Source organism: Streptomyces sp. NPDC006798, from assembly GCF_040635975.1.
In the GTDB taxonomy this organism is placed as follows: Bacteria; Actinomycetota; Actinomycetes; order Streptomycetales; family Streptomycetaceae; genus Streptomyces.
Genome location: NZ_JBEYIS010000055.1, coordinates 1 through 47740, shown reverse-complemented (window position 1 = coordinate 47740; position 47740 = coordinate 1). Strand labels below are relative to the sequence as shown.

The following is a 47740-nucleotide window of genomic DNA, read 5'->3' as shown; positions in this document are numbered from 1 at the left end:
CCACCACCCGCGCAATCTCCGCGTTCGGGACACCGTCATCGAACAACTCGACCGCCCGAACACGACGTGCCTCCGCCAACTGAGGCCGTGATAAAAGAGGAAGTGAGGAGCCGGCAACCGGAGAGGAAGGTTGATAAGCCACCCCGACAGCCTCCCACCCACACACCCACCACACCCACCGAACTTACGAAAAGATCAGTAGGGCGTGTATCGAAAGTGGCGACGGTTCGCTGCTCCTCGAAAAGATCAGTCGCAGTGATGCTCACGAAGGTTGCGGACTCTGGGCCGTGTCGTGGGCCAGGTCGGCCAGTCGTTCCGCGTCGGGGGTGCCGGGTTCGGCCGACCAGAGTACGAGTTGCTGTTCTGGTGCGCCGGCGTAGCGGAAGGTGTCCCAGTCGAGGGTGAGTTCCCCGACGCGGGAGTGGGTGATGCGTTTGCTGCCGAAGTCCTGGTGTGCGACGCGGTGCTCGGCCCACCAGACCCGGAATTGCTGATCGGCGACGGCCAGCTCGCCCACCAGGGCTGTGAGGGCTGGATCCGTCGGATTCGTTCCGGCTTCCATCCGCAGGACTTCGACGCAGGTGCGGGCCACGTCCTCCCAGTCCGGGTAGATGTCGCGCATCACCGGATCGGTGAAGACCATGCGGACGTAGTTGCGCTCGGGCTCGGGCACGGCCGAGAAGTCGCATAGCAGCTGTGCTGCCAGTGGGTTCCAGGCGAGGATGTCGAGGCGTGGGCCGAAGACGATACCGGGGGTACCGGTGAGCTGGCCGAGCAGCCGGGTCAGGTGCGGGTGCACTTTGGGGCGCGTGGACCGGCGCGGCGTCTTGCGGTGTCCGGCGCGCGCGGCCTGGTCGACCAGTCCTTCCACGTACGTCCTCTGGTCGGCGTCCAGCCGTAGTTCCCGCGCGAGGGACTCGAGTACCGGCGGTGACGGTGCCAGTCGGCCCTGCTCGATGCGTACGTAGTAGTCGGTGCTGATGGTGGCGAGCTCAGCCACTTCCTCGCGGCGCAGTCCCCGCACGCGGCGCTGGGTGTGGGTGCGCTCAGGAAGCCCGACCTGCGCCGGTGTGAGTTCACCACGGCGATGCTTGAGGAACTCACCGAGCTCACGAAGATGCGCGGAATCAGCCATTCCTCCAGCATGGCACCGAGGGAAAAGCTCTGCCTGGGAGAGATCCTTCCTAGGAAGCAGCCCGACCTTCCCGGGCCCCGGCCGTCAGCCGGACAGTGGACACAGGCCCGCAGATCGCCGGCCGGCACTGATTCCCCCAGGAGCAGAACATGAGGACCGACGTCCGATTCCCCACCAACGGCCTGCAGCTCGCCGGCCACCTCTACCTTCCCGAGGACAGCGACGGCCCGCTCGCCGCCATCGTCATCGGCCACCAGACGACCGGGGTCAAGGAACAGTCCCCGGCGGTGTACGCCACACGCCTGGTCGAGGAGGGATTCGCCGTCCTGACCTTCGACGCCGCCTTCCAGGGCGAATCCGAGGGCATGCCCCGCGGACTGGAGGACCCGTTCCAGCGCGCCGAGGACTTCCGCGCGGCGGTCTCCTACCTCACCACCCGCCCCGAGATCGACCCCGAGCGCATCGGCGTGATGGGCGTGTGCGGCTCCGGAGCCTACGTGCCCTACGCCGCCCAGACCGACCACCGGATGAAGGCCGTGGCCGGCGTCTCCGGGACGGACGTTCCCAGCTTCTTCCGCGGCGCCGACCCCGAGGGCTGGCAGCAGATGGTGGCGAACTCTGGGAACCTCCGCAGCGCCGAGGCCGCCGGCGAGCCTGCGGCGACGTTCGCCGTGCTCCCGGAGACGGCCGACGCCGACACCCCCGCCCCGACGGCCGAGTTCGTCGACTACTACAAGACGCCCCGCGGCATGCACCCGCGCTCCACGGGCGACCTGGTCGTGCGCAGCGCCGACCTCCTCGACCAGTTCGACTCCTTCGCCGACGTCGCCAAGATCGCGCCCCGCCCCCTGCTCATGATCGCCGGTACCGAGGCGGTGACCCGCGGGTTCTCCGAGAAGGCCGTCGCCGACAGCCCCGGCAACGCCGAACTGTTCCTCGTCGACGGCGCCACCCACGTCGACCTGTACGACCGCGACGAGTACGTGACTCCCGCCGTCGCCAAGCTTGCCGAGTTCTTCAGCAAGCACCTCGGCTGAGCCGGCAAGCGTGAGCGGTCATCCAGCGGACGCCTCGTCCGCGCTGCGGGTAGATCCCCCTTGGTGGTCAGGGTGGAACGTCCCCGGCGAGAGTCAGGCGCCCGAGTGTCGCGAAGGTGCTGGTCACAGCCACTCCCCGATGGCTGCGACCAGCACCACGGCCTCGTAGCTAACGGCAAGCTTGTCGTATGATCCCGCACTCGACCGCATGGCGCTCGCGGTAGTCGGCCGGGTCGAAACGTGGCGGCCGGCCGCCACGGGAGCCGAGCTTCTGGCGGTTGCGTGCCTGGTCGGCCTTGTCGGGGATGGTGCAGCGAATTCCGCGGCGGCGCAGGTAGGCACGGTTCTTGCGGGAGGCGTACGCCTTGTCCGCCCGGACTCGGTTGGGGCGGACACGCGGCCGGCCCGGCCCGATGCGGGGCACGCGGACCTTCTCCAGCACGGGTTCGAACTGCGGTGAGTCCCCGTGCTGTCCCGCCGTGAGCACGATCGACATGGGCCTCTGGCCCTGCTCGACGGCCAGGTGCAGCTTGGTGGTGAATCCGCCGCGCGAGCGTCCAAGGGCGTGATCACCAGGTTCGACGAAGATTCCGCCCGGTGGTTCCTTCTGCAGATCGCCCTGCTTGCGGGCCCCGGCCGCGTGCTGGTGGGCGCGGCAGACCGTGGAGTCGACGTTCAGGTCCCAGACGATCGTTCCTTTCGCATCGGCCATGGACTGGAGCCGGGTGAGGATCCGGTGCCAGGCGCCGTTGCGCTGCCATCGGCGGAACAGGTCGTAGACCCGGCTCCACGGTCCGTACTCGGCGGGGACGTCTCGCCACGGCACACCGGTCCGGACCCGGAACCGTATGCCGTCGATCAACTGCCGCCGAGGCCAGACCGGCGGTCGCCCCGTCTTCGTGCCCTTCGGCAACAACGGCTCCAGCACCGCCCACTGCTCGTCCGTGAGATCTCCCCGACCCATGAACCGTGATCATTCACAGCCCAAGATCCACTTTCGACACACGGCCTAGAAGGCGGAGCCCCGCCGGAGCTGCGGGAGCCCCTGGGTACGGGCGGTCTGCCCGGCGTCCCGGCACATCCACTACTCAGCCGGTGCTCGGCCGAGTAGTGGAGACGCAGGTTGCTGGTGAGGAGTTTGATGTTGAGGCCGAACACTGGGCCCCGGCGACCGAGGGTCGCCGGGGCCCAGTCCGTGGTTACCGTGCTGGCTGGCCAGCGCCCGAACACATATCGAGCGAGCCGGGGGACTGGTGGGAAGCGACGGGCTCACCGGGCGCCGCGCCGACCGTCGCTCCGCAGACAGGGCAGGACCCCTCGCACACTCCGGGGTCGAACCGGGCGCCAGGGCGGGTGAGGGAACAGCAGTCCATCAGTACTCCTGTCGTGAGTGGTGCTGATAGAGGTGGTGCTGTGCTTGTCCGCTACCCGGCAGCCGGAGCCGAGAAACGCGTCAGAAAGTACTCTGGAGGTCGTATTTCTTTCCCCCGGGTCCCTGCCCGGGCCGCGCGGTCTGCGTGAAAAGACAGTAAATGCGGGATCCGTTGTGGAATTTCACGCCAACGCCGGGATTCGCCGCCTCATCCGAGTATGGGTAAACGGTTTCGATCTCGTCGCAATGAGCGTGAGTGAGGGCAGCGGCAATATATTTCTTGGCGCGGTCCGGCGTGATTTTGCCATCCTCGTACAGGTCAGGCAGTGCCACCTCGTCTGGGGCATCACCGTGGACTGGCGATTCAGGCTGCTCAATCCGTTCACCCGGAGCGGTTGTCATGGTGACGCCCACCCAGAGTTGCGCACCAGACGTGAAGCTAATTTTAAGGCCCTTAGTGTGATCTCCTCGATCCCATGAGGTCACGTCCTGAATATCCGGCGCCTTGGAAAGGGCCTCCGACGCGAAGGGTAGAAATCGGGCGGTGCGCATGGGTTTCCTTTCGTGGCGGCATGCCCATCGTAGAAGATGCACGACGCCGTGGTGGCACGCAACCGAGGTGATCTTGAGTCGACGGAGGTGAGGCCCGAGTGGCCGTCCTCGGCGTTCCGCTATCCGGCTGCGGCACCTCGACTGCGCCGTGGTGCGCCTGGAGGACAGCCGCGGTGCGGCAGCGAGGCCAGTGCGAGGGAGGCAGTCGGCGAAGCCGCTCCTGAGGGGCCAGGCGATGAACTGCGCGAACACGGACCCGGCGACGAACCGCACCGGGCCTTGCGGCAGCTTCGAGTCAGGGAATCCGGCACAAGAGGAAACGGGAAACTACGGTCACTCCCCGCACGCACGGCCCGGACCCCCTCACCACCGACGACGGGCACATCCACTTCGGTCGCTCCCCGCACGCACGGCCCGGACATGACCACCATGACCAAGCGCGCGGGCGAGCACGGTCGCTCCCCGCACGCACGGCCCGGACACGAGGGTGTCGGTGGAGATGACGTGCACCACCGGTCGCTCCCCGCACGCACGGCCCGGACGTAGAACTTCCTTCACCACCTGTTACCTGTACCGGTCGCTCCCCGCACGTACGGCCCGGACCCAATGGGGCGGGTCGGTCGGCGTACATACCGCAGACGGTCGCTCCCCGCACGTACGGCCCGGACGTCATCCCTGCCGAGGCAGGGAACAATGTCAGCGGTCGCTCCCCGCACGTACGGCCCGGACGCGGCCCTACGGCACCCTGGCACGGTGGACCTCGGTCGCTCCCCGCACGTACGGCCCGGACGCTCACTGCCTCAACTCCCGTCGGCGGAGGGCGCGGTCGCTCCCCGCACGCACGGCCCGGACGACCTCTTCGGCCCCGTCCTCGGCACCTACCCCGGTCGCTCCCCGCACGCACGGCCCGGACGAAGAGGGTCGCGCCTTCGCCCCGGACCAGGGCGGTCGCTCCCCGCACGCACGGCCCGGACTCCCACCGGGAGCCGCGGAGCCTCACGACGGCCGGTCGCTCCCCGCACGCACGGCCCGGACGGGGCGAGGGTGAGGAGTCCGCAGCCGTATGCCGGTCGCTCCCCGCACGTACGGCCCGGACCAGGCATGGCCAAAATCGAACTGACCGACGAGCGGTCGCTCCCCGCACGTACGGCCCGGACCAGGCATGGCCAAAATCGAACTGACCGACGAGCGGTCGCTCCCCGCACGTACGGCCCGGACTCTTCCTGAGCTGGGGCGTTACGGCCGCTTTGCAGTTTCTTGACCAGGCGGGCGGTGGGTGGAGAGCGTCAGCGGATTGCTCCGCTGAGGTGGCACTGGCCCGGGTGGACCGGTGTCTTCCCGTTTCATCGTCCCCTGCCGTTGAGCCCGTGGGCTCGGCGGTCTGACAGGGACTCGGCGGGCGTTTTGTGTCTCCCCTCTACCAGGGGCGACAGTGTGATCGACAGGGACCGCGTGCGCTGCAATGTTCTGTGCGGCGTTGAGATCTCGGTCAATACTGAGGTTGCAGGTAGTGCAGTGGAACACCCTGTCCGCGAGTGTGAGACGTGGGTTTTGCCACCCACAGGCGGAACAGGTCTTACTGGAGGGGAACCAGCGGTCGAGGACCGCCAGAGCAGAGCCGTACCAGGAAGTTTTATAGGTGAGCTGGCGGCGCAGCTCGGCCGGTGAAGCGTCGAGGATGGACCGGTTCAGTCCAGCCTTCTGCCGCACGCGGCGGCCCGGTTTGTCGACGGTGCCGCGGGCTGTTCGGGTCATACCGGCGACGTTGAGGTCTTCGACGGCGATCTCGGCGAACTGCGTGGAGAGGATCTTGGTGAGGGCGTGGAGGGCGGTGCCGCGCCGTACGGCGACTTCGTGGTGAAGGCGGGCGACCCGGCGCCGGGCTTTGGCCCGCCGCGCCGATCCCTTCTCGGTGCGGGCCAGGGCTCGCTGCGCCTTGGCGAGGCGGTGCTCGTTCTCGCGGACGTGCCTCGGGTTGACGACGAAGGCACTGGTCTCGTCGCCCGGACAGAGGGGCTTGGACAGGACCGCCAGGTGCTTGACTCCGAGGTCGACTCCGACACGTCCGCGCGCCTGCTGGCGGCGGGTCGGACGGTCGGGCAGTTCGGTAGTGACCTTGCACAGAACCGACGCGTACCAGCGGTGTCCTGCCCGCGAGACGGTGACCGACTGGACCACCGCCTCCTCTCTGCTGATGAGACGGCCGAGCCGCTTCGCGGAGTCGTGGAGGCGAACCTCGCCAATGGCGGGCAGCCGGAGGCGCCGGTATCCGTTGAGCCGGATCCCGGGGGATTTAACGTCGTGGTGGAGACGGAAGGTGTCCTTCGCGCGCCCCTTCTTCTTGAACCGCGGGTAGCCCACTCGCCGTCCTGCCCGCACACCCCGCAGCGAGTCCAGCCAGTTTTTCCATGCCTGGTCTGCGTCCAGGAACGCTGACTGGAAGGCGTAGGTGTTCACTTCGTGCCACCACGGGCACGGCCGGTGGGGGCCGTACGCGCCTTCGGGCAGATCCTCGGTTCGAGAGTCTCCTTTGATCTTGTTGAGGTGCTTGTAGATTCCCGGTTTCGTCGGCACCGGTACTCGCACCTTCTTACGGGCCGCGGCTTCGTCGAGTCCTTGCTCGACGAGCGCTGTGACCTCGCGCCGCCACGTCATGTGCGCGGCAACCTTCATCCCCAGGGCGTGGTTGAACGCCCACCGTGCCGCACCGGCATGCCGATTGAGTGCCTCTGTCTGGGCAGCGGTGGGCGCGAGCGCGAACTTGTACGCCCGCAAGACGATCTGCTGCACTGCACACCCCCTGCCCGAGGTTCGCGAGTCGAAGTGCTCGAACTATAGAAGCAGCCACTGACAATCGCGGTTTGGGCCCTCCACTCGGCTGCTGTGGTGTTGAAGCGGATGGTGGCAACGCCGCGATGCGCGGGATGTCAGTGCCGCGAGGTGGCCTCGTACGACTGGTACCGCAAGGTGAAGCAAGTCACATCTTTGTATGGAGAATTACGGTCTGTGATCCCCTGCCCAGAGTGTCAACTCCGGTACTCGAAACCACCCCCTCGGGGGCGGATTCATTCGTCCCGGTGGCCGTACGTGCCCCGTTCGCGCCGAGGTCGTTAGTGATGCGACGACATAGAGACCGGCGGCGCCGCGCGGCTCCAGGGTCCTGGCAGACGATGAGCCGCGCGGCGCCGCCTTCTTACAAGGAGGCTGCCTTGACGCCACCCCCTGAAGACCCGCAGTCGCCTGCGGGTCGCTCTTTTGCCTTGCAGGCTCCGACGGAAGCCGCCTTGGCGTCGACCGGACCGGGCACCCTGATGGTTCTCCTCGCGGTGGGCAACCAGCCGCCATTCCTGGCGCTGGCGCTCTCCCTCGCGATGGTCATCGGACTCCGCATGGCGCTCCAGCCGACATCGGCCTGGCGCAGGGCGTGGCGGCGGCTGCGCCGAAGCATGTAGCCCACCATCCCGTCTGCACCGGCCCGTCGTCCCCCTGGGGCGGCGGGCCCGTCGTTGCGTATTGGGCATTCAGCATGTACTTAGCCCTTGTACTGCCTGGCCAACGACCCACCTACGGGCGGGCCACGGTCTGTCACTCGTAAGGAGTAGGCCGAATGGGTGACCGGTCGGTCGGCGGGTCGTTAGATACAGAACACGTGGAAGCCGAAACGGCAGGTCAGCGGTACTCGTACGGGGCTCCACCCCGCCACTCGATCATCGCGGAGCCGGAGGCGACGAGGTCGTCCGCGTCTTCGAGCCCCGCAGCCCGAAGGAATTCGACGATGTCGGCGTCGCGGTAGGCAACGCCGAGGATCCGATCGTTCACCGTGACACGCCGCCCGCCATCCGGCGACGGTCGGTGAACAACGATTGGTGCGCGGGTCACGAGTTCCAGGGTGCGCCCGTACGGGCCCGGCGGCACGTCGAGCGCCGAGGTCCGGGCTGCCGTTCAGCCCCTCTGTGGAAACAGGAGGCGAGCGCCCTCAACTACCAAAGTGCGCTTCGCCGTCCGCAGTCGGCCCCTTCCGGCAGACACGGCCGGAAGCAGGCAGCGGTCGGCCAGGTGGTGCCGCAGAGGGGGACGGGCGTGGGATCACGCGCCCCGGCCTGCCTTCCCAGGAGTGGGCGAAGGGGGGGCAGGGGGTTCGCCTCAGTTCAGACTTCGAACTCACCGCGGCTCAGCGCGCTGATGAACGAACGCCAAACACCTGCGGAAACCACGAACGCGGGTCCCTGCCGAACCTTGGAGTCGCGTACTGCCATGGCGCCGGGCATCAGCCCACCCTGGACACACGCTCCCCCTTGGTTGTTGCTGTAGCTGGATGAAAACCAGTCCACGCTCAGGGCGTCGGCTCGTATGCGCATCAACTCTCCTCTGCCCGTGCCGGTACGTCCTTACGCGATGGCCGTACTCAGATCGGACGGTTGTGGAACCGTCGGCAAGCCCGTCGGCGCCGCGCCCCGCCCGTACCGCGGTCCTTGCCAGGGAAGGTCAGGATCAGGGCCTGGTGAAGCCGTTCCCCCGGACCTCGGCGACGAAGCGCGCGAACACGGGCGGGGCGACCATCAGAAGCGGGCCTTCCGGCAGCTTGGAGTCCCGGACTCCGACAGCCTCGTACGAGGGTGCCGTCAGATCCGCGACCTCAACGCACTGGCCCTGGCCACTCCCGCTACGGGAAGACTTTCTCCAGCCACTCGACCAGGGCGCACCGCTGGTCGCCCCTCGGCCGGGCTCCAGCTGGCCCCGGCCTCTTGGTCGTGGAAGCTGGCCGTCTTCGTGAGTGGCCTGGTTGGCGGGAGTGTCTTTTCCGTGCGGTGTCGGCAGGGCAGGATCGGCGGTATGAGAATTCTTGTGGTCGGGGGCACCTGGTTCCTGGGCAGGGCTATCGTCCAGGGTGCCCTGTCGCGGGGCTGGGACGTCACCACGTTCAACCGGGGCCGATCGGGGCAGGACGTGCCCGGGGCGGAGCCGGTGCACGGTGACCGGACCGTGGCCGAGGATCTGCGCAAGCTGGCCCAGGGGGGACCCTGGGACGCGGTCATCGATACGTCCAGTTCAGAGCTCGCGCCGCGCGATGTGCTGCTGGCCACGACGGCCCTGCAGGGCCGCACCCGACGTTGGGTGCACATCTCCACAGTCTCGGTATACGAGGGGTGGCCCCACGAGCCTCTGACCGAGGCGTCGCGGGTGCTGGAGTGCCCCGCTGATGCGGACGTGTCGTTCGGGTACACCGGTGAGGACGGCAGCCCGACGGTGTACGGATTCCAGAAGGCGGGCGGTGAGCGTGCCGTGGCGCAGATCTTCGGGGACGGTGCCGTGTTCGTGCGTCCGGGGGTGATCCTGGGGCCCGGTGAGTACGTCGGGCGGCTCCCGTGGTGGCTGGACCGTGCACGGCGGGGTGGTCACATCCTGGCGCCCGCCCCGGCAGAGCAGCGGATCCAGCCGGTCGACGTACGCGATGTGGCCGCGTTCGCCCTGCGCCTGGCGGGCGGGTCGGTCGGCGGGGCGTTCAACGTCGCGCACCCCGACGGCATCTCGTTCCGGGACTTCCTGGACCAGTGCCTGGCGGTGACCGGAGGGGTCGGCGAGCCGGTGTGGGCGGACCCGGTGGTCCTCGCGAGGCATGAAGTGCGGCAGTGGACGGAGCTTCCGCTGTGGCGGACGCACGCGGGGGTGTGGTCGGTCGATTCCGGGCGGGCCGTGGAGGCGGGGCTGCGGTGCCGGCCGATTGCCGACACTGTGCGGGATACCTGGGGCTGGTGGTCGGGCGACGGGCGTCCCGTGGACCACTCCAGGTGGGCGGAGCACGGGATCGCCGCGGACAAGGAGGCTCGGATTCTCGCCTCCCTGCAGGATCAGGGCTCGATCGCCACCAGTGGCAAGGGGGGTCCGAGCCGGTAGGGCGGGGACACGCGGGTGAACTCCTCGATCCGGGTGCGGAGATCCGCAGACAGTGGGGAGCCGTGGTAACGAGGGCCCGCGAGGTGGCGGGCGACGCGGGCGGCACGGACGACTATTCCGGTGTTGCGCTGGTCGGCAGGGACATCCCACAGCCCTGTGAGGGCGTCGGCCGCCGCTTCGACGTCGTCCACGAGAAGCCGGGCGTGGGCGAGGTCCGCCGCCGCACCCGCCCTCACATGAGTGGACCGCTCCCCCGGGGGCCGTTCCCCGATCAGGGTGAGCGCCCGGTCAGCCTCGACCGCGGCCCGTGCCGCGTCGCCGATCAGGAGTGCCGTGGTGCTGTTGGACATGGCCAGGCGCTCGGCGGTGAACCCGAACTCGCCGCCGACCGCGTCGTGGAGGTCGTCCCGCAACTCCTGCCCGGTGTCCCGGGACAGATCGATGAAGCGGCGGGCGCCCGCGGTGTCACCGAGGTGGGCGTGGGCGCGGGCCGCAATAGCCTGCAGACGCCGTAGCGCGGTGCTGCCGAGACCCGCATGGGAAAGAGCCCGCCGGGCCTTGGCCAGGGCTTCGTTCGGCTCACCGCTGTGGTAGGCGATGTAGGCGAGGGTGCCGTCGGCGTATGCCTGAAGCGGAGTGAAGCGGCTGCTCTCGCCATACAGGGCGGCGGTGCGCGCGAGAGTGCGGGCGCTGGGGAAGTAGCCGAGGTCGAACGCGCAGACGGCCAGGAGGGCCGCCACCTGGCCGCTGAGGATCATCAGCGTCTGCTGCTGGACGGGGACCTGGGTCCGCTCACGCTGCCGTTCGAGCTCGCGGCGCAGATCGTCGGCGTCCTCGTACGCCCTGGCGGGCGGGAGACGGTGGTAGTCGCGGGCCAGGGTGTTCATGCGGTCGCGCAGATCGTCGATGCTGTTGTCGGAGATGGACGCGGCAGCAGTCATGCCGGCGCCGTCGTGGGCTTCGCGTGCGGTCATGTGAACTCGCTCTTCCAGGTTGAACGCGGATTCCTGGGGATCGTCCGCAGTGCCCGGCGGGCCGAACAATTGCTCCGCCGTGTATCCGGGCCACATCGCCTGCAGGATCTGGCAGGTCTCGGGACCGGGTAACCCGGCGAGCTTGCCCCCGGTCCAGCGGCGGAACTGCGTCTCGCCGCAGGTGGGGTTGTGCGGGCTGTTCCCGAAGAGCCGGGTGCCCGTTCTGCTGAACCGCTCGTCGAACCGCCGGTAGGTCAGACCACCTTGCTCGCACAGTTGCGCGAGCAGCGTCCTCGGTGTGTTTCTCACGTTCCGCCCCCAAATCTGCGGTGCCGCTTCCGGCGGTGCGCGGGCCGATCCCTTCCCCCGCAGGGGACACCGGGACCGGGAAACACGGCAAGCGCGCCCGCGCAAAGGCCATCCCAAAGCTACCCCCGGGCCATGTACATCACCCGCCCGTGGCCCAGAGGCCACGGGACAGGCCATGGCGGGGCCACCTGCGGCGGGAGAACGATGAGCGCCACTCCCCGGCCGCCGCCCCGTCCCCTACGGGTGCGGCGGCCTGACCTCCCCTTCGACCGAAGCCGAGGCTGCAATGAGCACGTTGAGCCAGAGCACCACCGTAGAGAGCAGGGCTGAGCATCCGCTCGCCACCGTCCCCCACGAGGTACGGGACGCCGTGGCGCTGTTCCTCGACCGCAGGGTCATGGGCTCCGACGCCTTACCGGGCCCGACGGAGGTGGAGTGCCGTTGGATCGGCTTCGCCCGCCGGGTCTGCGCCGCCAAGCTCCGTCTCTGGGGCCTTCATCGGGTCGTTGACGACGCGACCTTGTTGGCCAGCGAGCTGGTCACGAACGCGATCCAGCACAGCAAGGGTGAGAAAGTCACCGTCCGGATCCTTATCTCGCTTCACACCGTGGTGATCGAGGTTGAGGACGGGTCCGTCGGCCGCGCGGCAGTCGCCGCACGCGGGCATTGGTCCGAGAGCGGCCGGGGCATGGTCATTGTTGCTGCGGTGGCCCAGTCCTGGGGTGTCAGCGCCGACGGTACGACGACTTGGTGCGAGCTTGCCGTTCCTCCCCTTCAGCGGAGGGCGCGTTGATCCCCTCAATCACCGGCCGCGGTGGCACGGGGCGGTTACCGGAAGCACTCTCCGGGCGGGGCTCGGCGTATACCGCCGTCCCGTCAGGTCAGGAGGGTGCGGGCGCGTTCGTCGAGGGTGGCGGCGCTGCGGGCGCCCCGGGCGCGGAAGGGTGCAAGATCGCGCCGTATCCCGACGATCGCTTTGCGGGTGCGGGCGGACTGGATGCCGTCCATGTGGTCGAGGGCGCGGTTCCAGGTCGCGCACGCTTGTTCGATCCCGCCCTGCTTGAGCTGCATTTCGGCGGCGGCGACCAGGTCGAGGGCGACGATCCGGGCGTACTCCGTGGAGGGCCACGAGGCGGCCGACCGCATCAGGTACGCGGCACCGGTCTGGTAGTCGCCGAGGGTGGCGTGGACTTTCGCGGTGCGGGAGTAGACGCCGGGCCGGGCCGGGCCCCATGCCTGGGCCCAGAACGGGGCTTCGCCGCCATCTCTCACGTCCAGCAGGGCGTGGGCGCGGTCGGTCTCGGCCAGGGCCTTCGTCCGCTGGCCCGCTTTGGCGAGCGTGTGGGCGTGGACGACGCGGACGAGTGCTTCGGTCTCGGCGTCGGCAGTCCCCTGGACGCGGGCGAGCCCGGTCTCCGCGAGAGCCCGGCAGTGCTCGGGCCGGTGGATCTTCAGCCCCTGCATCGCCATCGTCCGTATCACGAAGCCGTCCTGACCGGGGATCCCGGACTCGACGGCGAGGGCGTAGGACTGGAGGTAATAGCGCTGGGCGAGGCCCTGGTGTCCGGCGTCGTACGACTTCCAGCCCAGCAGGTGATCACCCCGGCTCGCGGCGGACAGCATCTGGCGGCGCGCCTCGTCGTTGCGGAAGTTTCCCCGGACGAGGGCGGCCACGTCGTCGGAGAGGTACTGGACGAGGGCGGCCACGTCGTCGGAGAGGTACTGGACGAGGGCGCTGCGTCCATGACGTCCGCCGTGCCGCTCGTCCATCTCCGTGAAGAACGTGATCATGTCGCGGACTGCGGCGACCTCGGCCATACCGACTCGACGTCCGGTCCGGGCGGCGTCGGCGCGGGCGGCCATCTCCCGGACGTAGGACAGCGGGAGGGACGCCGCCGCGACCGAGTATGCGGAAGCCGCAAGGACTCTGCGCCGGTCCAGTTCGTGACGCCACATGGGCAGCAGCGTATCCAGTGGATCGCCGGTCAGGGAGAGTCCAATGGCCCCCTCCTCGACCGGCCCGGCCGCCGGGCCGAGTCCGAGATCGGCGGGGGAGATCAGCCGGCCGGTAGCACGGGAGAGCGCGACGGCGATGAACCGGCCCGTGGCCGGGACAGGGCGAGTACCGGAAATCCAGTGCTCCACGGCCGACTTGTTGGTTCGCAGGGTGACGCCGCATTCAGCGGCGGCACACCGGATCTCCCTGGCCAGCGCGGCGTAGGTGAGCCCGGACTCGGCGATCACCTCCCGCAGGAGCACGTTCGGAGTGCGCGTCATCGGTGCCCTCTCCCCCTATATGCGCGATATACCTGCTGCCCCCCTCAGCACCGTACCGCCCCGGCCCTGCTGCGTAGTTATCTGATTACAGACCTCGCCGCCCGAGGTGGTCGGTACGTCAGGGGAGTTCGCCCGCGCGGGCCGACGGCGCACTGGCGCCCGCATCTCCGTCCGGCTGCGCATGGCAGCGCCCCGGGCATGACAGTGCCCCGGTCTCCGTGTTGGGACGGAGCGCCGGGGCTGTGACCAAGCAGCTTTCCGAAGGAGCTGATCAGCCGCATGCGTGACTCTATCGTTCGTCCGTTCGTCCGCGTAGGGCGTCTTCTGTCCTTGCGCCGTCCGCTGGGACGGCATACGGCCGCTTACCTTGCGGACCGTCCCCTCCCCGCCTTCCCGCTACCTGTGAGTCCTCGGTCGCGGCCGTGGACGGGGCCGTCGAAGGAGCAGGCCCGGGAGTTCTTCCGGACCCAGCCGATGGTGCTCGACTGTCTGCTCGCCGAAGAGCCGCCCGCCGCCACGACGGAGGTCTGCCTGGTCTGCGCGCGGGAGACGGCCGCGCCGGTCGAGGTCCGGCCCGGACTGACCACCTGCCCGGCGCATATCCTCGACGCCTACGACCCCCGGGCGGTGACCGGATGAGTGCGACCGGACTGCCGGTGTTCCAGGGACGGGTGGTCCCCTGGATCACCCCCTGGTCCGACGCGCCGAACCTGCCCGAGCCCGTGGTGCTCGCGCCCGGTGGGCGGGGTATCGCGTACGCCGACGAGGGCGTGCACGACCGGACCGACGACGGGGTCCTGATCGCTCGCGGCCGGGGCCGGAGGGGACCCGCCCCGGGGAGCCGGCCGCTGTACGAGGTGGTCGACGGCCGCCGCCAGCGCCGTTCCGCACAGCGGCTGCTGTGCCAGGTCTGCGGCCGGCGACCAGCCCCGCACCCCGACGGGCCGCTCTGGCTCTTCCCGGGGGCGGGCGAGGTGGAGGACGGTTCCCTCACCGAGATCGTGCCGCTGTGCCCCGACCCCTGCGCCGTCCTTGCGGTCCGGCAGTGCCCGTCCCTCGCCCAGGAGTACCGGGCCGTACGGGTCCGCTACCCGCAGATCTGGGGCTACCACGGCCTGCTCTACGGCCCCGACCCCGGCAACCCGGGCGGGCTACCGGTGGCGACGACGACCGGCGTACGGCTGCCGTACGACGATCAGTGGATGCCGTGGCTGCTCGCGGAGCGGATCGTCACCCGGCTCACCGGGTGCACCCCGGTCGAACTGCCCGCGGAATCGGCTTCCTCCGACTCCTGAATCAGCCTGTCGAATCCCTTGTGGAGATTTCCCCCATGTCCCCTTCCTCCGCCGTGTCACCGCCCGGCCTGCTGACCGGGCTGGTGATCCCCGCCTTGCCGAACGTGCGTACCGACCGCGCAGCGGTGGAGCAGGTACTCGAAGCGCTGTGCGACCGGTTCGCCCTGGACCTGGTCTACGGCGACTACGGCACTCCTCGGGCCCGCGCAATCGTCGCCGTGCTCTGCGATGACCTGGAGCGCGCCGTCGGTGACCCCTCGCCGTCCGCCAAGGACATCGTGCATCTGGTGGCCCGGCTCCGGCACGCGCTGGAACAGCTCGTGGCCGTCCTGAACGAGCGCCATCGCGGGGCCGCCGACGGCGAGGTTGCCGTACTGCTCGCGCGGGGCCGCCGGGCACTCGCGGCACCGTCCCCGCCCGGGGCCGCGGGCCGGGAGAGCGTCCCTGCGGGGAGAGGGTCCCGGTTCTGCGGGCCCCGGGCCCGGGAGGCGCTGGCGCGGGCGGCGGCGCTGTCCGCGCCGGTTCCCCCCGCCGTCCTTTCCCTGCGCAGGCTCGCCCTGCCCACCCTCGACCTTCTCGACATCTGGGCCGGTACCAGCGGCTGACCGCCACCACCGCCCAACCCGCCCATCCGATCCACTGCCGGAGGAAGCGTTGTTACCGATCGAAGCCCTCAGCCCCGGCGAGTTCGCCGCGCCCCTCGCCGTCGTCACCGGCGGATGGTCACGGGAGCGTGAGCGCGCCCTGCTCTCCGGCACCACGGCCTCCGACGCCCTCACCGCCCTGGGTATCGAGCACCGGGTGCTCGACCTCGCCGAGACGGACAAGCTGGCCGCCGGTCTGGAGGGCGCCGAACTCGCCCTCCTCGCCATCGCCGGGCGGGGTGCGGAGGACGGCCGCCTCCAGGGGCTCCTGGAGACCAGCGGTGTCCCCTATACCGGGAGTGGGGTGTTCGCGTCGGCGGTCGGGATGAACAAGACCGTCGCGAAGACCCTGGCCACCGACGCCGGAGTGTTCACTCCGGCCGGCACGCCGGTGCTGACCGGCACGGATCCGGACCGGGATGCGGAGGCGCGGGGGATCGCCGAAGCCTTCGGCCTGCCGGTGATCGTGAAACCGGTCAGCGAGGGCGGGTCGATCGGGCTGGTCCTCGCCCGTACGGAGAAAGAACTCGCGGACGCGCTCCGGGCCGCGGACGGCGTGGCCATGATGGTGGAGGAGTACATCGAGGGCCGGTCGGTGAGCGCCGGTGTCCTGGAGGACTCCGACGGGACCCTGCACGTGCTGCCCCCGCTGGAGACCGCGACCGCGGACGGCATCTACTCCGCCGAGGCGAAACATCGCCCGGACCTGACCACCTATCTCTGCCCGGCCCGTCTGCCGGATGCCGTCCTGGCGGAGCTGGACGACATGGCACGGCGGGCGCACCGGGCCCTGCACTGCCACGGCTACTCCCGTCACGACTTCGTCGTCCCGGACAGCGGGATACCGGTGTGGCTGGAGGTCAACACCCTCCCGGGCCTCTCCAGGACGGGCAACCTTGCCCGGATGGCGGACGCCGCCGGGCTCTCCTACGAGCAGCTCCTCTCCCACATCGTCCGCACGGCGCGCACCGACCGCCGCGCCCGGCCCTGAAGGGATCTCTCATGGCCCTGCTGACCTCTCACGATGTGCTCGCTGCCGCGGACCGGATCCACCACCTCATCGCCCCGACACCGCTGTTGTCTTCGCCTGTGGTGGACGAGCGCTTCGGCCGCCAGGTTCTGGTCAAGGCCGAGAACATGCAGCTCACCGGCAGTTTCAAGGTCCGGGGCGCGATGAACGCCGTGGCGCAGCTCGCTCCCGCTGCCCGGGGCCGGGGCGTTATCGGTGCCTCGTCGGGGAATCACGCCCAGGCGCTGGCTTTGGCCGCCCGGCGGTTCGGGGCACCGGCCACCGTGGTGATTCCGGACGACGCGCCGAGGGCCAAGGTGGAGGGGGTCCAGGCCCTCGGCGCGAGGATCGTCACCTACGACCGGATCATGGGCCGGAGGGACGAGATCGTGCACCGGATCGCCCGCGAGCAGGGCCTGTCGATCGTGCCGTCAGCGGACTCCCACCCGGTGATCGCCGGGGCGGGTACGGCGGCGTGGGAGATGCTGCGGGAGCGCCCGGACCTGTCCGCGATTCTCGTTGCGGTCGGCGGTGGCGGGCTCGCCGCCGGTACCTGTCTCGCCGCCTCCCACCGCAGCCCGGCGGTGCGGGTGTTCGGGGTCGAGCCGGAGGCCGCGGACGACACCCGCCGGTCGATGACCACCGGCCGCCGGGTCCGTATCCCGCCGCCGGTGACGATCGCCGACGGCCTCGGCCACACCCGGCCCGGCGACCTGACGTTCGAGATCAACCAGGGCCACCTGGCGGATGTATTCACCGTTCCGGAGGAGCTGATCGCGGAGGCGATGGCGTTCCTGTGGCGGCACTACCGTGCCGCGGCTGAACCGTCCGGCGCGGTCGCATTCGCCGGACTCCTCAAGGCGGCCGACCGGCTGCCGCCGGGCCCCGTCGGCGTGATCCTGTCCGGCGGGAACGTCGACTGGCCCCGCTACCGCACTCTGCTCGACTCCGTCGCCGACCGAGAGGAACACACCCATGCCGCTGCCCTGCTGCACTGACCCCACCCCCGGACCACTCCGGCCGCCGCACGACGTACCGTCCGTCACCCAGTACGCGAGCCCCGGCCTGATCCACGCCTTCGCCTACGAGGGACGCGACATCGGGGACGACCCGGAGTGGTCCACCAGCGGAGCCGCCACGGTGGCCGAGTACCGGCACTGGGCCGGTCACCTGTGCGGGATGGCGTGCCTGCGGATGGCGCTCCTGCACCGCGACGGCTACTCGCCCAGTCTGTTCGCGCTCGCCGACGGGGCCCGGCACTACGGCGCCTACACCGAGCAGCCCGACGGAGAGATCAAGGGCCTGATCTACGGGCCGTTCGCCCGCTACGTCCACAAGGCCCACGACATGACCGCGCTCGTGCACCCCAAGCTGACCATGGAAGACCTCACCGGCCTCCTCGACGACGGCAACCTGGTGATGGCGTCGGTCCACAAGTCGATCCGCACCCCGGAGACGGACCCGCCGCGCCGGGGCGGGCACCTCGTCCTCGTCCGGGGCCGTACCCCCGAGGGCGGGATCGTGTTCAACAACCCCTCCGGCCACACCCCCTCGGCGAGGGAGGCGACCCTGCCGGCCGGGCGGTTCGCGGACTACTTCGCCGGGCGGGGCGTCTCCCTCACCCTCCACCCCGCCACCGCCACGTCGCCCGACCCGGCGGCCAGCACCTCCACCGTCCCTGTAGCCCCGTCGATCTGAACGGACAGCACCACCGTGGAACCCCTCTCACTCGCGGCCGTTGCCCGCATCACCGGCGGGCAGCTCGCCGATGTCACCGACCCCGGCGCCCTCGTCACCGAACCCCTCGTCTTCGACTCCCGCACCGCGGTCGAGGGCTCCCTGTTCCTCGCCCTGCCCGGCGACCACACCGACGGACACACCTTCGCCGCCGACGCCGTGACGTCCGGGGCCGTCGCCGCCCTGGCCACCCGCCCGGTCGGCGTGCCCGCGATCGTCGTGGACGATGTCCTCGCAGCGGCGGCCCGGCTCGCCGGACACCTGCTCCGGGCCTGCCTCCCGGACACCACGGTGGTGGCGGTCACCGGCTCGGCGGGCAAGACGAGCACCAAGGACTTCATCGCCCGCCTCCTGGCCGCCGCCGGTGAGACCGTGGCCACGGAGCAGTCCTTCAACAACGAGATCGGCCTGCCGGTCACCGTCACCCGCGCCACCGCCGACACGAAGTTCCTGGTACTGGAGATGGGCGCCCGCCACAGCGGCGACATCCGCACCCTCACCACGGTGGCGCCACCGGCGGTCAGCGTGGTCACGAACGTCGGCACCGCCCATATCGGAGAGTTCGGCAGCCAGGACGCCATCGCCCGCGCCAAAGCCGAGATCGTCGAAGCCCTACCCCCGCACGGCCTCGCGGTCCTCAACGCCGACGACGCCCGCGTCCTCGCGATGCGCAACCGCACCGGCGCCCGCGTCCTCACCTACGCCACCCACCAGCCCGCCGACATCCGCGCCACCGACGTCTCACTCGACGACCAAGGGCGCGCCCGCTACACCCTCACCACCCCCGGCGGCAGCGCTCCGGTCCACCTGCGGCTCGCCGGAGCGGTACAGATCGCGAACTCCCTCGCCGCCGCCGCGGTCGCGCACGAAGCCGGACTCGACGCCGACGACACCGCCGAACTCCTCAGCAGCGCCACCGCCCGGTCGCGGTGGCGGATGGAGACCACCGACCGCGAAGACGGCGTCACCATCATCAACGACGCCTACAACGCCAGCCCCGACTCCATGCACCACGCGATCAAAACCCTCACCACCATGGGCCGCTCATCCGGACGGCGCACCATCGCGGTCCTGGGCAAGATGAACGAACTCGGCGACGAATCGCGCGCCGCGCACGAGGAGACCGGGCAGATCGCCGCCGCCGAGGGCGTGGACCAGCTCGTGGCCGTCGGCGGCGACGAGGCCCGCTGGATGCAACAGACCGCCACGGGGATCACCGCAGTCCACCTGCCCGACCAGGACACCGCCCTCGAACTCCTCCAGCACACCCTCCGGCCCGGCGACATCGTGCTGGTCAAGGCCAGCCGCGACGTCCAGCTCCAGCAGCTCGCCGACGCCCTCCTCCAAACCACCGAGTAGACGCCCCCGCACCAAACCCCGCCCGGGGCCCGCCCCACCGGGCCCCGGGCCGGCCCCCCTGCCCACCCGCACCCGCCCTTCGCCGAGAGGTGATCCCGTCATGCCCGAAACCACCCACCGCAGCTGTGTTCACCAGCCGCCGTGCCCCGGCCCGGACGCGGCCGACCGGTCCGCCGCCGTCACCGTCAGCCGCGACAGCATCACCGGCTGGGCCCTCCTCTGCAACGGCGTCATCTGCTTCGACGACGGCGGCAACATCACCCCCAGCCTGATCATCGCCCCCGCGCAGCGCCTCGCCGCATAGCCCCGCGGCCCCCAGCTCCGACACCCAGAACGGACCCGCCGTGCCCACACTCACTCCCGCCGACCCCTCGCAGGCCGGGAACTTCGAGGACTTCTTCCACGACAACAATCCCGACTACACCCGCTACGGCGGGCCGTACGGGACCTGGATCCACCCCACCCTCGTCCGCAAGATCAGCAACGGACACGCCTTCCAGACCGTCCGCATCCCCTACGACACCGGCCTGCGGATCCTGGCCGACCACCCGGCCCTGGAAAAAGGGCCCGTGATCGTGAACGACTTCGCCCGCATCATTGTCTTTCTCCTGCCTGCGGACACCCGGCCCGAGCACTGGAACGTCCCCGGCACCAGGTTCCTGCGCCCCGGGGTGACGGTGGAACTCCCGCCCGCCGCCGCCGTCCGCTGCCGCGACATCCACTGGACGACCCCGCCCGCCACCCACCAGCCTTTTGTCGTCAGCGACCTCACCGCCACCCTCACCGGCACCCCCGTGCCCGTACGGCAGACGCAGCCCCAGCCACCGCGCACCAGCCGGGCGGCCGGGAGCCGGCGGTGAACCTCGACGACCTCCCCGTCACCACCTCCCTGGACCACCGAGGGGCACGCTCCGCCCGAATCCACGACTGGCTGGCCATGGGTATTGAGAACTACAGGGCCGACCGCGAGGCCGCCATCGCACTCCTCGACCCGCTGCCCCAGGCAGAACAGCACGTCCGCACCGGCCGGGCCTTCCTCCAGCACACCGTCCGCACCCTTGCCACCGACGGGTTCGACCAGTTCGTCGACCTGGGCTGCGGGCTCCCCACCTGGCACCGGGGCAACACCCACGAAGCCGCCCAGGCAATCCACCCCACCGCGCGCGTCGTCTACGTGGACACCGACCCCATGGTCCTCGCCCACGCCCGAACCGAACTGGAAGACAACGAGCACATCCGGACAGCCGACTGCGACCTGCGCGATCTCGCAGCCCTGAAGCTCGCGACCGCGGACTTCCTCGACTGGGACCGGCGGCTGGCCGTGCTGTTGTCGATGGTGCTGGACTGCCTGCCCGACGAGGACGGCTTGGTGAACCCCGCAGACGTGGTCCGGACACTCGCCGACGGACTTCCGCCCGACAGCGTCATCGCCGTCGTGCAACTCGTGTCCGACGACCCCACAGTGCGCAACGCCGTCACCGAGATCATGACCGCGACAACCGGCGGCCGGTGGGGGCGGATGCGCGACACCGCCTTCATCCACCAGTGCACCCGCGGCCTGGAAATCATCCCGCCCGGACCGGGAGACGTCACCATCCTCAAGCCCGGCCTCGCACCCCGCCGCCGTAAGGGCAGACAGGACACCTCCGCAACCTGGGGCGCCCTCATCCGTACTCCCGCAGCACCCACGAGCACCTCACCGCCGCCGAGGGCTATCGCGCCATGGACACCAACGGCCTCGACCACGACCTAGCCCCGCCGCCGAACGGCCAGCGGCACACCACCGGCCACCTGCCCCAGCCGCCCGGCGGGGCGGCCCGGCCCCCGGAACCGGCTGCCCGCCCGGTCGGCGGGCGGGCAGCCCCAGCCCCCCGGCGCGCCCGACCACACCTTCCACCCGTCACCGACCAGCCCGAGAACGGACATGACCGCACTAAACGAACCCTCTATCGCCACCGGGGTGGTCCTCACCGCCGACCCCGACCCCCGCCTCCTCCTCGTCCTCCTCACCACCCCCGCCCCCGGCATGCGCCCCGGCTGGCAGCTCCCCGGAGGCAAAATCGAGACCGGCGAAGGCCCCCGCAAGGCCGCCGTCCGCGAGATCGATGAGGAAACCGGACTCAAGGTCCGGGCAACCGGGCGGAGCTGGACGAGGATCCACCCCGAGACCGGGCGCCGACTCCACTACGTCCACTGCATCCCCACCGGCACCGCCCCGGCCCCGGTCCGGACCCGTCCCGGCGAGATCTCCGGCGTCGTCTGGGCACCCCTCGCCCGCCTCGGCGATTACATTCCCCACGGGCTCTACACCCCCGTAGAAGAGTTCGTCACCACCTGGGCCGCCGGAGAACTGGCATGACCGGCAGGCGAAGGGTCGCGTACGGCTCCGCCCCCGCGCAGGCAGCCCGTATCGCAAGGATTCTGCGCCACCGCATCCAACAGAAGAAGATACGGCCGGGCACCGAAATTCCTGCGCATGCCGTGAGAAATGAGTTCGCGACAACAGAATATGTCGCGCTTCTGGCTATCACCGTCCTTGCGCGAGAAAGTCTTGTCACCGCGCCCCGGCGCGGACACGCCGCCCGCGTCGAGGGAGACGGAACCAAACGCGCCCCTCGCCTTCAGCACGAAAAACTCGCCAGCCAACTGCAAGCAAGAATCGAAGCGGGCGAGTACCAGCCGGGCGACTGGATCCCCGGCACCGCCACCCTGGCACGGGAATTCTCGGCCAGCGAAGGCACCGTGCAACTGGCCCTGAAACTACTCCGGGACACGGGAGCCCTCGACACCGTTCCCGGCAGAGGGAGCTACGTAGCCGGGGCGACACCCCGAGGACCCAGGAAACCGACCCCGAAACGCGCAACCCCCGAACTCACCGAGAGAGTGCAGCGTCACCTCGAAGACGAAAGTGCACCGGGAACCCTCATCCCGCTGCGTGAAATAGCCGCCAGCCTGGACGTCCCGGAGGACGCGGTCCGCGCCGCGGTCCGAGAACTCATGGAACGGGGAACCGTCGACTGCATACTCGGCGCCGGATTCCACGCAACGAGCGGAAACGAAACATGACACACGCTCACCAGCCAGGACACCACACCAGGCCGACCGGCAGACTCCGAAAGGACGCGTCAGGCAGTGCGCCCGGAGGCGAAAGGCCAGCGACGGTAGAGAAATTACCACGCGTCCCCGCCAGCTCGTTTTCTCAGTGGGCGGCCTACGTCGCGGACAAACTACGTGCGCGTATCGCCTCGGGAGAATGGGAGGCGGGAACCGCGATCCCCCTCGACTTCGTCATGAACGGCTACCACGTCGGCATGAGCGTCGCCCGGGGCGCTGTCGGAATACTCCGGGACGCCGGACTGGCAGCCACCGGCTCCCTCTCGAAGGACGGCCCTACGCACGAGCGCCTGGCCCGCACCATGGAGAAGTGGATTGCGGACGGATTCTACCGGGTGGGCGACAACCTGCCTTCGGCCCGGCATCTTTCAGAAGAATTCAGAGTGAGCAACCGTGCCGTGGGCCGGGCGATCGACGTTCTCGCGGACAAAGGGCTCGTCGATGCATTCCGGGGACGGTCCACTACCGTGACCGCAACGCAGCCCTGGACCGGCAAGATCCGGCGCCACATCAGGGAAAAGGGCTACGGGGCAGGCATCGTCCTGTCGGCATTCGACACAGCCGCCGCCCTGGGAATCTCGGAGAAAGAATGCGAGCGGGCGTTCGCCCGTCTGAAGAAGGAGGGTGTCCTCGGATTCGTCCCGGGCACCGGATTCTACGTAAAGGGTGAGGGATGACCGGGCCGTACCTCGCCGTGCCCCCGGCGGTGCCGTCGGTGACCGACTTCACCGGCGGCCCCGCCCGCCCCGGCGCCATGGTCGCCGGCGCCTACCTCCGAACCCTCCGCCAGGCCCGCTACCGCAGCCCCCGCGACGCCGCCCGCGCGGCCTGGTGCACCCTGCGGACCCTGCAACTCGTTGAAACCGGCCGTACCGACCCGGACGATCCCGAAGCTCTCGGCCGGATCGTCGACCACTTCCTGCCCGGCACCGACGACATCGCCGGGGAACTCCTCGCCCTCGCCGGGACGGACGGCACCGTCCTCGACTCGACCCCACACTGGGCCGACCGGATCGCCGCAGTCGAGGAGCTGGCAGGAACCATGGTCCTCGCCAGCAGCACCACCGTTCCGGCACCGTTCCGCAGCCCGATGTACGAAGCGATGCTGCGGGAAACCGGGAACGCGCCGCACACCGCCCGGGCCCTTCCCCTCACTCACGGCAAGTCGGTCGCGCTCTACCTCCACGAAGACGCCGTACGGCACGGGCCGACCGCCGTCGTCCGGGACCAGGCCGCCCACCTGATCGCCCACATCCACACCGGGGCCACTATCCGGATCATCACGCACCGCCCCGACCACCTGACCGACTACCTCCCCCTCGGCGCAGGCCGGGTCTACGGCCAGCTCTGGCTCTACCCCATCCCCCTCTACACCGAGGAAACCCTCACGCACGGCGTCCACTACCCGGACCGGACCAGCTCCACCGTCAGCGGACGGCTGGAGATCTGCCGGACCCGGGCCGCGAGCCGCACTGACAGCCTCGGACTTCTCTGGGCTCTGGCCGACGGCGCCGAGTGGGCTTCGGTCGTGCCGGGGTGAGCCCCGCCCGCCACCGCTCCCGGTCTGCTGGCCCGGCCCGGGGTCCGCCGTTCGTGACCAGCAGCTCACCTCCGGATATCTCCGACGAAAGGACCATCGTGACTCTGACTGTTCCGACGCTTGCCGAGCAGCAGGCCGCCCTCCTGCGCGACCTCTCCGGCGTACTCGAACGCCACACCGCTGCCACCGCGGTCCGGCTCGTGTTCGTCTGCGACGAACTGCCGCTCGCGGACGACGAGATCCTCGTGCAGCGACTGAACACCAACGACCGGATCCTCGAACTCCGCCCCGTCAAGACCTCGGAACTCGTGCCCGGTGACGTTCTGTACAACCCGCAGGACCCCGCCGACTCCGCCTGGATCGACTACGCCGCCAGCCCGGTGGATCAGGAGTACTTCCACTTCGACAGGGGGCACCTGATCGTTCCGAAAGCCTGACCCACAGCCGGACCGGGATAGACCCGCGGGCGCCGCGGCCCCGCCCGTCTCCCGGCCCGGCTACCGGGCTGGCCCCCGGTTCCCCGGGGGCCAGCCCGACCCGAAACCTGCCCGCACCACAGGGACTCCCGCCATGACCACACCCGACCCACGGTCCCCGGAGATCTTCCGGTACCTCGCCCCGGCCTGGATACGAAACTCCGCCTCCACCGACAACGGGCAGCCCACACATCTCCCCGGACTGCTCCCGCCGCACTTCCACCCTCTGCACCTCCCCATCGGCGACCAACGGTCCACCCATCAGCCCGTCGCGTTCGTCGACGACTCGGCCGACTCAGGATTCCGCCGTACCGCCAGCGAGGCGGACATCGAGGCCCTGCGCCGCAGCGGGACCACTCGCGTCTACGAGTCCCTCGACGTGCGGAGCGACGGCTGGCACAGCCAGGTCTCCTCCGGCCTGGCCCGCCTCCTGCGACGGCAGGTCACCTGCTCGGTCTACGAATCCCGTACGGGCGACCGGAGTCTGGGCCCGCACCACGACGACTGGCACGGACTGATCCTCCAGACCGAGGGGGCCAAAACCTGGACCCTGTGGCCCGAGGGCGGCCCGGTCCAGATCGACACCCGGGCCGGAGACGTCCTGATCATCCCGTGGGGACTGCTCCACGACGTCACCACACCCCCAGACCCGGGACATTCCGTCCACGTGGCCTTCGCCGTCCGGCATCACCTCAAGCCGGCATGTCCCACCAGCCATTGACGACGTGTGCCCGGACCGCGACGGCGGTCCGGGCACAGTTGAACCGACAAGCACTCTGGCCACCCCCGGGAACCCGCGGACCAGGCCGGGCTCATAGGGGGACTTCAGCCGGGCATCCAGGACTCCCGAAAGTTGCTGGTCCGGCAGAGGGCATATATGCCGCCAGGCGTGCACCGGTGCTGTCGAACTGAACTCTCGGCGGCACCCCTGATGCCCAGGGGCTGTCTGCCGCTTCTACCGCGCGATCACGGAATCAGACCACGGGGCCGCGGTGGCCGGAGTACGGGGTTGCCGCCGCTGACGACGCAGCCGGTCTAGTTGTCAGAGGGTCCAGGTCATCGGGGAAGTGCCGGTGCGGCGGAGAGTGTGCGTGCCGCAGGAGTCGACGGTCAGGGTGTAGATGCCGGGTCCGGGGCGGCCCGCTTCGAGCCACGGCGTGGTGAGTCCGAGGCGTTCGGCCCAGAGGTCCCTCGGTCCGGAGACCTCGACCTGGACCTGCTCGTCGTCGTCCCGGGGGGTGATCCTGGCCCATGATCCGGAGTCCGGGTGGACCAGGCCGTGGACGGTCGTCGAGTCGGACTGGAGCGTCACGGCGAGGACGTCGTGGTGGAGCATCCAGATCTCGTGGGCGGTGGCGTGCACGATGTCCTCGGCCCGGGCCGGCAGGCGTTCGGTGCGCCTGTCGCCGGTGCCGTTGATGATCACGCCGGTGTACTGGGCGGCGGAGGGAGCTGTATGGCCGGGTTCGGGGCGGGCCCGCATGAACATCGCGTCGTCGGGGAGGAAGGGGCCCGACGCGGTCCCGTCCTCGTTCACGGTCAGGACGGTGACGCCGTTGCCGATGTTGGTCACGATGATTCCGCCCGGCCGGATCTGCTGGGGCCAGGCGGTCGGGAGCCGGTCGACGCCGCAGGTGGCGAGGATCCCGTCGTAGGGTGCGCCTTCGGGGTGGCCCTCGGTTCCATCACCGGTCAGGACGAGGGGGCTGTGACCGCTCTCGGCGAGGCGGTCGCGTGCGGCGGAGGTCAGGTCCGGGTCGACGTCGATGGTGGTGACCCGGGCGGCGCCGAGCCGGTGGCAGAGCAGGGCGGTGTTGTATCCGGTACCGGTGCCGATCTCCAGGACCCGGGCCCCGTCGGGGACGGTGAACGCCTCCAGCATCCGGGCCATCAGGGAGGGCTGGCTGGAGGAGCTGACGGGCGTCCCCGCGCTGTCGCGGCGGATGGTCAGGGTGGTGTCGGTGTAGACGGCGTCCAGATATCCGGGAGCGCCCGGGCCGACTTCGCGGCGGCCCTCGGGACCGGTGAGGTCGAAGTGGGGGACGAAGACCTCCCGGGGGGTCTCGGCGAAGGCCCGGTACCACGGCGAGCCGGACGGGAGTGCGCCTTCGGAGATGAGGGTGTCGGCCAGACGGCGCCGGGCCTCGGCCGAATCGGCGGGGACGGTGGTCACGGTCACGCGGTTTCTCCTTCTTGCAGAACGTCGGCGATGGCGCTGGTGATGGGGTCGCGCAGGTCGGGGATGAATCCGTACTGGCCGCCCGGGTTCACGTCGATCAGGTACCACGCCCCCGTCTGGTCAACGAGGAAGTCCATGGCGGCGTAGCGGAGGCGGAATGCGGCCATGAGTTTTCGGACACCGGTGCGTACGTCATGGGGGATGTCGTCGCAGGCCGTGTAGGTGAGCGCGTCGTAGTCCCGGCGGAAGTCGATCCTCGACTCCGGTGACCCGGCGTGGATCCGGGCCGCGAACAGCCGGTCGCCGACCGCGGTGAGCCGCACCTCGTACTCCTTGTCGACCCACGCCTGGAACAGGTGCGCGGTGAGCTGGACCTCCGGGGTGACCTGGTCCGCGGTGACGGGCGTGGTCCACAGTGCGTACTGCTGTCCGTCGCGGGTGGACGGTCCCGTGTTCCCGAGCGGTTTGTACGCGGCCCGGCCGCCGGGAAGCCCGGCGACGAACGCCCTGGCTTCCCCGGGGTCGTTGGTGATCAGTGCCGGGAGGACAGCGAGGCCGCTGCGGGCGGCGGTGGCGAGCGCCACGGGCTGGCAGTCGGCGATGGCGTTGTCGTGGGGGTGGTTGATCCACGTTCCGGGAATGGAGGTCAGAACGCCTCCGAGCCCGGCGCGGGCCTCGGCCCGTGCCCACTGGGCGTCCTCGGCCGACAGGCCGGGATCCAGCCGGTTCGGTGAGGGGCGCCGGTAGTAGACGGCGGTGACCTCGTGCAGGGGGAGGTCCCGGTGCCGACCGCGCCACAGCCCCGACCAGCTTTCCCTCCCGGGTCCGATGCGGGCGGTGAGCACGCTCGTGCGCGGGAAGTCGCCGGGGTCGAGCCGGACAACCGGCACTCCCCGTGAGGTCAGTTCGGTCACCACCAAGTCGGCGGTGGCATCCATGTCGCGGCGGGTCAGCACCAGGACCGTCACGATCAGCTCTCCTCGGTCAGTCGGTGTCGTTGGACGTGTCCGTCGCGAGCTGCATGTCCTCCCGCGTCTGCGACTGCGACTTGAACGCGGTCTTCATCGACGGGGCGTGGATGAACGGCTGTCCGTCGTCGGTCACCGTGACCTGCCGGTCCGGGCAGAAACTGAGCGGCCCGGCCAGTTCCTCGGCCGGGGCCGGGAAGGGGACGGCCAGTGCGAGCCCGAACGGGCGGACCGGCGCTGCCGCAGGGGCCGCTTCCGGCTCCAGGAGCGGCACGTCGGCCAGGGCAAAGGCCGGAGGTGCAAGCGTCATGAGGTGATCTCCTTGGTGTGAGTTCGATACCGATGGGGCAGTCCGCCCCGGTTCCCGGGGCGGAGGCAGAGGGGCCCCGGACGGGTCGCCGGCGGGGGGTCGGGCGTTCCCGCCCGGGGCGGTCAGGAGGCCGCGCCGGAGTCGTCCGGGCTGTCCGTCAGGGCGCGGTCCGCAACGCTCATCGGCTGAGCGGGGCCCGGCAGGGGGACCGCGTCCACGACCCGCGGAGCAAGAATCAGAGCGGGCGGCAGAAGTCCCGCCACCAGGAGGAAGGCAACCGCGCCGCAGCCCGGCTCCGCCGTCCTGCGTGCGCCGGTCACCTCCCCGGTTCCGGCAGACTTCACCGTGGCGGCAGCGCCAGCGCCCACCGGGTGAGAAGGCCCCCGCCGGTACACGGCCGGGGAAGAGAGCAGCGGTCGATGAGTTTTCGGCATGGGTATCTCCGAAGAGGGCTCGGGGACTACGGACGCCGACAGCCGCGCACGCAGGTCGGCTTCCGTCACGGGGCCGAGCCGGGTATCCGGCTACCGCCCGCCTGGGGTACGTTCAGTTAACCGAACGGCACACAGCGTGTGTACGGATCGGAAGGCGTGAAAACCTGAAACACCTGAATCCCGTGCGACCGTGGAGGGGCCATGCCACCACGCGTGCCGAACACCGCACTCGCGACCCTTCTCCGGGACGCCGACTGGACGATCAGAGAGTTCATCGGCGCGGTCAACCGTATGGGCAGTGAGCTGGGCATCAAGCTCAACTACGACGAGACCGCCGCCACGCACTGGCTCCGCAACGGCGTCGTCCCGCGGGCGAAGGCGCACCCGGCGATCTGCGAAGCACTGGGCCGCCGCCTCGGCCGTCCGGTCACCGTCGCGCAGGCAGGAATCGGCACAGTCCCCACCACGGCAACCACCCCCGGGGATACCGTTGCTGGACTGATCGAGCTGGGGAGCGCGGACATGGACCCTTCACGGCGAGCGGTACTCGGCAGCGCCGCCGGACTGTTCTCAACCACCCTGACCATTCCCGGATACGACGACGTCGCCCACCGGTTCGACGCATTCAAGCGCAACCCGCGCACACGGATCGGCCACGCCGAAGTCGCCGCGGTCACAACAATGACCCGCCAGTTGATCCGCCTGGACGACCAGTTCGGCGGCCGGAACGCCCGGCCCATGGCCGCCGCCTTCCTCGTCAACACCATCGCGCCCTACCTCAAAGCCGACGCCGCGCCCGATGTCACCCGCGCGATGCTGTCCGCAGCAGCCGACCACGCCTACCTGACCGGCTGGATGGCGATGGACGAGCGCGAGGACGGCATCGCCCAGCAGTACTTCGTCAAAGCCCTCGAACTCGCCAGCGGGGCCGAAGACCGGCCACGGTACTGCCGGGTCCTGCGCGGCATGAGCGTCCACGCCATCGACCTCGGGCACACCAGCCTCGCCGTCCGAACGGCGAACGCCGCCGCCGAGATCCTGCCCAAGGCCGACCCCCGCTTCGAAGCCTTCCTCGCAGGACAGCAAGCCCACGTAGCGGCTGCCAGCGGCGACAGGAGAGGCGCGCTGACCAGCATGCGCCGCGCCGAGGCCGCGGTGGTACGGGCCGAGCGGGACGCAGACGCCACCTTCGGCTCCTACACACCCTCAGCCCTGCGCTACCACATCAGTGAAGTACGGGCCCACCTCGGAGACCTCCCCGGGGCCATCCGCGAAATGGAACAAGCGCAAAAAACCCGGGACCCCGGACTACGACGCACCCGGATCCGGTACAACGCCCTCCTCGCCGAACGCAAACTCCGCGCCGGACGGCTGGAAGACGCCTGCCAATCCTGGCACGCCGTGCTGGACGAATACCCAGCCGTCCAGTCCGGACGCTGCGACGACCGCGTCACCGCCATGACCGCGGCCCTGCGCCCCCACCGGGCCAACGCCGAGGCCCGCCTCGTCCTCGACCGGGCCCGAGCGGTGAAGAACAAGACGCCTCCCGCACCCTCGCAGTTCTTCACGTTCCCTGACGCATGAGAGCCGCAGATGCCTGTCAGGGAAATCGGAGGTGCTCTAGTGGGTGCGCACCCAATCCATCCATCGGCTGAACTTCCCTTTCAGATACGGCGTCTTCACGGAGAGATCCAGCGCCTGTTGGCATGCATAGCCCACTGCGGCTTGAGTCCGCTCCGCGAGGGTCGGGTGGGCTATTCCACCTTCACTGAGTTCCTGATGAAGGATTTCGACGGCCATCTGCGCCATCTCGCTGCTTCTACCGTGCAGGGGGTGGTGGGTGGCAACTGCGTCACCGAGGACGACGAATCCTCGCGGCCAGACACCCCGTTCCTCTGCGTAGTGGTGGATGCGCCGGGGGGGCAGGCGTACTTCGACTGGTTCACCGACGGAGCCGGCCGGGTTGATGTGCAAAAATCGGTCGTCCAGAAGGTGCAGAGGCTCCGCTGGCCCTCGACTGCGGCCTTCCCCGGTGTGCGCTAGAACCCACTTGCCGTTCTCCACCGGGGCGAGAACCGCGGACCGGGTCCATACGATATGGGGCGACACTCCGGGAAGTTCACACTCACGCCAGGTGCACAAGAGTTCAGGTGTGAGGGTGGTGTGACGGATGGGCGGGTGCCCGAGCGCCGTCAGCCAGTCGGAGGCCGCCGATGAGTGGCCACTACAGTCGATGACGAGCCGGGCGGTCACCTCCTGCTCGGCACCGTCGCCGTCGTGGAATTGCGCGCGTATGCCCGTGATCTCGTGGCGGGATCCGACCAGGCCCGTAGCGGTTCCTTCTCGGATGCTTATCTCGCCGTACCAGCCCTGGTCTGCGGCGATATTCGCACGGAGTGCCGTATCGAGGAGCTGCCGAGTGCTGCTGAACACCTTCGGATAGTCGGGTCCCCATTGCGATCCGGGTGTATGGGCGGATGTAACGAGCCCTTCCGGGAGGGGTACTGACCTTGCTCCGGCGGCGCGGAGTTCGCTTCCCAGGTCGGGCGCCCACATATCGATGTCGCGCGGACTGCCCCAGGGAAGCAAAGCCACTTCGGCCGCATCGCGCGGGCGCTCGGTCCGGTTTCGCGCGACGAGTAATACGCGGGCGCCTCCGCGGGCGGCGGCGACAGCGGCGAGGGAGCCGGTGAATCCGGCTCCGATAACGACGGCATCAAATGAGCGCATGGGTCTTCCTGGTTCTCTGATTCTGTGGGCTATGCCAGAGAGGGGAGTTCAAAGGCAGGGGTGGCGACGTCGAGCGCGGACGTCTCTTTTGCCCTCCTGGGCAGCGCGGGGTGAGTAGCGCAGCACGAGGGAGAGGCGGACCAGGCCGACGGAGGTGCCGGCGGACTTCAGGATCCACCGGTCCCCGGGCGGGAGCGCGGGGCGGGGTGTGGTCGTCGTGGCGGCGCTGATCACCGCCGCGTCCGCCTTGAGCTGGGAGGCTTCGGGTGAGCGGCGGCTGTCGATGGCGTCTTGGTAGGCCGTTTCTCCGGTTCTCCGGTCGAGGTACGGCGTCAGTCGGAGCAGCGCGTCGTGGATGTCCCTCTCGCGCTGGAGCAGACGGAGGTCGATGGGAGACCACCAGGGCAGCGGAGCGGCGCTCACCGGAGGTATTTCGGCACGCAGTTCGGTCCACAGCGGCTTGAGCGAGTGGTAGCGGCGGCCCGCGTGCCAGCGTGATACTCCGCCCTGGCCGAGCGAGGGCATGAGGAAGCCCACGCCGGTGAGTACGGCCGAGACTGCCGCGATGACGAAGGCGGCGTACGTCGAGGCCCAGTCGAGGTCGTGGCCGGTCCAGCGGGCGCCGATCGCGGTGTACTTCAGGATGTCGTATCCGAGGGCGGCGACGGATCCGGCCGCGACGGTCAGCAGTCCGGCGCGCAGCGCGCCGCGGACTTGGCGGGACCAGCGCCAGCACAGGCGCGTCATGGTGACGGCGGCGACGGTGTGGGCGAGGAGGTAGAGAAGGATCATCTCGCGGATGAACGGGGTGCTCGCGTAGTAGGTGTCCAGGTCGCGCAGGCGTTCGGTGGACGCGTCGCCGAGGGCGAAGAGGACCCAGAGCGCGACCGCGACGCTGCTGTAGGCGGTGAGGCAGAGCCGGGTGGCTCTTCTTGTGGCCGGGGTGTCGCCGTCGCGCCATCGGATCAACAGCACGATGCTGGATCCGGAGAACGCGACGACGATGCAGTAGACGAGGGGGGCCGCGAAGTTGGGGATGCCGCTCAGGTCGTTGATGACGGCCAGCATGGGGGGCATGGCGGTGGCGAAGACCAGCGTGGCAACGGCGAGTACGGCGCAGATTGAGCGCAGGAAGACGTCGTGCGGGGTCCGCCTGAGGTCGGACAGCTTGATCAGGGTGGCGACGAGGAGGAGGACGGCGGGGATGGCGTAGGTAATCCCTGCGGTCATCGTGCTGCCTGGTGGTGGTTCATGTGCGGTTCCGGTGGGCGAGGGGGTCAGCGGAGGGGTCGGCGAAGCGAAGCACGTTCAGGGGCTGCGGTGGCCGAGGCTGGCCTGGATGCGGCCGGCAACTCCCTCGGCCGAGGCGGCACGGTCTTCGAGGTACGGCCGGAAGGCGGTGCCGAGCAGAAGGCCAAACGTTTCTGCATCCGCCTCCTCCTCGGCGTTGTTGCTGTGGGAGCGGGCGGCGAGGCTGCGGAGCGAGGTCGCGTCGAGGTTGAGCTGGTCGGTGAGTCGCCTGGCGGCGACGGCGGCCTCGGGCCCGGGGTGGGCGTGACATTCGCCCATGAGGATGTGCCAGATCTCGTGGGAGAGGATCACCAGTTGGTGGAGGGTGGTCGTGGACCGCTCGACCACGATGATGACGCGGTCTTCGAGGGTGATGGCTAGCCCGCTCGCAGTCCGGTCGGGGAAGCACTCGAAGCGCAGGTCAACCGGGCAGCCGACGCGCTGCTCCAGGTAGGCGCGGATGGATTCGAACAGGGCGTCGGGGGTGGATGGGACAGGTTGGATGCCCGCCATGATCTGCGTCCGGAGACGGGTCATCTGGCGTCTGCTCATGGTGGTTCCCCCGGGGTTTCTGCGGACCGGTCGGTAGTCGCTTCGCGGGCGGTCAGGACGACTTCGGCGCTCTGGCGATGCGGTCGATGAAGAGGAGGAGGGCCGCTTCGGCCTCGGGGTCCATCTCCGCGTCGCCCAGCCGGTGGGCGATCCTGATCGCGGCCGGGGTCCGGATGGCGTCGGCGGGCCGGTCGATGAGGCCGCGGAGCCGGGGGATCACGGTGCCGTTGAGTACCCGCGCCAGGGCGCGGGGGGGCTCATCGGTCAGGAACTCGACCGGCACGGCGAAAAAGTCGGCCAGGGCCTTCGAGTGCTCCAGTTTCGGTATCTTCGGCTTGGTCAGGAGCTGGCTGAGCCAGGCGGCGGTGATGCCGCACCCGGCAGCGATCTCCCCGCGCGTGTACAGCCGCTGGCGCCTGTCGCCGTCGGCGGTTTCGTACTCGTGGAGCCGGGTCTCGGTCAGGAAGCGGATCCGGCGCTGGACCTCCGCGTCGAAATCAGGCTCGGGGATCCGCTTCCCGTCGAGGAGGGCTCGCAGGTCAGCCTCGGACAGCGAGGTCTCGTAGGCGAGATCCCTCAGACTGTAGGCGCTCGCGCGGTCAAGTCCCGTTTGAGGCAGAAGAGTTGCGATCACTCGGAGGCTCTCCGCCAGTTGTCGGTATCCGTCGGCCACGGACGCCTCCCAGGAGGATCAAGGGAAATTTTCATGGCCACAACGGCTGTGACCAGCAAGAACACTAGATCACGCCATCGATGGTTAATGCAAGGATTCAACTGTTGACGCAGGCTGGATGCCCGTGCAAGATCGTTACGTGCACCGCCAACAGCACTCCCCCACACCTGACTTCCTGACTGGAAAACGCTTCTTCGGGACTCGGCGACGGTCCGACGCACGCCACGCTCGCATTCGGACGTCTGCTGGCAGGCCGGGCGGCGGGGCTGTCGGGGGGCCGCGGAGGTAGCAGCGTTTCAGAGGTGTACAGCGGTCCAGAGTCATCTATGGACTTCGGGCCTGCGGTGTGGTGTGTTGCTGGTCGCCCCGGGGACCTCCCGGGGACGCTCAGACCGGACTGCGGTTCGGGCGGACCTGCGACGACAAACAAGTTCGGCGAAAACAGCGGTGGCGCCGGGAGTTGACAGCTCTCCGGCGCCGACCGCGAGGGACGCCTCGCCCCGGCAAGGGCGAGCGTCCTACCACCACCGCGTCGGCCCTTTCCACGGGGCACACCGACGCGGGATACCTCGAAGGAGAGTGTGGCATGCCACATGGCGTGCGCGAAAGGCCGGTAGTCCCGGCCGCCCCAGGCCCCCGGTCCGCGACGGTCTCGTCCGGGGGTGCCGTCTGATGGCCCGGATTCGTACCATCAAGCCGGAAGTATGGGAATCGGAGGACATCGCCTCGGTGTCCCTCACCGCGACCCTCACCTTCATCGGCCTCCTGACGCAGGCGGACGACGAGGGCCGTCACCGGGATCATCCGGCGATCATCGCCGGACGGATCTGGGCCCTGCGCCCGGAGCACACGCCCGCGCACGTCGCCCGTGATTTGGACGAGCTGGGCACGGCCGGGCTGATCTGCCGGTACACCGGCTGCGACGGGCGTACGTACCTCCACATCGTGACGTGGGAGCGCCACCAGAAGATCAACCGCGCGAGCGAGTCGCGGCTGCCGCGGTGCGCCGGGCACCAGGGCCACCGGAACTGCGGCCGGTGCGAGGGCGCGTGCCCCTCGCCCGCGAGCACACCGGTACGCAGGGCCGCCCCGGAGGCACCCGCTACACAGTCTGCGGAGCCCGGGCACGACCGCCCCACCCCCCGCGAGGTCGCTCCGGGGGATTCGCCAGCACCTTCTGCCCCCGGCCCGGATCCAACTCGGTCACGGGTACCCCAGACCGAAAAAGTAGCAGCTCAGAGCACGTCTGGCGCGGAATTCAGTGAAGGCTCACGCTCTGGATCTAGGATCTTGGATCCTGGATCTTCCCGTAGGGGGCGCGAGGCGCCCGCACCCGACGCCGCACCTGAGCAGGTCTCCGCGAAGGAACTGGTGGCCGAGTACATCTCCGGATGCGGCCACCGCCCGCCGGGCGATGTCATCGGCCTGATCGGACGGAAGGTCAAGGGGCTGCTTGACGAGGGCTTCGAGCCCGCTGACATCCGGACGGCGATGGAGCGGCTGAGGTCCCGGGGACTGCACCCGAGCGTGCTGCCGAGCCTGGTGAACGAGGTCGTCAACCCACCCGCCCTGGCCGCCTCCGGCGGGGGCCCATGGGCCAGCAGCGCCGCCCCCTACCGGCCGTACTTCAACTCCCAGCCCGAGCCGACGACGTTCGGAGGCAGCCTGTGACCAGCACCCTCGCCCCTTCGAAGGACCCGCAGCCCGCCATCGGGGAGCGGCTGCGCGCCCGGCTGGAGGCCCGGCTCGCCGAGCGGGGAATCGATGCCTCCGCCCCGCTGCCGCCGACCGTGCCGGAGCCGGTCCCGGCGCTGGAAGCGGCGCAGCGGCGGATCCCGTACGACTACCGGGAGGCCCTGGCCTCGCACCCGGAGGTCGCCGCCTGGGTGCGGACCATCTCGGAGGCGGCCACCGCCCCCTACGCCAGCGACCGGCACGCCCACTACGGCACGGCAGGGCGCCGGGTGATCACCCGTGGCCCGTCGCTGCTGCTCTGGGGCCCGACCGGGAGCGGCAAGACGCACGAGGCGTTCGGGGCTATCCGGTCGCTGACCTCCGCCGGGTGCGCGGTGCCGTGGCTGGCCACGACCGCCGCCGACCTCTACGGCGAGCTGCGCTCCCGCACCGGACCGGACCCCGAGGAGCTGCTGCGCCGGTACAGCCGGATCCCGGTGCTGCTGCTGGACGACCTCGGCGCCGCGAAAAACAGCGAGTGGACCGAGGAGATCACCTTCCGGCTCCTCAACCACCGCGCGCAGAATCGATTCCCCACGCTGATCACCAGCAACCTCGCCCCCGTACGGGACCAGGCGGCGGATCCGCGTCATCCGGTCCTGAGGGATCGGGTCGGCGACCGGATCCTGTCGCGCCTGTCCGGCATGTGCACGGCGATCGCAGTGGACGGCCCGGACCGCCGCTTCCAGCGCCGCTGACCCCTGCCCCGCTCTCCTCCCATCCGGCGTGGCACCTGCCCCCGCGCCCCTGCCCGCCTCCTGCCCCGAGCCACTCCCGCAGCCCGAGCGGTGACACGTGCCCACGGTCCATGAGGCGTACCCGGAGAATCGCTTGCGCTACATCACCACCAACGACGACCGGCCGATCCCGCGCGGGATCGCCGACCACAGCTGGCACGCCCGCAGCGCCTGCCGCAGCTTGACCCCGGCAGAGGCTGACCGGCTGTTCTTCCCTCTCCCCCGTGCCCACAAGGCGATCTCGGAGGCCAAGTCGATCTGTAGCCGATGCCCGGTGAAGAAGGACTGCTTCAACTCGGCGATCGACAGCGGTGCCAAGGAAGGCATCTGGGGCGGGCTGACCGAGAAGGAGCGCCGGGCCTGGCAGAAAAAGATCTCGCAGCGCCTCGACTACGAGCGAGTCCGGTCGGCGTTCCTCGGCCGCGACGTCCACCTGTCCACGGCGGAGCGCGAGGCGGTCACCCGCCACGCCTACGTCCGGGGCTGGTCGCCCGAGCGCCTCGCGTACGCCCTCCGGCTCGATCTCGACTACGCCCGTGACCTGATGCGCGAGGCCGCCCACGCGGTCGAGGACCGCGACCGGTACTGGGACCTGTACGACGCCACCGCCGAGGACCAGGACGACAGCGACCCGCCGGAGGACACCGGAGGCGACGACGAGGCGGCGGACGCCGAGCCGGACGAGGAGCCTGCGGAGGAGTTCGTCCCGGTCGCCCGGCATATCCACACCCAGGCTCTGATCACCGCGCTCGGAAAGGCCGCATGATCCCCAGCAGCACCCTGCCCGTCACCGCCGATGCCGTCGTCCGCGCCCCTGGCCCTCCGGTCGCCTTCTCTCTCGGTTCGTCCGCCACGGTGCGAGGCGGCGGGAGCAGGCAGGCCGCCGAGCGGTGGGCCCTCGTCACGGCGGGAGCGGTGATCATCGCCCTGACCGTCGGGGCCTTCTGGCTCTCGTACGCCCACCTCGCGGAGATCGCCGGGCAGCACGGGCTCGGGCACTCCCCGGCCCGGCAGTGGGCCTGGCCCGCCTCCCTGGACGCCGCGATCGTCGCGGGCGAACTCCTCATGCTCCGCGCCGGGCTCCGCAAGGAGGTCGACTGGTGGGCCATTGCCCTGACCGCCGCAGGGTCGGTCGGATCGATCGCCCTCAACATCGCCGGCGTCAGCAGCACCGGCAACGGCGGCGCCGTACCGGTACTCGACTACGTGGTCGCCGCCGTCCCCCCGACCGCCGCCCTGATGGCCTTCGGCGTCCTGATGCGGCAGATCCACCAGCTCGTCACCGACCCCGCTGATCACCCCGAAGCGCACGCGGCCGAGCCCGTCCCGGCCGTGGCTCCCGCCATGGCGACCGGTACCGGCAGTGCCCCGGACCAGCGGACCAAGAGCGTCGGAGGACCGGAAGCCTGGACCGGGGGTGAGGACCGGAACAGCTCCGGCACGGCGGACCAGCCTCCCACCGGAGCGGACCATGAGGGAGCGCCCGGTCCGCGGCGGACCAACTCGGCGGACCACACGATCGCGGACCACAATCAGGCGGCTGCGGACCAGCCGACTGGCGGGCCGGACCACCAGCGGACCACCGACGCGAACCAGACCCCGGCCGCAAAGCAAGCAGCCGGGGATCACGACCGCACCGCGCCGCGGACCAGCGTCACCGCAGGTCAGGCGGCAGACCAGGCTGAGGACCAGCAGCGGGCCACGCAGCCCACGCCCGCTGGTCCGGGCGGCGGCTTCGCCCCGGACCAACGGGTGAGCACCGCGGACCACCGTCCGGACCAGACCGACGACAGGCCAGCGGACCAGAAGCAAGCGGCTGCGGACCAGCCAGCCGACGGACGGGACCACCAGCGGACCACCGACGCGGACCGGACCACCCCCGCGCGGGAGCGCCCGCAGACCGCGCGCGTAGACCAGGCCGAGGACGAACCGGTGCCGATGGACCGGCTCGTCGAACTCGCCCGGGATGCCGCTCTGGCCGAGGGGCGCATGACCCGGCGCGTGATCCGCCCCTACCTCCGCGAGCAGTCCATCCAGATCAGCAACGAGCGCTTCGCCGAACTGCAGTCCCGGCTTTACCAGGACCCGGCCCTCGCCCATCTGCCCCGCTCCCAGCGAAAGACCCGATAGCCATGAAGACCTGCCACCGCTTCACCCGAATCCGAGCCGGACACGAGCGCGACATCAACAGCCTGCTCAACCACGCCGAGCGCTACCCTGACCGCGTATCCGGGAAGGTCAGCGCGAAGCGGGCCACCGGCGCCAAGGACGCCATGGCCCGGGCCTTGTCCCGGCATTTCGAACAGTGCCGGGAATGCGGCTGACCAGCGGCACACCAAGCCCGCCCGCCCGCCTGCGGAATCCCCATTCGATCGTGGTGTCCCGGCTCCATGCCGGGGCACCACACCCCTTATCCCTGGAGATCTCCATGTCCTCCCGAGAGCGTCGCACGACGCCCGTCACGGCCGCCGACAACGCGTGGATCACTATCGCACTACGCGAGGGTCGGCGCCGCGCCGACCTGCTCAACCCCACGGAGCAGCAGGGCGTCCAGCGCACCCCCGCCACCCCTGTCCGCGTCATCCCCGTACCGGCCGATGTGCTCGATACCGTCGCCCGGTTCCAGAAGCAGGCACCCCACCGCCGGAACGGTGGCCGATGACAACCCCGCCCGTCCCGGCCAGCCACGAGCAGGGTTCGCCGGTGTTCAACTCGACCCGAGGCCGAGCAAGTTATCGCCCAAGTCACTCTTCCCCGTCGGGGAAGCGCGTCCTGGCCGAGCCCGCCCCGGGGGTGGCGGGTCCGGACCAGCGCCGGGGGGCACTGGTCCGGGAGGCGGCGACCGAGGGCGGACCGCAGCCGGAGAAGCAGACCCCGCGCCAACCGCGCCGTGATGCGAAGACGCCCTCGCGCAAGCGCTCGCCGAATCCGCCCGACCGCAAGCGCGTCCGTGTGTGCAGTGTCCGCCTCAACGACGAAGAGAAGACGCTCCTCGCCACCGCCGCGCAGCGCACCCGTACGTCGCTGCCCGCGTTCCTCGCCCGCGCCGGCCTTGCCGCCGCACGCGACCTCGACCAGACCGCCGCCGCCGTCGCCGGACAGCGCGAGACCGTGACCGAGTTGTTCGCCGCCCGCCGCCACCTCGGCCAGGTCGGCAACAACCTCAACCAGGTCGCCCGCGCCCTCAACTCCGGCGGACAGCCCGCCGAGCAGCAGCTCGACGCCGTCATCGCCGCCACCCAGCGCGCCGTGCAGCGGGTCCAGGATGCCGCCGACCGGCTGCTCGCCCAGAACTAGAGAGCCCCCTACCAGGCATGATCCCCAGGATCCACAAGCGCGGGAAGCGCACCATCGGCCTCCTCTCTTACTTGTACGGGCCGGGCACGCACGAGGAGCACACCGACCCGCACCTGGTGGCTTCCTGGGACGGCAACGCACCCGACCCCGGCCGTGCCGACGACTTCGCCGCCACCATCAAGGAACTCCAGCGGCTCCTCGACCAGCCGCTCGACAACATCGACGAGCGCGACCGGCCGCGCAAGCATGTGTGGCATCTCTCGGTCCGCAACGCGCCCACCGACCGCACCCTGACCGACGACGAGTGGGGCGAGGTCGCCCGGCGGATGGTCGCCGCCACCGGCATCGACGACCCCGACAAGGGGGCCGGGTGCCGGTGGGCGGCCGTACGGCACGCGGATGACCACATCCACATCATCGCCACCCTCGTCCAGGAGGACGGGTACAAGCCCCACCTCGACCACGACGCCGCCCGCTCCCAGGCCGAGGCCCGCCTCCTCGAAGCCGAATACGGTCTGCGGCGGCTCAACCGCGGTGACGGCACCGCCGCCCAGCGCCCCACCAGCGCCGAGCGCCACAAAGCGACACGGGAGAAGCGGGAACGCACCCCTCGGGAGGAGCTGCGGGAAACCGTCCGCCGCGCGGTCGCCGGCACCCAGGACGAGACAGAGTTCTTCGACCGGCTCGCCTCCGCCGGGCTTCTCGTACGGCGCCGAATCGCCCCGTCCGGAGACCTGCTCGGCTACACCGTCGCCCTCCCCGACGACCGCAACGGCAACGGTGAACCCGTCTTCTACTCCGGGTCGAAACTCGCCCCCGACTTGTCGCTGCCCCGGCTCCGCGCGCGCTGGAGCACACCGTCCGACCCCAGGGCGGAGGGTACGGAGGAGCAACAGCCCGGAGGGCTCCGCACGGCGGGCAGGGTTGATCCGGCGACGGCACGGCGGAGGACCACCTCGGTGGTGTGGCAGGCGATGCTCGTCGTGGACCAGGGCGACGACACCGAGGTGGCGGGCCACCTTGCCTCCGCCGGCGAGGTCCTCGACGCCCTGGCCAAGACGAGCGCCGCGCACACCCGCCGCCAGCTTCGGGACGCCGCCTTCGCGTTCGAACGGGCCACCCGGTCACACGTCCGGGCCGCCTCCGGGCACGGCCGAGCGCTGCGTCGGGCTGCCCGGGAACTCGCCTACGGCGGGCCGGCGCTGGGAAGGGGGGAGGACGGGGCGACCACGGCCATGGTCATCGACATGGTCGTCTTCCTGGTCACGGCGGCAGCGCACTGGCACGCTCGCAAGGGCCACGAGCAGCAGGCCGCCGCCGCCCGTGAAGCCGCCGGACATCTGCGCGCCGCCTATCGCCAGTCGGCCTCGCTTCCGCTGGGTGTTCTCCACGAACGGGGCCGTCAGCTCCAGCTCGACCCGGCAATCCAGCGGCAGCAGGCCGCAGCCGTGCGGACCGCCGTGCCCGAAGTCGCCGAGCGGGTTCTCGGTGAGGCGGGCTGGCCCGCGCTGGCCGCGACACTCGCCGACGCCCGGGCCGCCGGCCACGACCCCGCCCGCCTTCTCGCCGAAGCCGCCGGGCGCCGGGAACTGGACACCGCCGACTCCATCGCCGAGGTACTGGTGTGGCGGCTGCGCCGGATGGCCGAACTGCCCGCCGACGCCACTGCCCGGCCTCCGGCCGATACCCGGAGCACACCGCCGGTGCAGGTAACTCATCTGGATGTCAACGGTCTTCGGCAGCGCCGGAAGCCACGGTGAGTACAAGCATTTCAGAGTTGAAGCTGACGCGTGTATGGGGCACGCTCTGTGGTCCGCAGGGAACCGAGCGAAGGGAACCGCGTGTTCAAGCGCAGGATTGAAAAGCGGGAGTGGCAGGAGCTGGACGCGGGTGTCCGCGCGCGATCGGACTACTTCCGGGATCTCGCGGATCCTCTGGAGACGCCGGAACCGGCGACCCCGGACGTTGCGGCGACGGAGCCGGACACTGTGGTGGACGACTTCCTGCCGCTGGATTTCGTCGCGCCGTCCCAGCGCGAGACAGCCGGGCTGATGATGGCCTGGCCCGGTCTCCTCGTCGTGGACGGCGAGATCCTTGCCTGCCCCGAGTGCGGGACCTACCGGGACTGGATCGCGCTCAGCGCCCAGGGCCGGGTGTGGCTGCGGTGCCGTGCCGGTCACGAGACGCAGCCGGGGCTGGACACGGCTTGGTTCAACCGGAACAGCGGACCGATGACTCACGAGCACGCGAGCTACCAGGACGGGATCCGCTTCCTCGGCCACTGACCGCACCCGCCCTGCCTCCCTTCCCAGCGCCACGGCACCGGACCTCGCCCTACGACGCCTAGGAGACTCATGCCCCGCCGCTCCACCACCGCCCTCACCGCGACCGCCCTCTGCTTACTCGCCCTCTCGGCCTGCTCGAACAGCGGCTCCACGAAGACCGGGACAAACCCTGTTCCGGCGGCCTCTGCGCCGAAGGAGGCGAAGGGGGACAGCGGGGCCGCAGCGGTGCTCTCGTCCGAGGAGCTGCGGGGTCGGCTGCTGACCACGGGTGACCTCGGCGCCGGCTACGCCCCCAAGCCGCAGCGGAATGACCTGCGTGGTGGCGGACGGGACGATACGACGGTGATCGGCTGCCCCGCGCTCGAACGGCTCGGCGGTGCCGGGGCGGGTGGTTCGCTCGACTTCCCCCGCCGTGCGAAGGCCGCCTTCACGTACACCGGCAGCCGTGACGCGGAGCTGTCCGTCGAGCTCTACAGCGACACCGTGGCCCGGCTGTCCGCGGGGACGGGCCGGATCTTCGAGGCCATGGGCGACTGCCCCGTCTACCAGGTCGTCGTCGGCAGTACGCCGGTGAAGGTAGGCACGCAGAAGATACCCGCCCCCGGGTTCGGGGACGAGCAGTGGTCTCAAATGGTCACGTTCACCACTGGCGGGCGCGAGAGCATCGTCAAGCAGACCGCGGTCCGTACCGGGGCGGTGCTCGTCGTGGTCTCCGGCTCCCCCGCCCTGGTCGACACCCACATCGAGAAGGCACTCGCCAAAGCCGCTCCGGCGGCCTGAGCACGGGAATGGGTCGGCCCCCGCAGGATCTCCTGCGGGGGCCGACCCATTCGTGCCCGAAGGTGCCGGGTGAGGCGCACATTCGTCAGGGGGCGGCGTACGCGCCAGCCGTGACCGCCCGCCACTCACACGACGGGGCTGAGCATGTCCGGGCCCGCCGTCCCCGCTGAAACCGGTCCGCGGCCGAACAGGGGGACTGCCCGGCGGGGCTGTGTCAGCCGGGCGGGATCACGGTGAGGCGGTGGCGGGCGCTGGCGGGCAGGATTCGGCGCTGTACGGGAGCGGGCGAGGCGAGGGAGGAGGCAAAGGCCGCGACCAGATCGTGGGGGACGCTGGCGCTAAAGGTCGCGCACCACAGGAGCCCGGCGCCCGGGGCCGGGTCGGCCCATGCCTGCCAGCCGGCAAGGTCGGGGCGGGGATCGGCGTCGAAGACGTGCTCCGGGATCGCCTCGAGAGAGACCGAGGCGGCGAGGTCGGGCGCGGTGGCGGTGGTGGTGGGGTGGTCGATATCGGGGAGCCAGCCCTGGGCGAGGAGGGCGTCGAGGACGGTCTGGGGGCCGGTGAAGCCGGTTGCGGGGGCGGTACGGGCGTTCAGCGCGAGAAGGAGGTCGGCGACGGCCTCGTGCGGGACGCCTTCGGTGACGTACGCGTTCCACTCCCGCAGCACGCTGTCCGGGTGGGCGCGGGCGGTGATCTGCCACGCGACGGGAAGAGCGCCGAGCTCGAACGGATAGCTGGCGCGGATCCATTCGGCGCCGCACAGGCCATCCGGACTCGTGTAAACGAGGGTGTTGCGGCTGGTGGGCCACATTCGCCAGCCCAGGCCGGTGAGGGTGGTACCGATCCGTTCGGCGAGGGCTCCGTCGTCCCCGGCCAGGTGGCGCGGGGTGACCCAGAAGGGGCCCGGCAACTCGGGGTGGGAGGGGCTGTGGGGGTGGTGCGGGTTCAGGGGCATGCCTCCCGGTGCTGGTGGAGTACGGGCTACTGGCCCGCGCCCGGGCGGGCGGAGCGCCGCCGGGGGCGGGCGGGGGCGACGGTTGGCTCCTGCCAGCCCAGCCGGACCGCTACGCCCGGGGGGAGGTATCCGATCTGGTCACCGGAGTCCGCGAGGTACACGATGGGACGACCCTGGTGATCCGGGGCCTCGACGACGGCACCGGCGATGGTGTGCGCCATGGGGAAGAAGGGGTTGACCGCCAGCCGGACCGGTGCCGTCCGGTCCAGCGTGGACAAGCGGTTGATCAGTTCTCCGACCGTCATCTCGGAAGCGTGCGGATTCTGCGGGTTCACTGAGGGCTCTCCTCACATACAGGGGGTACGGCTTCGAGAAAGCGGGCCCTGGGGCGCCCGGGGCAGGATGCCCGGAGCTGCGGGCGGTTCAGTGCGGGTGAGAGACGGCGAGGACGGCGGCCACAGCCGCCGCGACGACCTGGGCCGGGGTCTCGGTGTCGAAACTGACCTGGTAGCCGGGCACCCGGGCGGTCCCGGTAACGGCAAGTTTCCAGCCCTCCCCGTCGGCGCCGGGTCGCCCGTTGGGGAACCAGCCGAGATAGAACCGGCCGTCCCTGCTGTTGATGTGGACGTCTGCACGGTCGTCGACGACGACCTTGAAGTCGGCGTCGGAGAACTGGTCGGTGACGATGCTCGGCTGGCCGGGGCCGAGTTGCCAGGAGCGCAGCCGGAGGGCCTCGACGGTCGTGGAAAATCCAGGCGGGGAGACATCGACGGTCATGACCAGACCTTTCTGACCTGTGTGTTTCCTTCCGAGGAAGTCGTCTACGTTGACATGCTCCTGATGTTTTCTCCAGTCCTTGCGGGATCTTTCCCTTCTGCCCGGGGCGAACTGGCGAAATGACCTGCGGGCCGCTTCCGGCGAACACCGGCAGGCAGGTAGGGGTGGGTGGTCGGTGCCCACCCAGCGGAAGGCCGTATGGCCCATCCCCCCGGGGCGTACAGTCGCGGCCCCCGGAGCCCGGCACGAGTGACCGTTCACTCGGGGCAAAGCCGCCCGCGGTCCCGTAAGTGATCGAGCCGGATCAGGGCAGTCCGGCCGTAAGTAAGCCGAAAGAGGGCCTGGGGGAAACGTGGTTTCCCCCAGGCCCTCTTTCGGCTTGGGTACTTGGGCGTTCAGGTCAGCGGGCGTGGTGACCAAGGGTGGGGCGGGCACGATCCCCCGGACGAGGAACCCGCGAATGGGCGGTCAGTTGCGCCTGCCGGCCAGATGCAGAGTCAGGCGGTGCTCTTCCTGCTCTCCCCAACCGTGGCCTCCAGGTCGAGGTCACCGAGAGCCGTAGAAGGGGCCTCTGTGTCCGGGACGTCGGAGCGGCGGCGACGACGGATGACCGGTGGCGCGGGGACCCGGCCCCTGCGACTCGCCGGTACGCGGGCGTTGTCGCACGGCGGTGGGTCCTCCGTCGGCTGGTGGCGGGCCGGCGAGGGTCTGGGTGAGTGCGGAGAGGACGGCTCGGGCCGCCGGGTCGGGCAGATTGTAGATCCACAGGCTGCAGGCGGCGTTCATCGACGGTCCGGAGAGTTCGACGATGGCGTGTTCGGAGCCACGCCAGGTGGCGGAGAGTTCGGCGGTGTAGGTCGGCGGGAGCGCGTCGTCCTCGTGACCGGGCAGGGGAGCCATGGCGACCAGGCCGAGCGCGTGCCCGGTCTGGCTGTCGAGCCACCGGGCCGCCTCGCCCTCGTAGTCATCCGGGAGGCGGTAGCGGTCCAGTTCGGTATCGACTGTCGCCCCGACGGCGTTCAGCACGGCGGGAGCGTCACGCACCGGGAGCCGGTGCATCTCCACTGTGTTCCCGGACGGCGTGTGGTGGCTGACCCATCGGACGGAGACCTCTCCCGCGGTGAAGGCGATCTGCGTCCGGGGCGATGCACCGGGCGCGGACCGGGTGACGGCGACCGGGATCCCCAGGTTCCGCAGATCGCGCAGGGTGCTATCGGGCACGGGCTGGGGAGGGAGCCGGGACCGGCGAGGCGGCCGGCTTGGGCGTCCGGGCCGTGGCGTCGGGGGCGGGGAATCCCCACATGCCCGCATAAGCATGGACGGCGCGGACGAGAAAAGTGAAGTCCCCGCCGTACCAGGGCGGTTCGGCACCTCCCGGGAAGGCGCGGACGACATCACGGTCGTAGGTGCTGCCGGAGGCGGCGTCGCGAGCGCGGAAGGTCCCGTACTCCTTGAAGGACAGGACGACCACGTCGATCTTGCCTCGGTCGGGATGGAGGACGCTCAGGCGCAGGCCGCCGTACTTGTGCTTCATGATCGTTTCGTAGAAGTCGATCCGCAGCCGGTGTCCGGAGTCGGGTGCCTGGCTGTAGAAGGAGTTCCCGATCACGACTCCTGGCAGCTGGTGGGGGAATCCGCTGGTGAAGAACTGTTGGGCGTGCAGGGACATGGAACTCCAGGAGGGGGAAGGGAAGTCGGAGTCGGGTCAGCGGCGGGCGGCGGCACGGGCCGGGGCGGGCAGCCGGCCGGAGGGGGTGCTGGTGGACCAGCGGGGAACGGTACGGGTCCTGGCCGTCGGAGCGGGCCGCCAGTGCGCGCGAGCGATATCCCCGGGTGTGGGGGCCGGAGGGCGGACCGGCGTGATCCGGGCGTGGGCGCGGGTCATTTGGGTAAGTTCACCGGACCAGCGCCGAACGGGTGCCGGATCGGCGATCGCTGCGGCGGTGGCGGTAATGAACGGGGCAGGTGTGTGGGTGGAGAAGACCGCGTACCAGCCCAGGTCCCGCGGTCCGCCCCACATTTGCCATCGGGCGGCATTGCTGGTCAGCTCGCCGTCGTGGTCGATGGCGCCGCGTCGGTACCAGACGCCAGCAAGGCCGTCGGGTGACGTCACCTTCAGCGTCCACCAGTCGTCGGTCACCGTCCAGTCCGCGTCGGTCAGCGGTGCCAGCACCGGGTAGGGGTCGCCGGTACGGCTGAGCCCGTCGCCCAGGAAGGCGTCACCTCCCCGGGCGTGGGTCTCAACGAGAACGGTAGTGAAGGCGGTGACGAATTCCGGCGGGCATTCCGAGGCGAAGGCTGCCCCCCACCGGGGTGAGGCGAATGTCTCCTCGTAGGCGGCGATCTTCCACAGGGCGTCGTCGTCGCCCTCGGGCAAGAACCCGATCCGAATCCGCTGGTCAGGGGACGGGAGGAAAACGTTGCCGAGGTCGTCGTGGCTGACCTTCCAGTCGGCGTCGAGGGCGGGCCTGAGGCCCGGGTCGCCGATCGTTGTCGATCCCGCGAGATAGCGGGGGTGAACGTACGCGTCGCCCGGATCAGTCATGGACGCATCCCGGGACCGGCTTCGGCTTCGTCCGGGACCGCGGTGGTCCACCGGGTCAGTGCGTCCCGGACGGCGGCGGGGGCGGATGCGTGTGTCTCGTCGTGGCGGTCCGGCAGGGTGGCGTGGTCGACGGCGGTCTGGACGCGGCTGATGAAGGAGGCGTTGCGGGCGGGGAGGCCGTGGCGGCGGGCCCAGCGGGCGGCTTGGTCGTATGCCTCCGCGAGGTCGGCACCGTGACCAGTCAGCTCGTAGGTGCCGTGTCCGGTGGTGATGAGTCCGAGGTGGAGGGCAGTGTCCCGGGCCTGGAGGACGTCGCGGCGGGTCAGGTCCGGGAAGGTACGGCCGAGGAGGGTGGTAGACAGGGGGCCGTGGTCGTCGATCTCGGTGATCAGCCGGATCAGTGCCGGGGAGGACACCGCCACCGCCATGCTGGTACTGGTCATCGGTGGCGGCCTCCCGCAGGCGCGCCGGCGAGGGCGCGGGCCGGGATCTGGTGGGAGAAAATCTTGTCGGTGCGCCATGTGGTCGCGATGGCCGGGCCCGGGGGACGCCCCCGCAGCGGGTGGGCCTCGGCGTCGGCGAGAGGGCGTCCGGCCGCCCACCCGGAGAGCGCGGTGTAGACGGGGCCCAGGGTGCGGCCCGCAGCCGTGAGCTGGTAGGAGGGTCCGTCGACGGCGGGCGGTGTCCACCCGACGCTGGACTGAACGTCGGACAGCGCCGCTGCAGGTGATCAGGAACGTGCGGGCGGCCAGGCCCGCCGACCCGGTGG

53 protein-coding genes and 2 pseudogenes are annotated in these 47740 nt (G+C 70.2%); 31 read left to right on the top strand and 24 right to left on the bottom strand.

Annotation, left to right across the window (positions count from 1 at the left end; genetic code table 11):
- Positions 1-262 precede the first annotated feature (262 nt).
- The gene (locus ABZ714_RS28875; RefSeq protein ID WP_358828292.1) at positions 263-1135 is read right to left on the bottom strand and encodes a helix-turn-helix transcriptional regulator; all 873 of its coding nucleotides are present in this window, start codon (positions 1133-1135) and stop codon (positions 263-265) included.
- 149 nt (positions 1136-1284) lie between these two features.
- Here ABZ714_RS28875 and ABZ714_RS28870 point away from each other — a divergent pair, with 149 nt between their 5' ends.
- Entirely contained in the window at positions 1285-2172 is an 888-nt protein-coding gene (locus tag ABZ714_RS28870) for an alpha/beta hydrolase (RefSeq protein WP_358828291.1), read from the top strand.
- 123 nt (positions 2173-2295) lie between these two features.
- Here the strand turns inward: ABZ714_RS28870 and ABZ714_RS28865 are convergent.
- From ABZ714_RS28865 to ABZ714_RS28855, 3 genes and pseudogenes are all read right to left on the bottom strand, one after another.
- A pseudogene (locus ABZ714_RS28865) lies at positions 2296-3136 on the bottom strand (IS5 family transposase).
- Positions 3137-3625: 489 nt separating this feature from the next.
- A complete protein-coding gene (locus tag ABZ714_RS28860) occupies positions 3626-4096 on the bottom strand; it encodes a hypothetical protein (RefSeq protein WP_358828290.1) in 471 nt (156 codons plus the stop codon).
- A gap of 1236 nt (positions 4097-5332) precedes the next feature.
- Positions 5333-6886 carry an RNA-guided endonuclease TnpB family protein gene (locus tag ABZ714_RS28855; RefSeq protein ID WP_358828289.1) on the bottom strand — a complete coding sequence of 518 codons (1554 nt, stop codon included), beginning with the start codon at positions 6884-6886 and terminating at the stop codon, positions 5333-5335.
- A gap of 494 nt (positions 6887-7380) precedes the next feature.
- On the opposite strand from ABZ714_RS28855, the gene ABZ714_RS28850 reads away from it, so the two are divergent.
- Positions 7381-7548: a hypothetical protein gene (locus ABZ714_RS28850; RefSeq protein ID WP_358828288.1), complete on the top strand. Its 168-nt coding sequence runs from the start codon at positions 7381-7383 to the stop codon at positions 7546-7548.
- 217 nt (positions 7549-7765) lie between these two features.
- Here ABZ714_RS28850 and ABZ714_RS28845 read toward each other — a convergent pair whose 3' ends face one another.
- From ABZ714_RS28845 to ABZ714_RS28835, 3 genes are all read right to left on the bottom strand, one after another.
- Positions 7766-7915 (bottom strand): hypothetical protein, encoded by a 150-nt coding sequence (locus tag ABZ714_RS28845; protein ID WP_358828287.1) that lies wholly within the window; start codon positions 7913-7915, stop codon positions 7766-7768.
- 329 nt (positions 7916-8244) lie between these two features.
- A complete protein-coding gene (locus tag ABZ714_RS28840) occupies positions 8245-8454 on the bottom strand; it encodes a DUF397 domain-containing protein (protein ID WP_358828286.1) in 210 nt (69 codons plus the stop codon).
- 133 nt (positions 8455-8587) lie between these two features.
- Positions 8588-8827, bottom strand: coding sequence for a DUF397 domain-containing protein (locus tag ABZ714_RS28835; RefSeq protein WP_358828293.1), 240 nt, complete (start codon positions 8825-8827; stop codon positions 8588-8590).
- Positions 8828-8929: 102 nt separating this feature from the next.
- On the opposite strand from ABZ714_RS28835, the gene ABZ714_RS28830 reads away from it, so the two are divergent.
- On the top strand, positions 8930-9991 hold the full coding sequence (locus ABZ714_RS28830; RefSeq protein WP_358828285.1) for an NAD-dependent epimerase/dehydratase family protein: 1062 nt from the start codon (positions 8930-8932) through the stop codon (positions 9989-9991).
- Here the strand turns inward: ABZ714_RS28830 and ABZ714_RS28825 are convergent.
- Positions 9946-11274, bottom strand: a complete 1329-nt coding sequence (locus ABZ714_RS28825; protein ID WP_358828284.1) for a DNA-binding protein — start codon at positions 11272-11274, stop codon at positions 9946-9948. The genes ABZ714_RS28830 and ABZ714_RS28825 overlap by 46 nt on opposite strands.
- Positions 11275-11569: 295 nt before the next feature.
- Here ABZ714_RS28825 and ABZ714_RS28820 point away from each other — a divergent pair, with 295 nt between their 5' ends.
- Positions 11570-12067, top strand: coding sequence for an ATP-binding protein (locus ABZ714_RS28820; protein WP_358828283.1), 498 nt, complete (start codon positions 11570-11572; stop codon positions 12065-12067).
- A gap of 83 nt (positions 12068-12150) precedes the next feature.
- Here ABZ714_RS28820 and ABZ714_RS28815 read toward each other — a convergent pair whose 3' ends face one another.
- Complete coding sequence (locus ABZ714_RS28815; protein ID WP_358828282.1) at positions 12151-13551, bottom strand: hypothetical protein; 1401 nt, start codon at positions 13549-13551, stop codon at positions 12151-12153.
- Positions 13552-13953: 402 nt separating this feature from the next.
- On the opposite strand from ABZ714_RS28815, the gene ABZ714_RS28810 reads away from it, so the two are divergent.
- The 10 genes from ABZ714_RS28810 (at position 13954) to ABZ714_RS28765 (ending at position 21348) form a co-directional block, all read left to right on the top strand.
- The gene (locus tag ABZ714_RS28810; protein ID WP_358828281.1) at positions 13954-14190 is read left to right on the top strand and encodes a hypothetical protein; all 237 of its coding nucleotides are present in this window, start codon (positions 13954-13956) and stop codon (positions 14188-14190) included.
- Entirely contained in the window at positions 14187-14846 is a 660-nt protein-coding gene (locus tag ABZ714_RS28805; RefSeq protein WP_358828280.1) for a hypothetical protein, read from the top strand. Before ABZ714_RS28810 ends, ABZ714_RS28805 begins: the two co-directional genes overlap by 4 nt.
- Positions 14847-14881: 35 nt before the next feature.
- On the top strand, positions 14882-15451 hold the full coding sequence (locus ABZ714_RS28800) for a hypothetical protein (protein WP_358828279.1): 570 nt from the start codon (positions 14882-14884) through the stop codon (positions 15449-15451).
- A 49-nt stretch (positions 15452-15500) separates the two neighbouring features.
- On the top strand, positions 15501-16481 hold the full coding sequence (locus tag ABZ714_RS28795) for an ATP-grasp domain-containing protein (RefSeq protein ID WP_358828278.1): 981 nt from the start codon (positions 15501-15503) through the stop codon (positions 16479-16481).
- 11 nt (positions 16482-16492) lie between these two features.
- Positions 16493-17497, top strand: a complete 1005-nt coding sequence (locus ABZ714_RS28790) for a threonine/serine dehydratase (RefSeq protein ID WP_358828277.1) — start codon at positions 16493-16495, stop codon at positions 17495-17497.
- Positions 17475-18197: a C39 family peptidase gene (locus tag ABZ714_RS28785; protein WP_358828276.1), complete on the top strand. Its 723-nt coding sequence runs from the start codon at positions 17475-17477 to the stop codon at positions 18195-18197. Before ABZ714_RS28790 ends, ABZ714_RS28785 begins: the two co-directional genes overlap by 23 nt.
- Positions 18198-18212: 15 nt before the next feature.
- On the top strand, positions 18213-19595 hold the full coding sequence (murF, locus tag ABZ714_RS28780) for a UDP-N-acetylmuramoyl-tripeptide--D-alanyl-D-alanine ligase (RefSeq protein ID WP_358828275.1): 1383 nt from the start codon (positions 18213-18215) through the stop codon (positions 19593-19595).
- Between the two features lie 100 nt (positions 19596-19695).
- Complete coding sequence (locus ABZ714_RS28775) at positions 19696-19899, top strand: DUF5999 family protein (RefSeq protein ID WP_358828274.1); 204 nt, start codon at positions 19696-19698, stop codon at positions 19897-19899.
- A gap of 40 nt (positions 19900-19939) precedes the next feature.
- Positions 19940-20455, top strand: coding sequence for a hypothetical protein (locus tag ABZ714_RS28770; RefSeq protein WP_358828273.1), 516 nt, complete (start codon positions 19940-19942; stop codon positions 20453-20455).
- Positions 20452-21348: an SAM-dependent methyltransferase gene (locus tag ABZ714_RS28765; protein ID WP_358828272.1), complete on the top strand. Its 897-nt coding sequence runs from the start codon at positions 20452-20454 to the stop codon at positions 21346-21348. Before ABZ714_RS28770 ends, ABZ714_RS28765 begins: the two co-directional genes overlap by 4 nt.
- Here ABZ714_RS28765 and ABZ714_RS28760 read toward each other — a convergent pair.
- A complete protein-coding gene (locus tag ABZ714_RS28760) occupies positions 21345-21521 on the bottom strand; it encodes a hypothetical protein (protein ID WP_358828271.1) in 177 nt (58 codons plus the stop codon). The genes ABZ714_RS28765 and ABZ714_RS28760 overlap by 4 nt on opposite strands.
- Between ABZ714_RS28760 and ABZ714_RS28755 the strand changes: the two genes are divergently transcribed.
- The 6 genes from ABZ714_RS28755 to ABZ714_RS28730 all read left to right on the top strand — a co-directional run bounded on the left by ABZ714_RS28755 (position 21520) and on the right by ABZ714_RS28730 (position 25446).
- Positions 21520-21954, top strand: coding sequence for an NUDIX hydrolase (locus ABZ714_RS28755; RefSeq protein ID WP_358828270.1), 435 nt, complete (start codon positions 21520-21522; stop codon positions 21952-21954). The genes ABZ714_RS28760 and ABZ714_RS28755 overlap by 2 nt on opposite strands.
- The gene (locus ABZ714_RS28750) at positions 21951-22661 is read left to right on the top strand and encodes a winged helix-turn-helix domain-containing protein (RefSeq protein ID WP_358828269.1); all 711 of its coding nucleotides are present in this window, start codon (positions 21951-21953) and stop codon (positions 22659-22661) included. The genes ABZ714_RS28755 and ABZ714_RS28750 overlap by 4 nt, the downstream gene beginning before the upstream one ends.
- 224 nt (positions 22662-22885) lie before the next feature.
- Positions 22886-23386: a GntR family transcriptional regulator gene (locus ABZ714_RS28745; RefSeq protein WP_358828268.1), complete on the top strand. Its 501-nt coding sequence runs from the start codon at positions 22886-22888 to the stop codon at positions 23384-23386.
- Positions 23383-24249 carry a helix-turn-helix transcriptional regulator gene (locus ABZ714_RS28740; RefSeq protein ID WP_358828267.1) on the top strand — a complete coding sequence of 289 codons (867 nt, stop codon included), beginning with the start codon at positions 23383-23385 and terminating at the stop codon, positions 24247-24249. Before ABZ714_RS28745 ends, ABZ714_RS28740 begins: the two co-directional genes overlap by 4 nt.
- A gap of 98 nt (positions 24250-24347) precedes the next feature.
- The gene (locus ABZ714_RS28735) at positions 24348-24686 is read left to right on the top strand and encodes a hypothetical protein (RefSeq protein ID WP_358828266.1); all 339 of its coding nucleotides are present in this window, start codon (positions 24348-24350) and stop codon (positions 24684-24686) included.
- 133 nt (positions 24687-24819) lie between these two features.
- Complete coding sequence (locus ABZ714_RS28730; protein WP_358828265.1) at positions 24820-25446, top strand: cupin domain-containing protein; 627 nt, start codon at positions 24820-24822, stop codon at positions 25444-25446.
- A gap of 321 nt (positions 25447-25767) precedes the next feature.
- On the opposite strand, the gene ABZ714_RS28725 is transcribed toward ABZ714_RS28730, so the two are convergent.
- From ABZ714_RS28725 to tgmA, 3 genes are read right to left on the bottom strand one after another with little or no spacing between them, the layout of a single operon-like run.
- The gene (locus ABZ714_RS28725; protein ID WP_358828264.1) at positions 25768-26904 is read right to left on the bottom strand and encodes a methyltransferase domain-containing protein; all 1137 of its coding nucleotides are present in this window, start codon (positions 26902-26904) and stop codon (positions 25768-25770) included.
- Positions 26901-27872, bottom strand: a complete 972-nt coding sequence (gene tgmB, locus ABZ714_RS28720; protein WP_358828263.1) for an ATP-grasp ribosomal peptide maturase — start codon at positions 27870-27872, stop codon at positions 26901-26903. Before tgmB ends, ABZ714_RS28725 begins: the two co-directional genes overlap by 4 nt.
- Before the next feature lie 16 nt (positions 27873-27888).
- Positions 27889-28182 (bottom strand): putative ATP-grasp-modified RiPP, encoded by a 294-nt coding sequence (tgmA, locus tag ABZ714_RS28715; protein WP_358828262.1) that lies wholly within the window; start codon positions 28180-28182, stop codon positions 27889-27891.
- Between the two features lie 635 nt (positions 28183-28817).
- Between tgmA and ABZ714_RS28710 the strand changes: the two genes are divergently transcribed.
- A complete protein-coding gene (locus tag ABZ714_RS28710) occupies positions 28818-30200 on the top strand; it encodes a tetratricopeptide repeat protein (RefSeq protein WP_358828261.1) in 1383 nt (460 codons plus the stop codon).
- Positions 30201-30236: 36 nt separating this feature from the next.
- On the opposite strand, the gene ABZ714_RS28705 is transcribed toward ABZ714_RS28710, so the two are convergent.
- The 4 genes from ABZ714_RS28705 to ABZ714_RS28690 all read right to left on the bottom strand — a co-directional run bounded on the left by ABZ714_RS28705 (position 30237) and on the right by ABZ714_RS28690 (position 33822).
- Positions 30237-31346, bottom strand: coding sequence for an FAD-dependent oxidoreductase (locus ABZ714_RS28705; protein WP_358828260.1), 1110 nt, complete (start codon positions 31344-31346; stop codon positions 30237-30239).
- Between the two features lie 48 nt (positions 31347-31394).
- Positions 31395-32576, bottom strand: a complete 1182-nt coding sequence (locus ABZ714_RS28700; protein ID WP_358828259.1) for an MAB_1171c family putative transporter — start codon at positions 32574-32576, stop codon at positions 31395-31397.
- A 78-nt stretch (positions 32577-32654) separates the two neighbouring features.
- On the bottom strand, positions 32655-33188 hold the full coding sequence (locus tag ABZ714_RS28695; protein ID WP_358828258.1) for a toxin-antitoxin system, toxin component: 534 nt from the start codon (positions 33186-33188) through the stop codon (positions 32655-32657).
- A gap of 52 nt (positions 33189-33240) precedes the next feature.
- Positions 33241-33822 (bottom strand): helix-turn-helix transcriptional regulator, encoded by a 582-nt coding sequence (locus ABZ714_RS28690; RefSeq protein WP_358828257.1) that lies wholly within the window; start codon positions 33820-33822, stop codon positions 33241-33243.
- Between the two features lie 1329 nt (positions 33823-35151).
- Here ABZ714_RS28690 and ABZ714_RS28685 point away from each other — a divergent pair.
- From ABZ714_RS28685 to ABZ714_RS28640, 10 genes and pseudogenes are all read left to right on the top strand, one after another.
- Positions 35152-35532: a hypothetical protein gene (locus ABZ714_RS28685; RefSeq protein WP_358828256.1), complete on the top strand. Its 381-nt coding sequence runs from the start codon at positions 35152-35154 to the stop codon at positions 35530-35532.
- Positions 35529-36293, top strand: coding sequence for an ATP-binding protein (locus ABZ714_RS28680; protein ID WP_358828255.1), 765 nt, complete (start codon positions 35529-35531; stop codon positions 36291-36293). The genes ABZ714_RS28685 and ABZ714_RS28680 overlap by 4 nt, the downstream gene beginning before the upstream one ends.
- A gap of 133 nt (positions 36294-36426) precedes the next feature.
- Positions 36427-37098, top strand: a complete 672-nt coding sequence (locus ABZ714_RS28675) for a WhiB family transcriptional regulator (RefSeq protein WP_358828254.1) — start codon at positions 36427-36429, stop codon at positions 37096-37098.
- Between the two features lie 89 nt (positions 37099-37187).
- Positions 37188-37625: pseudogene (locus ABZ714_RS28670) on the top strand (DUF2637 domain-containing protein); the annotation flags it as partial.
- An 839-nt stretch (positions 37626-38464) separates the two neighbouring features.
- Positions 38465-38656 carry a hypothetical protein gene (locus ABZ714_RS28665; protein WP_358828253.1) on the top strand — a complete coding sequence of 64 codons (192 nt, stop codon included), beginning with the start codon at positions 38465-38467 and terminating at the stop codon, positions 38654-38656.
- A 104-nt stretch (positions 38657-38760) separates the two neighbouring features.
- Positions 38761-38994, top strand: coding sequence for a hypothetical protein (locus ABZ714_RS28660; protein WP_358828252.1), 234 nt, complete (start codon positions 38761-38763; stop codon positions 38992-38994).
- Positions 38995-39284: 290 nt separating this feature from the next.
- Positions 39285-39629 carry a plasmid mobilization relaxosome protein MobC gene (gene mobC / locus ABZ714_RS28655; protein WP_358828251.1) on the top strand — a complete coding sequence of 115 codons (345 nt, stop codon included), beginning with the start codon at positions 39285-39287 and terminating at the stop codon, positions 39627-39629.
- 17 nt (positions 39630-39646) lie between these two features.
- On the top strand, positions 39647-41389 hold the full coding sequence (locus ABZ714_RS28650; protein WP_358828250.1) for a relaxase/mobilization nuclease domain-containing protein: 1743 nt from the start codon (positions 39647-39649) through the stop codon (positions 41387-41389).
- 81 nt (positions 41390-41470) lie between these two features.
- Entirely contained in the window at positions 41471-41914 is a 444-nt protein-coding gene (locus tag ABZ714_RS28645; protein WP_358828249.1) for a hypothetical protein, read from the top strand.
- A gap of 69 nt (positions 41915-41983) precedes the next feature.
- A complete protein-coding gene (locus ABZ714_RS28640; RefSeq protein WP_358828248.1) occupies positions 41984-42694 on the top strand; it encodes a hypothetical protein in 711 nt (236 codons plus the stop codon).
- Positions 42695-42908: 214 nt separating this feature from the next.
- Here the strand turns inward: ABZ714_RS28640 and ABZ714_RS28635 are convergent, their stop codons facing one another.
- The 7 genes from ABZ714_RS28635 to ABZ714_RS28605 form a co-directional block, all read right to left on the bottom strand.
- Entirely contained in the window at positions 42909-43649 is a 741-nt protein-coding gene (locus ABZ714_RS28635; RefSeq protein WP_358828247.1) for a DUF317 domain-containing protein, read from the bottom strand.
- A 26-nt stretch (positions 43650-43675) separates the two neighbouring features.
- Entirely contained in the window at positions 43676-43954 is a 279-nt protein-coding gene (locus tag ABZ714_RS28630) for a hypothetical protein (RefSeq protein ID WP_358828246.1), read from the bottom strand.
- A 118-nt stretch (positions 43955-44072) separates the two neighbouring features.
- Positions 44073-44426, bottom strand: coding sequence for a DUF317 domain-containing protein (locus ABZ714_RS28625; RefSeq protein ID WP_358828245.1), 354 nt, complete (start codon positions 44424-44426; stop codon positions 44073-44075).
- A gap of 546 nt (positions 44427-44972) precedes the next feature.
- Positions 44973-45647: a hypothetical protein gene (locus tag ABZ714_RS28620; protein ID WP_358828244.1), complete on the bottom strand. Its 675-nt coding sequence runs from the start codon at positions 45645-45647 to the stop codon at positions 44973-44975.
- Positions 45637-46095 (bottom strand): hypothetical protein, encoded by a 459-nt coding sequence (locus ABZ714_RS28615; protein WP_358828243.1) that lies wholly within the window; start codon positions 46093-46095, stop codon positions 45637-45639. Before ABZ714_RS28615 ends, ABZ714_RS28620 begins: the two co-directional genes overlap by 11 nt.
- Positions 46096-46131: 36 nt before the next feature.
- The gene (locus ABZ714_RS28610) at positions 46132-46971 is read right to left on the bottom strand and encodes a DUF317 domain-containing protein (RefSeq protein ID WP_358828242.1); all 840 of its coding nucleotides are present in this window, start codon (positions 46969-46971) and stop codon (positions 46132-46134) included.
- On the bottom strand, positions 46968-47414 hold the full coding sequence (locus ABZ714_RS28605) for a hypothetical protein (RefSeq protein ID WP_358828241.1): 447 nt from the start codon (positions 47412-47414) through the stop codon (positions 46968-46970). Before ABZ714_RS28605 ends, ABZ714_RS28610 begins: the two co-directional genes overlap by 4 nt.
- Positions 47415-47740 lie beyond the last annotated feature (326 nt).

Coding starts and splice junctions, on each gene's coding strand:
- ABZ714_RS28875 (WP_358828292.1), bottom strand. CDS start 1,135: ATGGCTGATTCCGCGCATCTTCGTGAGCTCGGTGAGTTCCTCAAGCAT.
- ABZ714_RS28870 (WP_358828291.1), top strand. CDS start 1,285: ATGAGGACCGACGTCCGATTCCCCACCAACGGCCTGCAGCTCGCCGGC.
- ABZ714_RS28860 (WP_358828290.1), bottom strand. CDS start 4,096: ATGCGCACCGCCCGATTTCTACCCTTCGCGTCGGAGGCCCTTTCCAAG.
- ABZ714_RS28840 (WP_358828286.1), bottom strand. CDS start 8,454: ATGCGCATACGAGCCGACGCCCTGAGCGTGGACTGGTTTTCATCCAGC.
- ABZ714_RS28830 (WP_358828285.1), top strand. CDS start 8,930: ATGAGAATTCTTGTGGTCGGGGGCACCTGGTTCCTGGGCAGGGCTATC.
- ABZ714_RS28815 (WP_358828282.1), bottom strand. CDS start 13,551: ATGACGCGCACTCCGAACGTGCTCCTGCGGGAGGTGATCGCCGAGTCC.
- ABZ714_RS28805 (WP_358828280.1), top strand. CDS start 14,187: ATGAGTGCGACCGGACTGCCGGTGTTCCAGGGACGGGTGGTCCCCTGG.
- ABZ714_RS28800 (WP_358828279.1), top strand. CDS start 14,882: ATGTCCCCTTCCTCCGCCGTGTCACCGCCCGGCCTGCTGACCGGGCTG.
- ABZ714_RS28790 (WP_358828277.1), top strand. CDS start 16,493: ATGGCCCTGCTGACCTCTCACGATGTGCTCGCTGCCGCGGACCGGATC.
- ABZ714_RS28785 (WP_358828276.1), top strand. CDS start 17,475: ATGCCGCTGCCCTGCTGCACTGACCCCACCCCCGGACCACTCCGGCCG.
- ABZ714_RS28775 (WP_358828274.1), top strand. CDS start 19,696: ATGCCCGAAACCACCCACCGCAGCTGTGTTCACCAGCCGCCGTGCCCC.
- ABZ714_RS28755 (WP_358828270.1), top strand. CDS start 21,520: ATGACCGCACTAAACGAACCCTCTATCGCCACCGGGGTGGTCCTCACC.
- ABZ714_RS28760 (WP_358828271.1), bottom strand. CDS start 21,521: ATGTCCGTTCTCGGGCTGGTCGGTGACGGGTGGAAGGTGTGGTCGGGC.
- ABZ714_RS28750 (WP_358828269.1), top strand. CDS start 21,951: ATGACCGGCAGGCGAAGGGTCGCGTACGGCTCCGCCCCCGCGCAGGCA.
- ABZ714_RS28745 (WP_358828268.1), top strand. CDS start 22,886: ATGAACGGCTACCACGTCGGCATGAGCGTCGCCCGGGGCGCTGTCGGA.
- ABZ714_RS28740 (WP_358828267.1), top strand. CDS start 23,383: ATGACCGGGCCGTACCTCGCCGTGCCCCCGGCGGTGCCGTCGGTGACC.
- ABZ714_RS28730 (WP_358828265.1), top strand. CDS start 24,820: ATGACCACACCCGACCCACGGTCCCCGGAGATCTTCCGGTACCTCGCC.
- tgmA (WP_358828262.1), bottom strand. CDS start 28,182: ATGACGCTTGCACCTCCGGCCTTTGCCCTGGCCGACGTGCCGCTCCTG.
- ABZ714_RS28710 (WP_358828261.1), top strand. CDS start 28,818: ATGCCACCACGCGTGCCGAACACCGCACTCGCGACCCTTCTCCGGGAC.
- ABZ714_RS28705 (WP_358828260.1), bottom strand. CDS start 31,346: ATGCGCTCATTTGATGCCGTCGTTATCGGAGCCGGATTCACCGGCTCC.
- ABZ714_RS28700 (WP_358828259.1), bottom strand. CDS start 32,576: ATGACCGCAGGGATTACCTACGCCATCCCCGCCGTCCTCCTCCTCGTC.
- ABZ714_RS28695 (WP_358828258.1), bottom strand. CDS start 33,188: ATGAGCAGACGCCAGATGACCCGTCTCCGGACGCAGATCATGGCGGGC.
- ABZ714_RS28665 (WP_358828253.1), top strand. CDS start 38,465: ATGAAGACCTGCCACCGCTTCACCCGAATCCGAGCCGGACACGAGCGC.
- ABZ714_RS28660 (WP_358828252.1), top strand. CDS start 38,761: ATGTCCTCCCGAGAGCGTCGCACGACGCCCGTCACGGCCGCCGACAAC.
- ABZ714_RS28650 (WP_358828250.1), top strand. CDS start 39,647: ATGATCCCCAGGATCCACAAGCGCGGGAAGCGCACCATCGGCCTCCTC.
- ABZ714_RS28640 (WP_358828248.1), top strand. CDS start 41,984: ATGCCCCGCCGCTCCACCACCGCCCTCACCGCGACCGCCCTCTGCTTA.
- ABZ714_RS28635 (WP_358828247.1), bottom strand. CDS start 43,649: ATGCCCCTGAACCCGCACCACCCCCACAGCCCCTCCCACCCCGAGTTG.
- ABZ714_RS28630 (WP_358828246.1), bottom strand. CDS start 43,954: ATGACGGTCGGAGAACTGATCAACCGCTTGTCCACGCTGGACCGGACG.
- ABZ714_RS28625 (WP_358828245.1), bottom strand. CDS start 44,426: ATGACCGTCGATGTCTCCCCGCCTGGATTTTCCACGACCGTCGAGGCC.
- ABZ714_RS28615 (WP_358828243.1), bottom strand. CDS start 46,095: ATGTCCCTGCACGCCCAACAGTTCTTCACCAGCGGATTCCCCCACCAG.
- ABZ714_RS28610 (WP_358828242.1), bottom strand. CDS start 46,971: ATGACTGATCCGGGCGACGCGTACGTTCACCCCCGCTATCTCGCGGGA.
- ABZ714_RS28605 (WP_358828241.1), bottom strand. CDS start 47,414: ATGACCAGTACCAGCATGGCGGTGGCGGTGTCCTCCCCGGCACTGATC.